General features: G+C 58.8%; 58 protein-coding genes and 1 tRNA gene (2 of these 59 only partly in view). 35 read left to right on the top strand and 24 right to left on the bottom strand.

Features of this window, described 5'->3' with window-relative positions; all coding sequences use genetic code 11:
- Window positions 1-81: the 3' end of an Rrf2 family transcriptional regulator gene (locus tag FHW77_RS10800; protein WP_004439321.1), read on the top strand. 378 nt of this gene lie to the left of the window's left edge; the window shows 81 of its 459 coding nt (coding positions 379-459); the start codon falls outside the window, past its left edge; its stop codon occupies window positions 79-81.
- A gap of 77 nt (window positions 82-158) precedes the next feature.
- Here FHW77_RS10800 and FHW77_RS10805 read toward each other — a convergent pair whose 3' ends face one another.
- Window positions 159-476 (bottom strand): hypothetical protein, encoded by a 318-nt coding sequence (locus FHW77_RS10805; protein ID WP_004439319.1) that lies wholly within the window; start codon window positions 474-476, stop codon window positions 159-161.
- Window positions 477-549: 73 nt separating this feature from the next.
- On the bottom strand, window positions 550-1,992 hold the full coding sequence (locus FHW77_RS10810) for an aminotransferase-like domain-containing protein (protein WP_044459963.1): 1,443 nt from the start codon (window positions 1,990-1,992) through the stop codon (window positions 550-552).
- A 104-nt stretch (window positions 1,993-2,096) separates the two neighbouring features.
- Between FHW77_RS10810 and FHW77_RS10815 the strand changes: the two genes are divergently transcribed.
- Complete coding sequence (locus FHW77_RS10815; protein WP_004439316.1) at window positions 2,097-2,972, top strand: DMT family transporter; 876 nt, start codon at window positions 2,097-2,099, stop codon at window positions 2,970-2,972.
- 13 nt (window positions 2,973-2,985) lie between these two features.
- Here the strand turns inward: FHW77_RS10815 and FHW77_RS10820 are convergent, their stop codons facing one another.
- From FHW77_RS10820 to FHW77_RS10835, 4 genes are all read right to left on the bottom strand, one after another.
- Window positions 2,986-4,083: a glycoside hydrolase family 25 protein gene (locus tag FHW77_RS10820; protein ID WP_004439315.1), complete on the bottom strand. Its 1,098-nt coding sequence runs from the start codon at window positions 4,081-4,083 to the stop codon at window positions 2,986-2,988.
- A gap of 174 nt (window positions 4,084-4,257) precedes the next feature.
- Window positions 4,258-4,446: a YegP family protein gene (locus FHW77_RS10825; protein ID WP_004439314.1), complete on the bottom strand. Its 189-nt coding sequence runs from the start codon at window positions 4,444-4,446 to the stop codon at window positions 4,258-4,260.
- Window positions 4,447-4,528: 82 nt separating this feature from the next.
- Window positions 4,529-5,227, bottom strand: a complete 699-nt coding sequence (locus tag FHW77_RS10830) for a type 1 glutamine amidotransferase (protein ID WP_004439313.1) — start codon at window positions 5,225-5,227, stop codon at window positions 4,529-4,531.
- A 135-nt stretch (window positions 5,228-5,362) separates the two neighbouring features.
- Window positions 5,363-5,812: a DoxX family protein gene (locus FHW77_RS10835; RefSeq protein WP_004439312.1), complete on the bottom strand. Its 450-nt coding sequence runs from the start codon at window positions 5,810-5,812 to the stop codon at window positions 5,363-5,365.
- Between the two features lie 133 nt (window positions 5,813-5,945).
- Here FHW77_RS10835 and FHW77_RS10840 point away from each other — a divergent pair, with 133 nt between their 5' ends.
- Entirely contained in the window at window positions 5,946-6,251 is a 306-nt protein-coding gene (locus FHW77_RS10840; RefSeq protein ID WP_034496346.1) for an Rdx family protein, read from the top strand.
- Between the two features lie 119 nt (window positions 6,252-6,370).
- Window positions 6,371-6,457, top strand: a tRNA-Leu gene (locus FHW77_RS10845).
- Window positions 6,458-6,678: 221 nt separating this feature from the next.
- Here FHW77_RS10845 and FHW77_RS10850 read toward each other — a convergent pair.
- Window positions 6,679-7,089, bottom strand: coding sequence for a pilus assembly protein N-terminal domain-containing protein (locus tag FHW77_RS10850; RefSeq protein ID WP_004439310.1), 411 nt, complete (start codon window positions 7,087-7,089; stop codon window positions 6,679-6,681).
- 414 nt (window positions 7,090-7,503) lie between these two features.
- Here FHW77_RS10850 and FHW77_RS10855 point away from each other — a divergent pair, with 414 nt between their 5' ends.
- The 9 genes from FHW77_RS10855 to FHW77_RS10895 all read left to right on the top strand — a co-directional run bounded on the left by FHW77_RS10855 (window position 7,504) and on the right by FHW77_RS10895 (window position 16,410).
- Window positions 7,504-7,689 (top strand): Flp family type IVb pilin, encoded by a 186-nt coding sequence (locus FHW77_RS10855; protein ID WP_004439309.1) that lies wholly within the window; start codon window positions 7,504-7,506, stop codon window positions 7,687-7,689.
- A gap of 123 nt (window positions 7,690-7,812) precedes the next feature.
- Window positions 7,813-8,325, top strand: a complete 513-nt coding sequence (locus FHW77_RS10860; RefSeq protein ID WP_004439308.1) for an A24 family peptidase — start codon at window positions 7,813-7,815, stop codon at window positions 8,323-8,325.
- A gap of 127 nt (window positions 8,326-8,452) precedes the next feature.
- On the top strand, window positions 8,453-9,259 hold the full coding sequence (gene cpaB / locus FHW77_RS10865; protein WP_004439307.1) for a Flp pilus assembly protein CpaB: 807 nt from the start codon (window positions 8,453-8,455) through the stop codon (window positions 9,257-9,259).
- Entirely contained in the window at window positions 9,256-10,839 is a 1,584-nt protein-coding gene (locus FHW77_RS10870; RefSeq protein WP_004439306.1) for a type II and III secretion system protein family protein, read from the top strand. The genes cpaB and FHW77_RS10870 overlap by 4 nt, the downstream gene beginning before the upstream one ends.
- A 56-nt stretch (window positions 10,840-10,895) precedes the next feature.
- A complete protein-coding gene (locus FHW77_RS10875) occupies window positions 10,896-11,576 on the top strand; it encodes a CpaD family pilus assembly protein (RefSeq protein ID WP_004439305.1) in 681 nt (226 codons plus the stop codon).
- Window positions 11,577-11,610: 34 nt separating this feature from the next.
- On the top strand, window positions 11,611-12,894 hold the full coding sequence (locus tag FHW77_RS10880) for a CpaE/TadZ family protein (RefSeq protein WP_004439303.1): 1,284 nt from the start codon (window positions 11,611-11,613) through the stop codon (window positions 12,892-12,894).
- A 33-nt stretch (window positions 12,895-12,927) separates the two neighbouring features.
- Window positions 12,928-14,394 (top strand): TadA family conjugal transfer-associated ATPase, encoded by a 1,467-nt coding sequence (locus FHW77_RS10885; protein WP_004439302.1) that lies wholly within the window; start codon window positions 12,928-12,930, stop codon window positions 14,392-14,394.
- A 15-nt stretch (window positions 14,395-14,409) separates the two neighbouring features.
- Complete coding sequence (locus FHW77_RS10890) at window positions 14,410-15,414, top strand: type II secretion system F family protein (RefSeq protein ID WP_004439301.1); 1,005 nt, start codon at window positions 14,410-14,412, stop codon at window positions 15,412-15,414.
- A gap of 9 nt (window positions 15,415-15,423) precedes the next feature.
- On the top strand, window positions 15,424-16,410 hold the full coding sequence (locus FHW77_RS10895; RefSeq protein ID WP_004439300.1) for a type II secretion system F family protein: 987 nt from the start codon (window positions 15,424-15,426) through the stop codon (window positions 16,408-16,410).
- A gap of 71 nt (window positions 16,411-16,481) precedes the next feature.
- Here the strand turns inward: FHW77_RS10895 and FHW77_RS10900 are convergent, their stop codons facing one another.
- Entirely contained in the window at window positions 16,482-17,306 is an 825-nt protein-coding gene (locus tag FHW77_RS10900) for a tetratricopeptide repeat protein (RefSeq protein WP_004439299.1), read from the bottom strand.
- 142 nt (window positions 17,307-17,448) lie between these two features.
- Between FHW77_RS10900 and FHW77_RS10905 the strand changes: the two genes are divergently transcribed.
- Window positions 17,449-18,843, top strand: a complete 1,395-nt coding sequence (locus FHW77_RS10905) for a leucyl aminopeptidase family protein (RefSeq protein ID WP_004439298.1) — start codon at window positions 17,449-17,451, stop codon at window positions 18,841-18,843.
- Between the two features lie 42 nt (window positions 18,844-18,885).
- On the opposite strand, the gene pncB is transcribed toward FHW77_RS10905, so the two are convergent.
- The 7 genes from pncB to FHW77_RS10940 all read right to left on the bottom strand — a co-directional run bounded on the left by pncB (window position 18,886) and on the right by FHW77_RS10940 (window position 25,737).
- Window positions 18,886-20,190, bottom strand: coding sequence for a nicotinate phosphoribosyltransferase (gene pncB / locus FHW77_RS10910; protein ID WP_004439297.1), 1,305 nt, complete (start codon window positions 20,188-20,190; stop codon window positions 18,886-18,888).
- A 210-nt stretch (window positions 20,191-20,400) separates the two neighbouring features.
- Entirely contained in the window at window positions 20,401-20,760 is a 360-nt protein-coding gene (locus FHW77_RS10915) for a hypothetical protein (protein ID WP_004439296.1), read from the bottom strand.
- Between the two features lie 93 nt (window positions 20,761-20,853).
- On the bottom strand, window positions 20,854-21,705 hold the full coding sequence (locus FHW77_RS10920) for a C40 family peptidase (RefSeq protein ID WP_004439295.1): 852 nt from the start codon (window positions 21,703-21,705) through the stop codon (window positions 20,854-20,856).
- Between the two features lie 18 nt (window positions 21,706-21,723).
- The gene (locus FHW77_RS10925; protein ID WP_022555421.1) at window positions 21,724-22,068 is read right to left on the bottom strand and encodes a MarR family transcriptional regulator; all 345 of its coding nucleotides are present in this window, start codon (window positions 22,066-22,068) and stop codon (window positions 21,724-21,726) included.
- Window positions 22,069-22,428: 360 nt separating this feature from the next.
- A complete protein-coding gene (locus FHW77_RS10930; RefSeq protein ID WP_004439293.1) occupies window positions 22,429-23,535 on the bottom strand; it encodes a DUF475 domain-containing protein in 1,107 nt (368 codons plus the stop codon).
- 279 nt (window positions 23,536-23,814) lie between these two features.
- Window positions 23,815-24,732, bottom strand: coding sequence for a DMT family transporter (locus tag FHW77_RS10935; RefSeq protein WP_006699764.1), 918 nt, complete (start codon window positions 24,730-24,732; stop codon window positions 23,815-23,817).
- A 123-nt stretch (window positions 24,733-24,855) separates the two neighbouring features.
- Window positions 24,856-25,737, bottom strand: a complete 882-nt coding sequence (locus tag FHW77_RS10940) for a LysR family transcriptional regulator (RefSeq protein ID WP_004439288.1) — start codon at window positions 25,735-25,737, stop codon at window positions 24,856-24,858.
- Between the two features lie 105 nt (window positions 25,738-25,842).
- On the opposite strand from FHW77_RS10940, the gene FHW77_RS10945 reads away from it, so the two are divergent.
- A complete protein-coding gene (locus tag FHW77_RS10945) occupies window positions 25,843-27,339 on the top strand; it encodes a CoA-acylating methylmalonate-semialdehyde dehydrogenase (RefSeq protein WP_004439286.1) in 1,497 nt (498 codons plus the stop codon).
- Window positions 27,340-27,427: 88 nt separating this feature from the next.
- Here FHW77_RS10945 and FHW77_RS10950 read toward each other — a convergent pair whose 3' ends face one another.
- Window positions 27,428-28,477 (bottom strand): Fe(3+) ABC transporter substrate-binding protein, encoded by a 1,050-nt coding sequence (locus FHW77_RS10950; protein ID WP_004439285.1) that lies wholly within the window; start codon window positions 28,475-28,477, stop codon window positions 27,428-27,430.
- Between the two features lie 173 nt (window positions 28,478-28,650).
- On the opposite strand from FHW77_RS10950, the gene rirA reads away from it, so the two are divergent.
- From rirA to FHW77_RS10985, 7 genes are all read left to right on the top strand, one after another.
- Window positions 28,651-29,121, top strand: coding sequence for an iron-responsive transcriptional regulator RirA (gene rirA / locus FHW77_RS10955; RefSeq protein ID WP_004439283.1), 471 nt, complete (start codon window positions 28,651-28,653; stop codon window positions 29,119-29,121).
- Between the two features lie 171 nt (window positions 29,122-29,292).
- The gene (locus tag FHW77_RS10960; protein WP_004439282.1) at window positions 29,293-30,339 is read left to right on the top strand and encodes an AbrB family transcriptional regulator; all 1,047 of its coding nucleotides are present in this window, start codon (window positions 29,293-29,295) and stop codon (window positions 30,337-30,339) included.
- A gap of 123 nt (window positions 30,340-30,462) precedes the next feature.
- The gene (osmF, locus tag FHW77_RS10965) at window positions 30,463-31,374 is read left to right on the top strand and encodes a glycine betaine ABC transporter substrate-binding protein OsmF (protein ID WP_004439280.1); all 912 of its coding nucleotides are present in this window, start codon (window positions 30,463-30,465) and stop codon (window positions 31,372-31,374) included.
- A gap of 81 nt (window positions 31,375-31,455) precedes the next feature.
- Window positions 31,456-32,622: an ABC transporter permease gene (locus tag FHW77_RS10970; RefSeq protein WP_044459962.1), complete on the top strand. Its 1,167-nt coding sequence runs from the start codon at window positions 31,456-31,458 to the stop codon at window positions 32,620-32,622.
- On the top strand, window positions 32,619-33,557 hold the full coding sequence (locus tag FHW77_RS10975) for an ABC transporter ATP-binding protein (protein WP_004439277.1): 939 nt from the start codon (window positions 32,619-32,621) through the stop codon (window positions 33,555-33,557). The genes FHW77_RS10970 and FHW77_RS10975 overlap by 4 nt, the downstream gene beginning before the upstream one ends.
- Entirely contained in the window at window positions 33,554-34,294 is a 741-nt protein-coding gene (locus FHW77_RS10980; RefSeq protein ID WP_004439276.1) for an ABC transporter permease, read from the top strand. Before FHW77_RS10975 ends, FHW77_RS10980 begins: the two co-directional genes overlap by 4 nt.
- A 107-nt stretch (window positions 34,295-34,401) precedes the next feature.
- Window positions 34,402-34,890, top strand: a complete 489-nt coding sequence (locus FHW77_RS10985) for a gluconokinase (RefSeq protein ID WP_034496349.1) — start codon at window positions 34,402-34,404, stop codon at window positions 34,888-34,890.
- Here the strand turns inward: FHW77_RS10985 and FHW77_RS10990 are convergent.
- From FHW77_RS10990 to FHW77_RS11020, 7 genes are all read right to left on the bottom strand, one after another.
- Complete coding sequence (locus FHW77_RS10990; RefSeq protein ID WP_004439274.1) at window positions 34,887-36,188, bottom strand: NAD(P)/FAD-dependent oxidoreductase; 1,302 nt, start codon at window positions 36,186-36,188, stop codon at window positions 34,887-34,889. The two genes, FHW77_RS10985 and FHW77_RS10990, sit on opposite strands and share 4 nt — an antisense overlap.
- Window position 36,189: 1 nt before the next feature.
- A complete protein-coding gene (locus FHW77_RS10995; protein ID WP_004439273.1) occupies window positions 36,190-37,551 on the bottom strand; it encodes a glutamine synthetase family protein in 1,362 nt (453 codons plus the stop codon).
- Window positions 37,552-37,723: 172 nt separating this feature from the next.
- Complete coding sequence (locus tag FHW77_RS11000) at window positions 37,724-38,971, bottom strand: NAD(P)/FAD-dependent oxidoreductase (protein WP_004439272.1); 1,248 nt, start codon at window positions 38,969-38,971, stop codon at window positions 37,724-37,726.
- 100 nt (window positions 38,972-39,071) lie between these two features.
- Window positions 39,072-40,712 carry an ABC transporter ATP-binding protein gene (locus FHW77_RS11005; RefSeq protein ID WP_004439270.1) on the bottom strand — a complete coding sequence of 547 codons (1,641 nt, stop codon included), beginning with the start codon at window positions 40,710-40,712 and terminating at the stop codon, window positions 39,072-39,074.
- A gap of 5 nt (window positions 40,713-40,717) precedes the next feature.
- Window positions 40,718-41,863, bottom strand: a complete 1,146-nt coding sequence (locus FHW77_RS11010; protein ID WP_004439269.1) for an ABC transporter permease — start codon at window positions 41,861-41,863, stop codon at window positions 40,718-40,720.
- Window positions 41,863-42,957, bottom strand: a complete 1,095-nt coding sequence (locus FHW77_RS11015; protein ID WP_004439268.1) for a microcin C ABC transporter permease YejB — start codon at window positions 42,955-42,957, stop codon at window positions 41,863-41,865. Before FHW77_RS11015 ends, FHW77_RS11010 begins: the two co-directional genes overlap by 1 nt.
- A gap of 142 nt (window positions 42,958-43,099) precedes the next feature.
- Window positions 43,100-44,944: an extracellular solute-binding protein gene (locus FHW77_RS11020; protein ID WP_004439267.1), complete on the bottom strand. Its 1,845-nt coding sequence runs from the start codon at window positions 44,942-44,944 to the stop codon at window positions 43,100-43,102.
- Between the two features lie 200 nt (window positions 44,945-45,144).
- Between FHW77_RS11020 and mepA the strand changes: the two genes are divergently transcribed.
- The 4 genes from mepA (at window position 45,145) to dapB (ending at window position 48,682) form a co-directional block, all read left to right on the top strand.
- A complete protein-coding gene (gene mepA / locus FHW77_RS11025; RefSeq protein WP_034496147.1) occupies window positions 45,145-46,200 on the top strand; it encodes a penicillin-insensitive murein endopeptidase in 1,056 nt (351 codons plus the stop codon).
- Between the two features lie 99 nt (window positions 46,201-46,299).
- On the top strand, window positions 46,300-46,683 hold the full coding sequence (locus FHW77_RS11030; protein ID WP_004439265.1) for a methylglyoxal synthase: 384 nt from the start codon (window positions 46,300-46,302) through the stop codon (window positions 46,681-46,683).
- A gap of 22 nt (window positions 46,684-46,705) precedes the next feature.
- Window positions 46,706-47,728 (top strand): glucokinase, encoded by a 1,023-nt coding sequence (locus FHW77_RS11035; RefSeq protein ID WP_004439264.1) that lies wholly within the window; start codon window positions 46,706-46,708, stop codon window positions 47,726-47,728.
- 126 nt (window positions 47,729-47,854) lie between these two features.
- Complete coding sequence (gene dapB / locus FHW77_RS11040; protein ID WP_004439263.1) at window positions 47,855-48,682, top strand: 4-hydroxy-tetrahydrodipicolinate reductase; 828 nt, start codon at window positions 47,855-47,857, stop codon at window positions 48,680-48,682.
- Window positions 48,683-48,703: 21 nt separating this feature from the next.
- On the opposite strand, the gene phnF is transcribed toward dapB, so the two are convergent.
- On the bottom strand, window positions 48,704-49,441 hold the full coding sequence (phnF, locus tag FHW77_RS11045; RefSeq protein ID WP_004439262.1) for a phosphonate metabolism transcriptional regulator PhnF: 738 nt from the start codon (window positions 49,439-49,441) through the stop codon (window positions 48,704-48,706).
- 82 nt (window positions 49,442-49,523) lie between these two features.
- Here phnF and phnG point away from each other — a divergent pair, with 82 nt between their 5' ends.
- From phnG to phnD, 9 genes are all read left to right on the top strand, one after another.
- Window positions 49,524-49,985 carry a phosphonate C-P lyase system protein PhnG gene (gene phnG, locus FHW77_RS11050; protein ID WP_004439260.1) on the top strand — a complete coding sequence of 154 codons (462 nt, stop codon included), beginning with the start codon at window positions 49,524-49,526 and terminating at the stop codon, window positions 49,983-49,985.
- Window positions 49,985-50,593, top strand: coding sequence for a phosphonate C-P lyase system protein PhnH (gene phnH / locus FHW77_RS11055; RefSeq protein ID WP_004439258.1), 609 nt, complete (start codon window positions 49,985-49,987; stop codon window positions 50,591-50,593). Before phnG ends, phnH begins: the two co-directional genes overlap by 1 nt.
- Before the next feature lies 1 nt (window position 50,594).
- The gene (locus tag FHW77_RS11060; protein WP_044459961.1) at window positions 50,595-51,704 is read left to right on the top strand and encodes a carbon-phosphorus lyase complex subunit; all 1,110 of its coding nucleotides are present in this window, start codon (window positions 50,595-50,597) and stop codon (window positions 51,702-51,704) included.
- A 133-nt stretch (window positions 51,705-51,837) separates the two neighbouring features.
- Window positions 51,838-52,740, top strand: coding sequence for an alpha-D-ribose 1-methylphosphonate 5-phosphate C-P-lyase PhnJ (locus FHW77_RS11065; RefSeq protein ID WP_004439252.1), 903 nt, complete (start codon window positions 51,838-51,840; stop codon window positions 52,738-52,740).
- A complete protein-coding gene (gene phnK, locus FHW77_RS11070) occupies window positions 52,737-53,513 on the top strand; it encodes a phosphonate C-P lyase system protein PhnK (RefSeq protein ID WP_004439249.1) in 777 nt (258 codons plus the stop codon). The genes FHW77_RS11065 and phnK overlap by 4 nt, the downstream gene beginning before the upstream one ends.
- 4 nt (window positions 53,514-53,517) lie before the next feature.
- Complete coding sequence (gene phnL / locus FHW77_RS11075) at window positions 53,518-54,225, top strand: phosphonate C-P lyase system protein PhnL (protein ID WP_004439247.1); 708 nt, start codon at window positions 53,518-53,520, stop codon at window positions 54,223-54,225.
- A complete protein-coding gene (locus tag FHW77_RS11080; RefSeq protein WP_004439245.1) occupies window positions 54,222-54,839 on the top strand; it encodes a transferase hexapeptide repeat family protein in 618 nt (205 codons plus the stop codon). The genes phnL and FHW77_RS11080 overlap by 4 nt, the downstream gene beginning before the upstream one ends.
- A 214-nt stretch (window positions 54,840-55,053) precedes the next feature.
- Entirely contained in the window at window positions 55,054-55,914 is an 861-nt protein-coding gene (phnC, locus tag FHW77_RS11085) for a phosphonate ABC transporter ATP-binding protein (RefSeq protein ID WP_004439244.1), read from the top strand.
- An 86-nt stretch (window positions 55,915-56,000) separates the two neighbouring features.
- Window positions 56,001-56,336, top strand: partial view of a phosphonate ABC transporter substrate-binding protein gene (phnD, locus tag FHW77_RS11090; protein ID WP_004439243.1) — the beginning only. Its footprint extends 570 nt past the window's final position; only the first 336 of its 906 coding nucleotides appear in the window; the start codon lies at window positions 56,001-56,003; its stop codon lies beyond the right edge, outside the window.

The raw sequence follows: 56,336 nt of genomic DNA on the forward strand, positions 1-56,336 counted from the left end.
ACGCTTTCGGCGCTGGCGGCAGAATCGATCACCCGCTGGTCAAAAGTCTCCAATCATCCTTCCGCCATGGACCAGCTCTGAGCGAGCAAACCAGCGATTGCTCAATCGAAAAAACCGCCTGCTCGGAAGCAGGCGGCTTCATCATGTCCAGTCAGCCATTAAGGCTGGGTCTGGGTTCCACCCGTGTTCGGACTTGCCGGGGCGGCGTTATTTGCCGGCGGCGTTGCCGGGGTAGTCGGTGCCATCGGTGCCGGCGCCTGGTCCGTCGCAGCGGGTGGCGTAGTGGACGACGTCGTGGCCGGATCGGTGGTCGGGCCGCTCATCTGCGACCAGGCGAAGACGCCCACCAATACGACGACGATGATTGCCAGCCATGGCACCCAGGACGACGAGGTGCGGGCACGCGGTTCGTTATTGATATTCAGTTCCGGACGAAGATCGCGGTCCGGACGCGGGTTGTTGGGATCGAATGTCATGGTGTTTCCTCCTCTTCATTCTGCCGAGAAAACGACGTTCCCGCGATTTTGTTCCGATCAGTCGCCCCTGCGGTCAGGACGAAGGTGAAACGGGCGGCTGACGAAGAGCGTCTGCAAGCACGGTCATGACGTGTGGACCACCCATTTGCGACACGTTGAAACGCATGAAACCGGACGCGCTCTGCGAGGAACTGAACACATTCCCCGGCGCGAGCACCAACTGCTGCGCGAGCGCGCGGCGCGCCACATCGGCAGCATCCGCGCCTTCCGGCAGGCGGCACCATAAAAACATGCCCGCCTGCGGTTCGATCCACGGCACGCATCCAAGTGAGATGAGGCGCGCCGCCGACTCCGGCATCGCCGCCGCAAGCCGCAGACGAAGCGCCTCGACATGTTTGCGATAACTGCCATCCGTTAGAAGCGACAGGACCAGCGCGGCTGAGAAATGCGCTCCGCCAAAAGCGGTGGCGATCTTGAGGTCGGTCAACGCTTCCACCCACGCCAGGGGCGCTGCTATGAAACCGCAGCGCACGGAAGCCGACAGTGTTTTTGAAAAACTACCGATCTGGACAACGCGGTTCAGGCCGTCGAAGGCCGCCAGACGCGGGGCGGCCTGAGTTTCGAAATCGGCGAAAATATCATCCTCAATGATGGTCAGTCCCGACTGTTCGGCCAACATCAACAAACGGTGGGCATGAACGGCGGAGAGCCGCGCGCCAGTGGGATTATGGATCGCGGAATTGGTGATATAGAGCCGTGGCCGGTGCTCTTTCAGCGCCTGCTCGAAAATAGGCAGGTCCGGCCCTGTAGGTGTATAAGGCACGCCAATGGCCCTGACGCGGTGCGCGCGCAAAAGGGCGTGGAAATTGAAATAACATGGATCGTCGACGATTACTGTATCTCCAGGCTGCAGCAAAAAGCGGCACAGGAGATCGATTGCCTGGGTACCGGAATCGGTCAGCATGATCTGGCTGGCCCCGGCCTGAACCCCGTGATCGGCCAGCCTGCGCGACAGGAGCTGCCGCAGCGGCAGAAGCCCCATCGGGCTCGCATAATCCGTCAGCAGGGCGGCATCCGCGCGCGCAAGCCCCCTGATCGCCCGCCGCATTGCCTCTTCCGGCATCCAGGACGCGGGAAGCCAGCCGCAACCGGGCTTGGCAAGGACGGACCCTTCGTCCAGCGCCTGACGGGATACCCATAGCGGGTCCACCGCCCTGTCAAGCCGGGGCTCGATATCGGCGAGAGACAGGGGCGCAAGCGGACCGGCTACAAAAAATCCGGAGCCCGGCCGCGAGCTTATCGTGCCATCGGCCACCAGCCGGTCATAGGCTTCGACAACAGTGGAGGTGGAAACGTGCATGGCTTTCGCCAGCCCGCGCACCGAAGGCAGGCGCGCGCCTGGAACGAGGCTGCGCGAAGCAATGCGCTGGCGAATGCTCGCCATGACCTTTTCTATGCGCGTACCGGGTTCGATCTGCGCGAGGGTTGAAAACCGCCCGTCCACAACTCTCTCCATCCGTACTGGAACATCAACCATAACAGTTTCTTTAAATTGTACATGACTGTCGCTGTTGCCGCCAGCAGTTCCGGAGGAAGAAGGACAAAATGCAGGAGATGACGATGGACAAGGCGACAAGCGGCTGGCTGAACGGTCTGACGGGCGTGGTGATATTTAGCGGCTCGCTGCCCGCCACGCGCGTTGCGGTGACGGGTTTCGATCCCGTGTTCCTCACTGTGGCCCGCGCCAGCATTGCGGGTCTATTGGCGGTGGTGCTGCTGCTTGTTTTCAGGCAAAAGCGCCCGGCGCGCCATGATCTGACATCGCTCTTCATCGTCTCGCTTGGGGTTGTCGTGGGCTTTCCGCTGTTGACGGCGCTTGCCCTCCGACACGTTACCTCGGCGCATTCCATTGTTTTTGTCGGGCTGTTGCCGCTGGCCACCGCAATCTTTGCGGTTCTGCGCGGAGGCGAGCGCCCGCGCCCGGCCTTCTGGCTCTTTTCCTGCGCGGGCAGCGCCCTGGTGGCGGGCTTTTCGATGTGGAATTCATTTTCGACCGGGCTTGAGGCCTCGCTTACCGGTGATCTCCTGATGCTCGGCGCAATCATCGTCTGCGGACTTGGTTATGCAGAGGGTGCCGCCCTTTCCCGCAGGCTGGGGGGCTGGCAGGTCATTTCCTGGGCGCTGGTTCTCTCCCTGCCGGTGATGCTGCCGCTCGCGTTTTTCACAGGGCCGCAAACGCTCGCCGGCATCGATCCCCAAGCTTGGGGCGGCCTTGCCTATGTTTCCCTGTTCAGCATGCTGATCGGCTTCATCTTCTGGTATCGCGGCCTGGCGCAGGGCGGCATTGCGGCAGTCGGACAATTGCAGCTGCTGCAGCCGTTCTTCGGCCTCGCGCTTGCCGCAACCCTGCTGCACGAAGAGGTAAGCCCTGCCATGATTGCCGTTACGCTGGTTGTGGTGCTGTGCGTCGCGGGCGCCAGAAAATTCGCGCGCTGACACGGGCGATCCTTCAGCTGGAACGGCGATCTACCCAGCGGTGCCACGCATCTTCGCTGCCGTTGAAGACATTGAGATCGATGCGGCCATCGACGCCATGTGACAGGCCCGAGCCGGAATATTGCCAGAACAGCCATTTGCGACCGGGATAGACCACCGATGGGTGCTGGGCGACGGCGCGCAGCCAGAAAGGATAGTCCAGGAACTCGCCGGTCAGGTTATCCTTGTAAAAATCCGGCGCGGTATAAATGATAGGCCGCTGCCCGTAATGGCGCTCGAGCTTGTTCATGAAGACGCGCATCTTTTCCAGAACGCGCTCACGGGAATGGCGCATCTTGCAGCTCGACTCGCCGTTATATTCCACATCGATCACCGGTGGCAGCGCGTCGGGATCGCGTGGCACGTTGCGAATGAACCAGTCTGCCTGTTCGCTGGCCGAACGGCACCAGTAGAAGAAGTGATAGGCGCCACGGCGAATGCCCGCGGCCTTTGCACCCTGCCAGTTGGTGCGGAACATCGGATCAAGGTGATCGCCGCCATCCGTGGCCTTGATGAAGGCGAAGTTGGCCCCGCGGGTGCGCAGCAACGGCCAATCGATATTGGCCTGCCAGCGCGACACATCCACGCCGTGCACCTGGAAATGCCGCGGCTGAACCCGGCCGAAATTGATCGGTTTCGCATCGCTGAAGCTGGAACGGAAAATGCGGGAGCGGATCTGCGCACCGGCGCTCGCCGCCGGAGCCGCCGCCATGGCCAATTGGACCGGACGCTCCATCGGCCGTTCAGCCGGCCGTATCATCCCGGCCTGCGGCGGGACCGGCAAACGGATTTCAGGCGCATCCTGCGGCAGCGACGCCCTCGGCGTTACGGCGGAAAAAGCCTTGGGCTCTTCCGGCACCGGCCCACCCCAGGCCAGTACTTCCTGCCGCGGTTGAGCGGTTATCGGCTGCGAGCCGACACTTGCCTGCGGCACCGGCGCTGATGGCGTGACAGAACTCGTGGTTTCCTTTGACGGCAAGCCGGCAACCAGGCTTTCCGGACCGGAACTGGACGTGCAGCCGCCAAGCAGAAGGCAACCGAAAAGAAGTGCTGGCACAGCCGAAGAACGCATGAGAACCCGTACGCAAAACAAATCGGGGGCGCACTGGCGCCACCCGGAGACCTCGAAATACAAATGCTAACGGAAGATTATCAAAAAAGACTGAATCTTATCTTTACGCCGGCACCCACCAATGCGCCCTTCATTTCTGGCAGGTAAATTGCATTCCGGTTCTCATTGTACGACTCAGGCCGTCATGGTGCTGAGATCAACGGTATCGGCGCCGGGGGAATTTCTCTTGATCGACTCGATCGCGTGAATGGCCGAGGCCTTGGCCTTATAGCCTTCAGAGACAAACATCGTCTCGCCGTTCGAAGCCTTGAAGCGAAAGCGAAACTCTCCGGCTTTGTCTTGATAGATCTCGAATTTGTACATGGGCTTTGCGGCTCCTTCGCGCTGAAAATTGAACTCCACGCAATTCTGGTCTGGCACCATGATATTCGCAACAGAAAATTCGTCAGATGAGCCGCACCCAGGCACGGGCAATCTCCAGACCCGCTGCATCCGCCATCCCTGCGTGCAGGTCGCGATGATCGGGATATTGTGCCAGCCAGCCGGGCGCCATTTTTTCGATGGAAGCGGGAAAGGCCTCGCACCAGCCGTCAACGACTGCGGCGGAGGCCTCGAAATGGAACTGTGTGCCATAGACCGCCCGTCCGAGGCGAAAGGCCTGATTCCGTGTCGCGGCATTGGTCGCAAGCCGGGTGGCACCGGGTGGTAGTGTAAATGTATCGCAGTGCCATTGAAAAATCGGAAAAGCTCTATCCAGCCCGGCCAAAAGCGGATCGGATATGCCCTCTTCCGTGAGGGACACCTTTTTCCAGCCGAATTCCGGTGGACCGGAAAGAATATTATCGCCACCATAAGCGCGGGCCAGCAGCTGGCTGCCGAGGCAAACACCCATGACTGCCCTGCCCGCATCGCCAAAGGTTTTCATCAAACGCGCAAGCTCTGGAAGATAGGGATAGAGGGCATCGTCGAGTGCGTTCTGCTCTCCGCCCAGAACGATAAGGGCATCATGACCGCCCGCATCTTTCGGAAGCGGTTCCCCCGCATAGGCGCGAATGACGTGTACCTCCGCATTTGCCTCCGCCAATGCCACGCCGAGTTGTCCATGCGGCGTGCCCGCCATGTTTTCGATAATTGCGACGCGCATGCGACCTCTTGATGATAACAGATGATTCAGCCGGCGGGTTTCGCCGATTGAATCCAAGCTTCATCATGATGAAACGGGATTTTCAAGAGGTACGGCAGCAGTGGCGTGGCACAGCATGGGCCCTGCCACTGGATATTAGAATTCCCGCGAGAGCTTCGCGTCGACCGAATGCCGGTTGCCGCCCCGAATCGCGAAGAACAGGAAAATCGCCGCCCAGAGAATCGATTTTTCCGCACCGCCCAGACCTTCCGCCTTCACCACACCATGGAACCAGACCGTTACCAGAAGGACGATCATGGCGGCGAAGGATGCCGGCCGCGTGAAAAGGCCGATGGCGATGAAAATACCGCCGAAGAATTCCGTTGCCGCCAGCAGCGGCGACCAGAAGACGCCCGGGTAAAAACCGAGGCTCTCCACCATGCCGACCGCCCCGAAGGGATTGAGAATCTTGCCGAACCCATGGGTAACCAGCAGAAGTCCCGCCGTGACACGCAAAATGGTCTCCACCACATCGTGTGTCCCGTTATAAAGCGGTGCAACGGCGGGAACGAACAGACGCTGACGATTATTGTCGAACTGGGCCATAGGATCTCTCTGTTTGAGCATTCGATTGACTTATCTGTTCGCAAAGCCCCGTGATAAGAACAAGCATATGCCGGGTAAAACATGATCGTTAAAGTTAACATTATCGTGACTCGGCCGCGAAGGAGACGTGATGATGACCGACACCACACCGCGCATAACGATACGCTACTGCACCCAGTGCAACTGGTTGCTGCGGGCTGGATGGATGGCGCAGGAGATCCTGCAAACCTTCGCCTTGGATATCGGCGAAGTGAGCCTTGTCCCCTCGACCGGCGGCGTGTTCGAGATCGGGGTGGACGGTACCATTATATGGGAACGTAAACGTGACGGCGGTTTTCCCGGCCCAAAAGAGCTCAAACAGAGAATCCGCGACATCATCGACCCGGACCGAGACCTCGGTCATGTCGACAAGACGAAGCACGAAGGCCTCGACACCTGACCCGGCGACGGGTTTCAACAGCATCAGACAAGTTTTTTCCCTTTAAAATCAATGACCGTCATAAAAGTTCAAAAAGCCTGTTGACACCGGGCGGCTGCCCTCGTACATCGCTCTCCGTCGCCCAGATGGCGGAATTGGTAGACGCGCCAGCTTCAGGTGCTGGTACTCGCAAGGGTGTGGAGGTTCGAGTCCTCTTCTGGGCACCATTCCATTTTGATCTTAGCCAGATCAAATACTTAGACGAAAAAACAGCAACATTTGGCCCTCCTGCAGAACGCAGGGGTACATGTTGCGGTTTTTCGTTTTGCTGACGTCCAGCGCGAATCTTACCCTTAGGAAAAGATGCAGATGACGAGCCAAGGCTCACGCCTTCACGTCATCGAATACGGCGGCTCGATCGTTCGGATTTGAGGCGGACCAAGCCTTGTTAAGGCTGGGCGTCTTTGTCGCCACTGTTTTGCGAATGCTGCTCACAATTGGGCGTACAGGAAAGAACGGTTCGCTCCGTCTGGCGGAAAACACGGACCGTATTGCCTTCATCAATGGAGACGAGAATCCGCTCATCGACGATTGGATTCCCTTCGGCGTCGAGAAGTACGAGATTTGTCGTGCCGAAACTGCGGCCTGTCAGAACGATCGTGGTGGCGTCGGCAACCGTGGCATCGGCAACTTTCGAGTTGCCGACGATAACCTTGCTGACAGGACGGTCGAGACGGAGGACGCGGGCGTGGTTCATCGAGACGCGCAATATGTCTTCCTGGGCAAAACCGGGCTGGAACGCCCCTCCCAGAATGACCGACAAGCCGACCACAATTTTCGTCAGTTTTCCGGATGACACGCTTTTTGCCCTTGCTCACTAATCAGCAGTTTACCGCGTCAAAGAATGCGTGGTTTTAGTGAATGAAGCGTTAAGTGACGAAAATGCGTGATGCGCACGGTAACCATGCATAATTCCTGGCATTCCCGACCTGCGCCGCCCCGCATCATAACTGAACATCTGTGTCTCATTGAGAAATACGTTTTCCCAAAATGAGAACAGCCCTTCGACAGAATATGTTTGTTTATAAGTAAATATAGAAATGCATTAAATACTTTTCATATTTATTTACCAAAGGAAACTCATCCTGCCGTTTACTTTGAGTTAATCGTTTTTTTTAAGCGCTTGGAAATCGCTCGTCTGTAGTTTGAAGGCAACCGAACAACGGAGAACAGTTGTCGGCGTGCTGAACTACACAAGAGTTAGGAGATACTCATGACCAAGATTTTCGCTCGTTTCCTCAAGGACGAATCCGGCGCTACGGCAATTGAATATGGCCTGATTGCTGCCCTGCTGTCCGTCGCAATCGTTGGCGGTGCAGGCGTCGTCGGCACTCAGCTCGACGCGCTCTTCGACCGCATCGGCGGCGTAATGACGACTGCCCGCAACACAACTTTCTAATTGCTTCCAATCTGAAATCGAAATGCCGCTCAAAACTTGTGAGCGGCATTTCACATTGTGTTCAATACCTGGAATACCTGTGCACGCCGCCTGTAAGTGTTCGAATAAACGGGAGTTTCCTTCATGGTTATAGCCGTCATCTTCCTGGCACTTCCGCTTTGCCTTGCATTCGCGGCGTTTACCGACCTGCTAAGCATGACTATCCCCAACCGGATTCCGCTGATTTTGCTGCTGTCGTTCATCGTGATCGCGCCTTTTTCCGGCATGGGCTGGCATACTTTCGGAATGAGCCTTGCCGCGGCGGGCGTAGTTTTTGCTGCCTCCTTCGCGCTTTTTGCGGCAAACGTCATGGGTGGTGGAGATGCGAAACTCCTGACTGGCGCAGCGGTGTGGTACGGCTTCAACGTTTCCCTTGTTGAATTTCTGCTTTCAGTGACATTCGTTGGAGGACTGCTGACCCTCGGCATTTTGCTCTTGCGGTCGCGCGCCCAGGAAATCATGGCCAGCGGCATTCCCGTGCCGGCTTCGCTGCTCGTGGCAAAAAAAATTCCCTATGGGATCGGCATCGCCATTGCAGGGTTCCTGACCTATGGTGACGCACCGATAGTAAAAGCGGCAATCGCCAGCCTCTCCTAGAGAGAATTACTGCGTTGCCGGAATTAAGGCATCATTAACTACAAATCCAAGCACAATATTAACCATAATTACACCAATCGCGCGCCATCCTGAGGGGAGAAGAATCTGATTCCCTCAAGGATCGAGCATGAAACCGTCGCGTATCGTCATTATGTCCGTTGCTCTGGTGGCTGCCGGTCTTGCCGGCCTTGTCGCCATGAATATTTCCGGGACGAAGCAGGTCATCGAAAAGGCGGAAACGATCATCCAGAAGGAGCCGACGGTCAACGTTCTGGTTTCTTCAGTAAATCTTCCCGTCGGCAGCCGCCTGAATGACAGTTCTGTTCGCTGGACGCCCTGGCCGCAGGGCAACGTGGTCGATAGTTTCATAACCGACACAAAAAATCCGGACGCGATTAAAGACCTTGCCGGTGCAGTCGTGCGGTTGCCCCTATTCGAGGGCGAGCCGATACGGCCGGAAAAAGTGGTCGATTCCAATGCACGCATCATGTCTTCGCTTCTGCCGGCGGGCAAACGCGCCGTCGCGACGGAGATTTCCGTTTCAACCGGTGCCGGCGGTTTCGTTCTGCCCAATGATCGCGTCGACGTCATCATGGTCCGGAAGGGTGACGGCGGTAATTTTCTGACAGAGAATGTCTTGAACAACGTCCGCGTCCTGGCAATCGACCAGCAGATCAAGGAAGGCGAAGACGGCATTTCTGCGGTCGTTGGCGCAACAGCGACACTGGAACTGACCCCCGAACAGGCAAAGATCATAACCGTCGCGCAGCAGATGGCGGATCGCCTGACGCTGGCCTTGCGATCCGTCGCCGATGCGCAGGAGAACGATACATTATCAGCCGGTTATCTTCTCAACGGCGGTGCAGGGCAGCCAGAAATCCAGGTGATCAAATCGGGCTCCATCGTCAAGGGCGGTCAAGGAGCAACACAATGACCGGGGGGTTCATGACAAGACGTCTGGCAAAAGACCTACGTTCATCATTCGTTGGCGGGCTGGCGTTCTGCGTGGCCTTCTCAGGCGTTCCGGGCCCGCATTCGCCCGAATTTCTGCGCTTCAGTGAAGCAAAGGCTCAAAGCGCCAGTATCGTGCGGATCACTGAAAGCGGCTCGGGCATCCGCAAGCGGCTGAAGCTTGGTCTCAACAAGGCGCTGGTCATCGACCTGCCTGAGGACGCCCATGACATTCTTGTCGCCGATCCCAGCCTCGCGGATGCGGTAACGCGTACATCGAAACGCATTTACCTGTTCGGAAAAACAGTCGGTCAGACCAATATCTTCATTTTCGGCGAGGGTGGGCGCGAGATCGTCAGCCTTGATCTGGAAGTGGAGCGGGATATTGTTGGTCTTGAAGCCAATATTCGTCGCTTCATCCCTGAATCCGACATCAAAGTCGAAATCGTCTCCGACAATATCGTTCTCACCGGATCGGTACGCACACCGCAAGATTCGGCGCGTGCAGTTCAGCTTGCCGAAGCCTTCTTGAAAGGCGGTGAAGCCACCACCCGAAATATCTCGCTGACGGGCGGAAATAACGGGGGTGACGCAGCAATTTTCGCCGAAAATCGCCAGGTATCGCAGATCGTCAATATGCTGACGATCGAGGGCGAGGACCAGGTGACACTGAAGGTGACCGTCGCTGAAGTCAGCAGACAGGTGCTGAAGCAACTTGGCTTCAACGGCTCGATCAGCAGCTCGACAAGCAACAACGGTTTCGAGTTCTCAAACCCCTCCAACCTCGGGAATGCCATCGACAGCGCCACGCGCATCGCCAGCGGCGCGATTGGCTCCGGCTCCCTGAGATTTGCCTCTTACCTGAATGCCATGGAGCAGGCGGGAGTAATGCGGACATTGGCGGAACCGAGCCTCACGGCGATCTCTGGCGAACAGGCCAAATTTTATGTCGGCGGGGATTTTCGAATTGCTGCGGAACAGGATGTTTCGCTCGACAAGGACACAGGTATCGCGACCGTCAAACGCGAAACGGAAACAGTCGACTACGGTATCACTTTGAACTTCAGGCCAGTGGTGCTTTCACCGGGCAGGATAAGCCTCAAGATAGAGACCAATGTGTCCGAACCGACCTATGAGGGCAATGTTGTCACCGGAAATTACGGGCGCAACATCCCGGGTTCGACCTACATGTCCGTTCGTAAACGTGAGACATCGACAACGGTCGAGCTTCCGTCGGGCGGTTCGATCGTGATCGCAGGTCTCGTTCAGGACAATATCCGCCAGGCCATGTCGGGGCTTCCGGGCATGTCGAAAATCCCCATTTTCGGCACGCTTTTCCGCAGCAAGGACTTCCTTCGCAACGAAACGGAACTTGTCATCATTGCAACGCCCTATCTGGTGCGCCCGGTCGCGCGCAACCAGATTGCCCGCCCGGATGACAATTTCAATCCTGAAAACGATGCCGCCATGTATTTCATGAACCGTGTCAACAAGGTCTATGGCCGCAAGGATCAGGTTCAGGCAGCTCCCTATCAGGGATCAGTGGGGTTCATCTACAAATGACGACACGCGCACGAAACCCCCTCTTCAGAACAGGCCTCCTCAGGTCAGGAAACAGCATGCGGGAAACATCCTCCTCTTCTTCCCTGGGGCGCGCCGGTCTCGTCGCCATGGTTGCGCTCACCGCCGGCCTTCTGCAAGGCTGTGCGCGCGATCCGCTCACGACCAACGCCATTCCCGACGATTACCGGACCCGCCATCCGATCACCCTGTCGGAAGCGGAACATTCGCTTGATATCCCGGTTTCGGCAGGCGATAGCCGTCTCACCACGGCGATGGCGGACAATATACGTGGTTTCGCCCAGAATTATGCGTCGATGTCGACGGGTGTCATCAACATCCAGATGCCATCGGGATCAGCCAATTCGGCAAGCGCCGCTAGAATGGCGAAACAGATCCGCACTACGCTGTCCGGCGCCGGGGTCGCACCGGGCAAGATCATGGAGACACGTTATGCGGCTTCGCCGAACGGCGACTCCGCCCCCATCCGACTGAGCTATGTCGCTATTACCGCCATGACCGGGCAATGCGGCCAATGGCCGGAAGACCTTTCGGACAACACCTTCGCCAACAAGAACTGGTACAATTTCGGGTGCGCTTCGCAAAGCAATCTCGCGGCTCAAGTCGCCAATCCGATGGATCTGGTCGGCCCGCGCGGCATGAGCCCCATCGATGCCGAGCGCCGCGCAGTGGTTATCGATACGTATCGTAACGGCAAGAACACGGCCACCGCAAACTGATGCGGTCCCAACAATTGTCACGGCAGGAAAGACGATGAGCGCTGTAGAATACGACATCAAGTCAAGCGACGGAGCAGACACCCTGCAGCCGGTGCGCACCTCCGATATGGACCGCCTGCGGCCCCTGCCCCGCATCTCCATCCACGCCTTCTGCGTCAGCGACAACATGCAGGGCGTCATGGACGCATTGTCCGGTGACAGGCGCATGAGCAAGGTAACATTGCGGGTGACGAAGGGTGACATCAACGCTGCGGCCACGATGTTCTCTGCCTCGCCTACGCCAAATCTCATCATTCTGGAGACGGCAAGCGCGCCGGCTTCGCTGCTGGATGATCTTGCTCCTCTCGCGGAGGTTTGCGACCCCTCCACCCGTGTCATCATTGTCGGCCGCCACAATGACATAACGCTCTATCGCGACCTCATCCGCAACGGTATTTCCGAATATCTGGTCGCCCCGGTCAACATGGCCGATCTTCTGGCTTCGATCGCCGCGATCTTCGTCGACCCCGAAGCGGAGCCGCTTGGCCGCAACATCGCCTTCATTGGCGCCAAAGGTGGGGTGGGCTCCTCGACGGTCGCACATAATTGCGCCTTCGGCATCTCGACCCTGTTTTCGACGGAAACCATTCTCGCCGACATGGATCTGGCTTATGGCACAGCCAATATCGATTTCGACCAGGACCCGGCCCAGGGCATGGCGGAAGCGGTTTTCTCGCCGGAGCGGCTGGATGAGGTATTTCTCGACCGCCTTTTGACGAAATGCTCCGATCACCTATCGCTGCTCGCGGCACCGTCGCTTCTTGACCGGACTTACGATCTAGACCGCCAGGCCTTTCTGCCGATCCTTGAGGTTTTGCAGCGTAGCGCCCCCGTCGCCGTCCTCGACCTTCCCCACCAATGGTGCGACTGGACACGGGCTGTGCTTGCGGAAGCGGATGAGGTCGTCATTACCGCGGTTCCGGATCTTGCGAATCTTCGCAACACGAAGAACCTGTTCGACGCGCTGATAAAACTGCGCCCCAACGATAAATTGCCGCATCTCATCCTCAACCAGGTGGGCATGCCGAAGCGACCCGAAATCGCTCCGGCGGATTTTTTCGACCCGCTGGAAATCGAGCCGATTGCGATCATTCCATTCGAGGCGCAATTGTTTGGAAACGCCGCAAACAGCGGACGCATGATTAGCGAAATGGATGAAAAATCCCAGATCGCAGAAACCTTCTCGCAAATTGCCCATACCATCACCGGTCGCACGGTGCTGCGCAAAAGCCGGCGCGGCGGTCTGGACAGAATTAAGAATATTCTCAAGCGCAAGTAGGGATTCCCTCCGCGCCTATTGACGGAAACGCCGATGTTCGGAAAACGCGGGGCCGAGGGCCCAGCCAGAAGCACGAAGCCGGATCCCCTCGCACCTGTCCCCATGCAGGTGGCGGCGCCCGAGCCGCGCTCTCTCTCCATCGACACGCTCGAGCCGGGCCAATCACCCGTAGCGCGACAGATGGCGGTCACGCAGCCGGCGCAAAAAAAGCGCGCCCGCACGGAGGATTATTACAATACCAAGAGCCAGGTATTTTCCGCGCTCATCGATACAATCGACCTTTCGCAGCTCGCCAAACTTGATGCGGAGAGCGCGCGCGAGGAAATTCGCGATATCGTCAACGACATCATCACGATCAAGAATTTCGCAATGTCGATTGCCGAGCAGGAAGAACTGCTTGAAGACATCTGCAATGACGTGCTCGGTTATGGGCCGCTTGAACCCCTTCTTGCCCGCGACGATATCGCCGATATCATGGTCAATGGTTCTGGCCAGACCTTCATCGAAGTCGGCGGCAAGACCATCGAATCCGACATCCGCTTCCGCGACAACGCGCAATTGCTTTCCATCTGCCAGCGCATCGTCAGCCAGGTTGGCCGACGTGTGGATGAATCGAGCCCCATATGCGACGCCCGCCTGCCGGACGGCTCGCGCGTCAACGTCATCGCGCCGCCGCTCGCCATCGATGGCCCGGCGCTGACAATCCGAAAATTCAAGAAGGACAAGCTTACGCTCGACCAGCTCGTGCGTTTCGGTGCGATCACACCCGAAGGCGCGACCCTGCTCAAGATCATCGGTCGTGTCCGCTGCAACGTCGTCATCTCGGGCGGCACCGGCTCCGGCAAGACCACGCTTCTCAATTGCCTGACGAGCTTCATCGACAGGGATGAGCGCGTCATTACCTGCGAAGACACCGCCGAACTGCAGCTGCAGCAACCGCATGTCGTCAGACTCGAAACGCGGCCTCCGAACATCGAAGGGGAAGGTGAGATCACGATGAGGGATCTCGTCAAGAACTGCCTTCGCATGCGGCCGGAACGCATCATCGTCGGCGAAGTGCGCGGACCGGAGGTATTCGACCTGCTCCAGGCGATGAATACCGGCCATGACGGTTCAATGGGAACGCTGCACGCCAATACACCACGCGAGTGCCTCAGCCGCATCGAATCCATGATCGCCATGGGCGGCTTCACCCTGCCGGCCAAAACCGTGCGTGAAATCATCTCGGGATCGATCGATGTCGTCATTCAGGCGCAGCGCCTGCGTGATGGTTCACGCCGGATAACCCAGATCACGGAAGTGATCGGCATGGAAGGCGACGTGATCGTCACTCAGGATTTGATGCGATACGAAATCGAAGGTGAGGATGCCAACGGCAAACTGATCGGCAGACATGTATCGACGGGCATCAGCAAACCCCATTTCTGGGACCGTGCACGCTATTATGGCGAGGAAAAACGCCTGGCCGCCGCGCTCGATGAAATGGAAAAGACCTCCTAAGGGAAAGCGACCGCCATGGACCCGACAATCCTCTTATTGGCCGCACTCGTCGCCGTTTCGGCGGGCGCGCTCGCTTACGCTTTTCTTTTCCAGCAGATAGAGGTCGAAAAAAAGACCACCAGCCGCTTCAAGCGGGTCCAGGCCGCGGAGACGGACCACACCAACATCAAAGCCGCACGTGACCGCGTGCATGAGCTCAGCAAACGCCGTAAATCCATGCAGGACAACCTGCGGGAAATGGAGAAAAAACAAAATGAGAGGGCAAAAAAGGCCAAAAATGTCGGTTTGCGCGAAAAGCTCGTTCAGGCAGGGCTGACGCTGTCTCTGCGACAGTTTCAGCTGCTGAGCGTCGGCGCGGCGGGCTTTGCCACCCTCATCGCACTTCTTTATGGCCTGTCATTGCTTATCGCCCTACCGATAGGCGCCGTTATCGCGCTGGGGCTGCCGCGCTGGGCACTGGCGTTCCTCCTCAAGCGCCGGCAGAAAAAATTCCTCGAAGAGTTTCCCAACGCACTTGATGTCATGTGTCGCTCGATCAAATCCGGCTTGCCGCTGAACGACGCGGTGCGATTGATCGCATCTGACGGGCAGGAGCCGGTGAAAACTGAGTTCCAGCGGGTTGTCGACGCGCAGCAGGTCGGCATCGGCATTCCGCAGGCGATCGAGCGCATGATGCTGACAATGCCGCTTTTCGAAGTGAGCTTTTTCAGCACCGTCATCAACATTCAGGCGCAGGCCGGCGGCAACCTCTCCGAAGCGCTGTCGAACCTTTCAAAAGTTCTGCGCGACCGCAAGAAGATGCGTGCCAAGGTGAATGCACTTTCGATGGAGGCAAAGGCGTCTGCGGTCATCATCGGTTCGCTGCCCTTTGTCGTCATGATGCTGGTGCACTTTACCTCGCCCGAATATCTATCGGTGCTTTTTACCGATATTCGCGGCCATATCATTCTTGGGGCGTCAGCCGTCTGGATGTTGATCGGGATATTCATCATGCGCCAAATGATCAATTTCGATATTTGAGGGCGCAGAATGAGTGGGAGTTTTCTTTCGAGCCTCACCAATCCGCAAACGATCGTCGCCGTTCTGGTGACGCTGGCGGTTTTCGCCACCCTTTATACGCTCATCATGCCGGTTTTCGAGCGGAAGGATTTTGCCAAACGCATGAAAGCCGTTTCGTCGGAACGCGATCTCATCCGCAGCCGCGAGCGCGAGCGGCTTGCGACCGTTACCAGGGAAGGCAAAACCTCCTTGCGCGGCAACAATAACAAGTCCGCCCGGCGCATCGTGGAGAAATTCAACCTCCAGGAAGCGCTTGCGGACAAGAACACGATGAACAAGCTGCGGGCAGCAGGGCTTCGTTCCCAAAACGCGTTCAACACGTTTCTCGCCGCCCGCTTCATCCTGCCTTTCATTTTTCTGGCCGTAGCCTTCACCTGGATCTTCGTGCTCGGCAATCTTTCCGACAAAGCCTTCATCGTCCGGCTGATGGCTGTGTTACTGTTCGGCTATATCGGTTTCTATGCTCCCAATATTTATGTGTCGAACCGCATGAACAAACGGCAGGCGTCGATCAAGAAAGCCTGGCCGGATGCGCTCGACCTCATGCTGATCTGCATCGAATCCGGCGTGTCCATGGAGGCCGCGATGCGCCGCGTGGCAGAGGAAATGGGTGAGCAGTCCCCCGAACTGGCTGAAGAAATGATGCTGACGACGGCGGAACTGTCGTTCCTGCAGGACCGGCGGGTCGCTCTCGAGAATTTCGGCACGCGAACACAGCTCGAAGCCGTGAAAAGCGTGGTGCAAGCGCTTATTCAGGCGGAACGTTACGGAACGCCGCTCGCTCAGGCGCTGCGCGTTCTCGCACAGGAAGGCCGCGACGAACGCATGAACGAAGCGGAGAAAAAAGCAGCTGCACTACCGCCGAAGCTGACCGTGCCGATGATTGTATTTTTCCTGCCGGTCCTCATCGCCGTCATTCTAGGCCCTGCCATCATCCGCGTGCTGGACACGTTCTGAAAAACATTTCGCCCGAATTTCGCGGCGACGCGTCAAGTTCCGGATATAAGGACGCGGCATCGCGCGAAGCATCAGCCCGCCGGCTTTCCGTCTTTTTTTGCGAGCTGCTGCCAGGAATTTTGCTGGGACAGCATTGCCCGCAGATAAGTCAGGTTTGCCTGGGCCTGCTGCGGCGAGAGTTCCTGTACCGCAATGCGCTCTGCTTCGGCGAAGCGACCCTGGAGGCCGACAACGAGCGCGAGGTTCTGGCGAACGCGGCTGTCGGCGCCAGGCTGGGCGATGGCCGATTGCAGGTAGGTTTCGGCAGTGCGCGGATCGCTCGATAGCACATAGGACATGCCGAGATTTGAGAGCACGCTCGGATCGTTCGGCTTCAGGTCAAGCGCCTGCCGATAGCGGGAGCGGGCTTCGCTGGAACGTCCAAGCTGGTCGAGCACCGCGCCTTCGGCCGAATAGAGGCGCCAATCGGGTCGATCGGGTGTCTGCGCCCGCTGGATGGTTGAAAGCGCCTGCTCCAGCTGTCCCGCGGCCGCCTGTGCCTTGCCATACGCGGCAAGCACGTCGCGGTCGGCGGGATTGGCGATGGCTATCTGCTGCATGACTGCAAGAGCCTGCGTGTTCTTGCCCGTCATCATCAAGACGCTGGCATAATTCATGCCCACCGACTTGTCCTTGGGATTGCGTTCATAGGCTTTGCCGGCGGTTTCTTCCGCCTGGCGAAGCTGGTCCATGTTCATGTGATCATAGGAGCGCGCGGCGGCGGGAATGGAGCCGGTAGACATCCGGTCCGGTTTGTTGGTGCTTGCACATCCAGAAACCGCAAGAACCAATGCTGCAAAACACGCGCCCCGCAGCAACCCTGTCCGGCCTGTCTCAGCCAAAGAAAAAGCAGTCATGGCAGCGCCCTCGCCCAAGAATGATCAATCTTGCGCCCGACAAACGACAGACTCACATGACGCAACTTTCGCTTAAGCAATAATCTGTTAACCCTAACAGAGCGTTAATCGCACCGATTCTCGACATTTACGGAAGCATATAATGGCGCCCTATCAGTTCATCGAACGCCCGACCCCTTTCAGCTCAAAGGCAGGCAGTACACTGCCGGTTTTCGCAGTCACGCCCGCCCACATCGAGCAGGGCGCCATTGACCCCGTCGCTCTGGACTGGGCAAAGAAAGCAGGGTTCAAGGCGGAGGCCGGTGCCATCCTGCTCGTTCCCTCTGCCGATGGTTCGCTCGGCGGCGTGCTTCTCGGCCTTGGCGGCAATCCCTCTGAAATACCGTTCATCACCGGCAAACTCGCCCGCGAACTGCCTGAAGGCGAGTGGCACATCGAGACCGCACCACTGACGGCCAATCGCCTCGCTCTCGGTTTCGGCCTCGGCAGCTACCGCTTCGACAAATACAAGACCACCAAAACCAGCGGGGCGAAGCTGCTCATTCCCCAGGATGCCGAAGACGGCGAGATCAAGCGCATTCTCGCGGGCGTCTTCCTCGCGCGCGATCTCATCAATGTGCCTGCCAACGACATGGGACCGGATGAGCTGGAGATCGCTTTCCGGGGCCTTGCCGCCCATTACAAGGCGAAGGTGAGGGTGACCACCGGCGACGACCTGCTGAAGGAAAACTTCCCCCTCATCCACGCCGTCGGCCGCGCCAGCGAAAGCGCACCACGCCTTCTGGAAATGAACTGGGGTAAAAAGGGTAATCCGCGTCTGACGCTTGTTGGCAAGGGCGTGTGCTTCGACACCGGCGGTCTCGATATAAAACCCGCAGCGTCCATGGCCCTGATGAAGAAGGACATGGGCGGCGCCGCCAATGTCCTTGGCCTGGCGCTGATGATCATGGACGCGAAGCTGCCGGTCGACCTGCGCGTCCTCGTGCCCGCCGTCGAAAACTCCATCTCTTCCAACGCCTTCCGTCCCGGCGACATTTACCGGAGCCGCAAGGGGCTGACGGTGCAGATCGACAATACCGATGCGGAAGGCCGCCTCGTTCTGGCGGACGCTCTGGCCTATGCCGATGAGGACGCGCCAGACCTGATGATCGACATGGCAACATTGACCGGCGCCGCCCGCGTCGCGCTCGGTCCCGATCTGCCGCCCTTCTACACTGACGACGACGATCTGGCCCATGACATCGCTGAAGCCAGCATCGATACCGACGATCCGCTGTGGCGCATGCCGCTCTATATGGGATACGACAAGGACATTCGCTCGCGCGCGGCCGATATTACCAATGCGCCTTCCGGCGGCATGGGCGGATCGATCACCGCCGCGCTGTTTCTCAAGCGTTTCGTGACCAACACCCGGCGCTGGGCGCATTTCGATATTTACGGCTGGTCGCTGAGTGAAAGGCACCACTCATCGATCGGTGGAGAAGCGCAGGGTATTCGCGCCCTCTTCCATTATATCGCACATCAGTTCACGAAATAGCGGCTTTAGGGGCGCTTCGTCGACCGGAGCGCCCCGCTTTGATCAAACCAGAACCTTCTGTTCCTTGTGATCTTCCTGGCCGAAGAATTTCAGGTAACGCTCCACTTCGGCCGGTTCACCGGTTGCTTTTTGCGGATTGTCCGAGAGTTTCACAGCCGGCCGGCCATTGGCATCGCTGACCTTGCAGACGATGGAGATCGGCTTGAGGCTGGCGATGGTTTTTGGCGCGCAGCCAGCAAAATCATTTGTGAGGTTGGTGCCCCAGCCGAAGCTCATGCGAACGCGGCCTTCGAAATGCCTGTAAGTGTCGATGATGGCATCGACATCGAGGCCATCGGAGAAGATCAGCATCTTCTTGCGCGGGTCGCGACCCATCTTCTGCCACCACTCGATGATCTTCTCGCCACCCTCGATCGGCGGTGCGCTGTCCGGGCGGAAACCCGTCCAGTCAGCCACCCATTCCGGCGCATTGCGCAGAAACGCCGCCGTGCCGAAGGCGTCGGGCAGAACAATCAGCAGGTTGCCACCATAAAGCCGGTTCCAGTCCTTCAGAACCTGATAGGGCGCGGCAGCCAGCTCCTCATCAGTCTGCGCCAGCGCCGCGACCACCATCGGCAGTTCATGCGCGTTCGTCCCGACGGCTTCAAGGTCCGAATCCATGGCGAGCAGCACGTTGCTCGTACCGGTAAAGGCCGGCCCGATGCCTTCCTTCAACGCCTCGACGCACCAGCGCTGCCACAGAAAGCTATGGCGGCGGCGGGTGCCGAAATCGGAAATGCGCAGGCCCGGCAGTTCCCGCAGCCGCTCAACCTTCTCCCACATCTTGGCCTTTGCGCGGGCATAGAGAACATCCAGCGTGAAATAACCGAGCGAGCGCATGGCGCTACGCGAACGCAACTCGTTGATGATGGCGAGCGCCGGGATTTCCCAGAGCGTCGTATCCATCCAGCGGCCGTGGAAATTCAGCTCGTACTGCCCGTCGCGCTTGAAAAGCTCATATTCCGGCAGCTGATAGCTTGATAGCCAGGAGAGAAATTCCGGCTCGAAAATCTGCGAGCGGCCGTAAAACGTGTTACCCGCAAGCCAGATATTCTCTTTTTTGGAAAGACGCAGCGTACGCGCATGATCGAGCTGTTCGCGCAGCTCCATCTCGTCGATCTCCTCGGCCAGCCGCACCGTCTTGGTGCGGTTGATCAGCGAAAACGTCGCGTCGACTTCCGGATAAAGCTTCCAGATCATCTGCAACATCAACAGCTTGTAAAAATCCGTATCGATCAGGCTGCGGACGATCGGGTCAAGTTTCCAGGTATGATTGTGGACACGGGTGGCTATATCGGTCTTCGTCATACTTGTATTCCCCAGTATCGGCCAAAGGTCAGAATAGCCGATGTCAATCCGCACCCCGGCAGGTATCAACCCGTCATGCGGAAGATTTATCTGAAAAAGCGACAACAAGTCCAGAGCACCGGCCCGGCAAATGCCTCACCAGGCCGCCCGCGCGTTGATTTCCCGGCAACCTCATTATCGTTTTCAGCCAGGGGCTACGGGCACGCCGCGTCAGAAAGTCGGATCAACGGGATTGATGCCGGGGTACCAATCCTTGGAAACGGGGTTACGTCCGCCAAAGCTGGAAATACCGTTTTCATCGGTGCAGCGGTAACCCTGGACGGGAAGTCCGCGACTGCCGAAGACGGTCCGGTAGGGCCCACGTGAATATCCGGTACTTCCCAGTTCGCTATGGCAGTTATAACGGACCTTGGGTTGGAGCGTTCGAGGGTCTTTTACACCGGGCAGGTTGGCATAGGCGTCGGGTGCCGGGGCAAAACCGTTCTGGAACACCGTCTGGGCCTCTGTCGAAGTGCTCAATAGGACCGCCGCGAGGATCGCTGCCAATCGTGCCGCCGTTCTTGTCTTCATCAGTGTCCGTCCCGTACCATTATTGACAGCATGTAGGCCGGCGACGGCTGTCGCACAAAGGGCAAGACGGGAACAATTTCGTGAAGCGCTCCCTCAGTCCTCCATGCGACGGAACGCCGTCGGCTTTTCATAAAGCCAACCGATGCGCTCAATGGCTGCAGCGAGATTTTCGCGCGCGACATTCATGGTATGGCCGTTGGCGTGCAGCAGCGTTTCCTCATTTTCCATCAGCCCGACATGGCCTTTCCAGAAAACCAGATCGCCGCGCCGCAACTCGTCCCGCTCTATTTCCACACCGAGCGATTTCACCTGCATGTCGGTATCGCGCAGCACCCGCCGGCCTGCCATCGCCATGGAAAGCTGTACGAGGCCTGAACAATCGATACCAAAGCCGGAGCGACCGCCCCACAGATAGGGGGTTTCGATGAAGCGCAACGCCACCGCGACATAGTCGTCGTCAGGGGCAGCATCGACGGTCCGGCAGTGGGCGGCAATGACGCCTTCGCCATTTTCGGTCATGAGATACCGGGTGCCACGGGTCTCCTCTTCACCGACGATCCGGATCAGGCTGCCCATGGACAGCGCCGCCACCGGTGGCTTGCGCAGTTCGGCCGAAGGATAAACAAAGGTACGGGGAGCAACGATACGGTGAGTGGCCGCGACGACATCACCAATGGCCGTTTCCGGCACGTAACCCGCATAACCATCCGCATCCGCCTGCACCCAGGCCCAGCCGTTCGCCCTGTCGAAAACGCGCAGGGTCTCGCCGAACAGCAGTTCGGTATCGATACCGGCGACAAGGTCCGGCGTGGGCCGCAGGCCGATGACAGGTACCACGACCTGTGCGGGAGATCCGCTGACGAAACGATCGGCCTGCACCGCGCCTTGCAGTTTTTCGTCGGCGAGATCGGAGCGGAAGATATTCAGGCGGCGGTCGAGCATCATGGGGTTCACGTCCAGAGGTTAGATATGACGGGCCTGATCAATAATCAGATCGCCGAATTTTTCCAGATAAAGCGCGCCTGCGACGGTGCGCTTTATCACGACATTGCGCCTGTCCCGCTCATCCCGGGCCCGGTCAACCAGCCCTAGCGCGCCGAGACTGTCGAGCGCGCGGGTGATGACCGGCTTGGTCACGCCCAGCAGGCCGGCGAGGCCGCGCACGGTATGCGGCGGCGGCACAAGATAAATCTGCAGCAGGATGGCCGTCTGACGCAAGGTCAAATCGGGCGCATCGGCCGTGACCTGCGCCATCGAGACGCGATGCCAGAGCCCGAGGGCGGCCGTGGGCGAAAGTTCTGCAGGCAAGCCGATAAACCTTCCAGTCGTTGTCCTATCGTTTTCATGCAACAGCGCGAAAAACTCAAGAACCATCCCCACAAACAGAACCGCCGCACGGCGCAGATCCGAAAGATCGCGCGGCGCGGCGGTAATTGTTGACCCATTTTTGGGCCATATGTCCCCTCTGGACTTGCAAGATGAGATGCAGAAATCGTGCCAGTTTTGCTGCGCCGCACAACTATATTTTAAATCAGGGACTTAATGGATAAATGACGCGCGCGGCGAAGGCGTTTGCAAGGCGTAAATGGCGATAAAAAGAGGCAAGAACGAACTCAATGCTTAAAAACTGTCTCCCGCCGTGACGGCGGAAGACAGGGGTATTGTGGATCAAATCTCTGCGCCGCGTGCGGCATCGACTGCATCGGCATTCTGCTGCCGATTATAGCGGATCGACGACCAGAGCGAGATACCGATCAGGGTTGCGCCGCCAAGGCCCGTGATGACTTCAGGTATATGCACCATGGTCTGCACATACATGATGACCGACAGGATCAGGATCGCATAAAAGGCGCCGTGCTCCAGATAGCGATATTCGGCGAGCGTTCCTTTCTCGACCAGCATGATCGTCATCGAGCGCACGTACATGGCGCCGATGCCGAGGCCGATGGCGATGATGAACAGGTTCTGCGTCAGCGCAAAGGCACCGATCACGCCATCGAAGGAGAAGCTGGCGTCAAGCACTTCGAGATAAAGAAACGCACCGAAACCGCCCTTCGCTGCGCCTTCCAGCATTTCCTGGCTACGATCGAGAATGCCGCCGACAACTTCTACCAGCAGGAAGGTCAAGAGACCCCAGATCGCCGAATGGAAGAACGTGTTGGCCGCGACCGGACCGAGTTCCGGGTTGTCGCTGGCGCCGATGATGCGCGAAAAGATCAACATGACAACAAGCACGAAGGCGATCTCGATGCCCTTGACGGAGGAATAGGTCGCAGCCTTTTCCTCGATCCAGCGCACCCAATGCACGTCCTTTTCATGGTCAAAGAAGAAGTTGAGACCGACCATCATCAGGAAGGTGCCGCCGAAAGCCGCTATCGGCAGATGGGCGTCCTGCATGATTTCCGCATAACGTTCCGGCTGGGTTGCCGCCATGACGATGGCCGTCCAGGGACCGACATTGGCGGCGACGACAACGATCAGCAGCGGGAAGACGATACGCATGCCGAAAACGGCAATGAGAATGCCCCATGTCAGGAAGCGGTGCTGCCAGACCGGCGTCATGTCCTTCAGCTTGTTCGCGTTGACGATGGCGTTATCGAAAGAAAGCGAGATTTCCAGCACCGCCAGAACGACGCAGATGAAGAAGATCGTCGCGGTACCGCCAACCGTACCGGTCATTTCCCAGCCAAGATAGCCGCCGAGGATGAGACCGACGATGGTGACGATAAAAGCCCACTTGAAGTAGGAGAGCGTGGTTTTCTGGGCAGCGCTCATGTCCGGTCACCGTTCATTACGAGGACGGTTGCAGACCGACGCGGGGCGTCAGGCCGCACGCAGAAAGCACGCGCGCGAAGCACATTCAGGTTTTTCATAGTTTTTAATCCGCCGGCGAATTTTGCAGGCGGTACCGACATCACGAGAGCGCCGTAAAACTCTCGCCAGAGGGGCCCGGCACCTTTGTTTCCTCTGCCCTTGCGAGACAAATCATCGCAGGGCCCCTTCTTACTCCCTGAAGATCACGCCTTCGTCAAGTCCCGTGATCGCAACCAGAGATCAAACCTGCTCTGCGGCCAGATCTTCGGCGGTTTCGCGACGGCGTTTGAGCGTATTTTCGCGAAAGAAGATGTAAAGGCCCGAAAGAACAATCAGGCCCGCGCCGACCACGATACTTGTCTGGGGCACATCGCCGAAGAACAGCCATCCAAAAATGACCGCCCAGAGCAGCAGCGTATATTGCAGCGGCGCAACTGTTGCAGCATCGGCAAGTTTGAGCGCCCGGTTGACCAGCACATGCGCCGCCATGGCGACGACGCCGAGCAGGCCGAGGAAGGCAAGATCAAAACCGGATTGCACCGGCAGCCATCCCGATGGCGTGACGAGCACGGCGACAATGCCCGCAAGCGCCGCGCCGATGATCTGCCAGAAGGCGAGCACCGTGTCGGGCGTATTGCGCAGCTGGCGGCCGGACAACATCATGAATGCAAAGGCAGCGCTGCCGAGGATAGAAAAGAGTGCAGCGGAGGTGAGGCTTGCCGAGCTCGGCTTGAGCGCGATGAGAACGCCGACAAAACCGATGCCAATGGCCGTCCATCTACGCCAGCCGACCTTTTCTCCGAGCAGAAACGGGGAGAGCGCAGCCACGTAAATCGGCGCCGCGAGCCAATAGGTCATGACGTCCGCCAGGGGCAGCGCCGCGACCGCGAAATAGAAACAGAAAAGCTCGGCCGTGGAGAAAAAGACGCGCGCCGCCTGAAGGCCGGGCCGCTCGATTTTCACGAGGCCGGAGAGGCCGGCTCTCCAGACGATCGGAACAAGGATGACCAGCGCCGCGGCGCTTCGGATAAGGATCACCTGGCCCTGGCTGTAGGTCGATACGAGCCATTTCCCCATGGCGTCGTTCAACGCAAACAGCAGCATTCCAAGCAGCATCACGGCCACGCCGAGGCCCGTCGGCGAAAGCTTTTTTATCATAGTCGACATGTCAGTTCCGATCTCCCAATGGTTGCATTGGTCGTCCAACCAGCCGTCCTTTGTCAAGTCCAGAACGGACGGGTTTGCACAATTAATAGTACTATTACGCCGGGGCTTCGGATATCAGGTGAAGATGCGTCGTTCTTCGGCCACGAGTTCCTGGAGAAAATTGACCACTGTGCGGACACGGACCAACTGGCGAGCGGATTCGTGATAAGCCGTCCAATAGGACCGGCTGATGGTGAGATGCGGGATGATCCGTATAAGTTCGGGATATTGGCCCGCGATGTAATTGTGCAGGATGCCGATTCCCGCACCGGATCGTACTGCCTCCGTCTGGCCGGTAGCGCTTGAGATTTCAAAGGCGGCGTCCCAGTCACGCATGATTTCGCCGGTGAAGTTCAGCGAAGGCGAAAAGATCAGGTCCTCCACGTAACCGATCCGCCGGTGGCGTTTCAGTGCCTCGACATCATCAGGCGTTCCGTAGTCAGCCAGATAATTCGCCGAGGCATAGAGGCCGAGTGAATAATCGGTGAGCTTGGAAAACATCAGCCTGCCCTGTTCCGGCCTTTCGATAGTGATGGCGATATCAGCCTCACGTTGCGACAGCGAAAAGGAACGCGGCACCGGAACGAGCTGGATTTTCAGATCGGGATAACGCGCCGTCAGTCTGCCAAGCCTTGGCGCGAGGAAGGATACGCCGAGGCCGTCCGGCGCGCCGATGCGCACCGTTCCCGCAACCGCCGTATCGACGCGACCGAGATTGGCCTGGGCATTCAGCATTTCAGTTTCCATGCGCTCCGCACTCGCAAGAAGCCGCTGACCCTCCTCCGTCAGTTCGCAGCCATTGGTGCTGCGCAGGAAGAGCTGGGTGCCGATGGCGGCTTCCAGCGCGGAAACCCGGCGGCTGAGAGTGGCATGGTTCACACCGAGCTTTCTGGCCGCGGAAAGAAACTGGCCGCTTCGCGCCACGCTCAGGAACAAACGTACATCATCCCAGTTCATGCCACGTTCCTTGTGTCTATTTTTGCACAATTGATGCTTATTTCAGGCGATTGATTTGTGCAAATCGAAAGGCAATGCTGCGCCATCACATTCTGGAGGAACACCATGAAGGAAATCGGTCATTTCATTAATGGCAAACATGTGCCGGGCACCAGCGGCCGCACATCGAATGTCTACAATCCGGCCACGGGCGAAGTTCAGGCTACGGTCGCGCTTGCCAGCGACGCCGAACTGCGCGCGGCTGTCGAAAGCGCCAAGGCGGCACAGCCGAAATGGGCTGCGACCAATCCGCAGCGTCGTGCCCGCGTTTTCTTCAAGTTCGTCGAACTTCTGAACCGAGACATGAACGAGTTGGCGGTGCTGCTCTCCAGCGAGCACGGCAAGACCGTCGAAGATTCCAAGGGCGATATCGTCCGCGGGCTTGAAGTCTGCGAATTCGTCTGCGGCATTCCGCATCTGCAGAAGGGTGAGTTCACCGAAGGCGCGGGCCCGGCCATCGACATGTATTCGATCCGCCAGCCGGTCGGCATCGGCGCAGGCATCACCCCGTTCAACTTCCCCGGCATGATCCCGATGTGGATGTTCGCCCCGGCGATCGCCTGCGGCAACGCCTTCATCCTCAAGCCTTCCGAGCGCGACCCGTCGCTGCCGATCCGCCTCGCGGAACTGATGATCGAAGCCGGTCTTCCGGCCGGCATCCTGAACGTCGTCAACGGCGACAAGGGTGCCGTCGACGCCATCCTCACCGATCCCGATATCGGCGCGGTTTCCTTCGTCGGCTCGACGCCGATCGCCCGTTACGTCTATGGCACCGCTGCCATGAACGGCAAGCGCGCGCAGTGCTTCGGCGGCGCGAAGAACCACATGATCATCATGCCGGACGCCGATCTCGATCAGGCCGTGAACGCGCTGATGGGCGCCGGTTACGGTTCGGCCGGCGAGCGCTGCATGGCTGTTTCCGTTGCAGTTCCTGTCGGCGAAGAGACGGCAAACCGTCTCGTTGAAAAGCTCATTCCGCAGATCGAGGCACTGAAGATCGGTCCTTACACCGACGACAAGGCCGATATGGGCCCGCTCGTCACCAAGGAAGCCCAGACGCGCGTCAAGGGCCTGATCGACAGCGGCGTGGAACAGGGCGCGAAGCTTCTGGTCGACGGCCGCGACTTCAAGCTGCAGGGCTATGAAGACGGCTATTTTGTCGGCGGCTGCCTGTTCGACCACGTCACCCCTGACATGGACATCTACAAGACGGAAATCTTCGGACCGGTTCTGTCGGTCGTTCGTGCCAAGAACTACGAAGAGGCGCTGGAACTGCCGATGAAGCATGAATATGGCAACGGCGTCGCCATCTTCACCCGCGACGGCGATGCAGCCCGCGATTTCGCAAGCCGCGTCAATATCGGCATGATCGGCATCAACGTTCCGATCCCGGTTCCGCTCGCCTACCATTCCTTCGGCGGCTGGAAGGCTTCGAGCTTCGGCGACCTCAACCAGCACGGCACGGATTCGATCAAGTTCTGGACGAAGACCAAGACCATCACCTCGCGCTGGCCGTCTGGCATCAAGTCGGGTGCCGAATTCGTCATGCCGACGATGAAATAAGCCGCAAGCAGGCATACAAAAAAGCCCCGCTGTTTTGCAGCGGGGCTTTTTTGACTGGAATTCATCGTGCTGGAAGCAGGGCCCGAGATCAGTTGGTCGGGCCGTCATTAAAGCCCACTTCGTCCACCAGTTCGGATGCCTGCTTGCGATGGGCGGCGATGTCCGTCAGCGGCAACCTGTCCGGATTGATGGGGCCGAAGCCCTTGACCACATCCGACGGCTCGGCGCCGGGCAGCACCGGATATTCGAAGACCTGCCTGGCGTAGATTTCCTGTGCCTCGCGCGATGCCAGGAATTCCATGAGTTTCAGGGCATTGTCCTTGTTGGGGGCGTATTTCGTCAGGGCCATGCCGGAAATATTCACATGGGTGCCGCGGTCGCCCGCATTGGGAAAAATGACGCGCACGGAACCCGCCCATTCCTTTTCTTCCGGCTCGCGGTCATTTGTCAGCATCAGGCCGACATAATAGGTGTTGCCAAGGGCAATATCACACTCCCCGGAAAAGATTGATTTCGCCTGGCTGCGGTCGGTTCCATCAGGTTTGCGGGCAAGGTTGTTCTTCAGGCCGGTAAGCCAGGTGCGGGTATAATCGACACCATGATGTGCAATCATTGAGGCGATCAGCGCAATATTATAGGAATGCTGGCCGTCGCGAATGCAGATCCTGCCCTTCCATTTCCGATCCGCCAGTTCCTCATAGGTGATATCCTTCTGGCTCACCCGCTCCTTCGAGGCATAGACAACCCGGCCGCGTGTCGTCAGGCCGAACCATTCGCCCTCGGGATCACGCAGATTGGCGGGGATATCCTTTTCGATGACGGGATCGTTGAGAACAGGCTGCGTGACACCGCCCTCCTTGGCCTCGACCAGCCGGGCGATATCGACCGTCAACAGCACATCGGCCGGCGAATTGACGCCTTCTGCCTGGATGCGTTCCACCAGTCCCTTGTCGAGAAAAAGAACATTCGTCTCTATTCCCGTTTCCTTGGTAAAGGCGTCGAGCAGCGGCTGGATCAATTCAGGCTGGCGATAGGAATAGACATTAACCTCTCCCTCTGCCCAGGCTTTGGGTGCGCAGGAAAGGATCATCATCCCTGAAAAAACGGCAGCGGAAAAATATGATTTCAAGCTTGCCATTGTGAATGCCTCCATTACATTCCGATTCTTGACTTGTTTGTTCATGAATCATGAAGGCGGTCAACAAGGCTGTTTGAGAAATCTCGGATGGATGCCAGTTTTTTCGGTTTCTGGAATTGTTCTAAACTGAAAAAGAGACTATATAACTCCACATTGAGAGTTAGGAGACCAGCATGCGCTTGACCAAACAGACCAACTATGCCGTGCGCATGTTGATGTACTGCGCCGCAAATGAAGGCCATCTGAGCCGCATTCCGGAGATTGCCAAGGCCTATGGCGTTTCCGAGCTGTTCCTGTTCAAGATCCTCCAGCCGCTCAACAAGGCCGGCCTGGTGGAAACAGTTCGCGGCCGCAATGGCGGCGTGCGGCTTGGCAAGCCTGCCGAAAAGATCAGCCTGTTCGATGTGGTCAGGGTCACCGAAGACAGCTTCGCCATGGCGGAATGTTTCGAGGACGGCGCCGTCGAATGTCCTCTTGTTGACAGCTGCGGCCTGAATTCGGCACTGCGCAAGGCGCTCAACGCCTTCTTCGACGTACTGGCCGAATATTCGATCGACGATCTCGTCAAGGCTCGGCCGCAGATCAACTTTCTGCTTGGCCTCGACACCACGATGCCGAAGGTCGCTGCCCTTCCGGCTGCATGATCGTCTTATTGCTTCTCTGGCGATTACACCATAGCCCGTGCCCATGAGGTCACGGGCTTTTCTTTAAGGAAGCCGCGCGAGACAGAATATTTTTGATCCCGCGTGTTGACCTCGCGAACGGAAGCGGCGCATTTGGTCGCGAGCTTTTTCAAGCAACCAATCAGCGTCGCAATGATCATCAAGCCTGAATTCCATACATTTGCGCTTACCGCGCTCATCGGCAGCATAGGTGCGCTGCTCGCCAGCCTCATCGATATCCCGGCACCCTTTCTATCCGGCCCGGCACTTGCGGTGACGATCTCTGGACTGGCAGGCCTCAGGCTTGGCATTCCCGCCTTCATCCGCAATGCCTGTTTCGTCGTTGTCGGCATTTCGATGGGAACGAGCGTGACGCCCTCCGTGATAGACGCTGCGAAGACCTGGCCGGTGAGCTTTGTCGTCGTCCTCGTCGCTGTCGTCATCATGCTCTATGTCGCTTACTGGATACTGCATTACGGCTTCGGTTACGACAGGACCACGGCAATGCTCGGCGCTTCCCCCGGCCACCTCAGCTATATCATCAGCCTCGGGGCCGAGACGAAAAGCGACCTCGCAACCGTCAGCATCGTGCAAAGCGTCAGGGTACTTGCGCTCACTCTTTCCGTACCGCTGATCGTGGAATATTTCGATCTTGTCAGCACCGAACCGCTCCTCACCAAACCGCCGATGGATCTCCTCACCTTGGGACTGACCATCGTCGCTTCCCTGATGACCGGCTGGCTTTTCCTGCGCTGGAAGTTTCCTGCTGCCCTGCTGCTCGGCGGCGTCGCGATCTCCATTGGCACGCATATTACCGGCCTCACTGAAGGCGGCGTCCCGACCTGGCTCAGCCTTCCAGTGTATGTGCTGATCGGCTGCCTGATCGGGACACGGTTTTCGAATGTCTCGCTGATGGAGGTGCGCAAGGGCTTTGTAGCGGGCTTTGTCGTCACCATCGCCGTCATGGTGATCGCCGGCAGTATTGCCTGGATGATTTCCCACGTGACCGGCGTTCCGCTCAATGCGGTAATGATCGCCTATTCACCGGGTGGCCTCGAAACGATGGCTGCGATGGCGGTCATGATGCACGCAGATACCGCCTATGTCGGCTCGCATCACGTCATCAGGCTTCTGTTCCTGTCGGTTCTTATGCCGCTCGTCATGGGAAAGGATGCCCGAAAACGAGACGGCGAACCCTGACATCTGCCGGAAAAATGCTGGCAGCATTGCAACCTTTTTCTCTCCGGTACGTTCAGGCTTAGCCGCAATTGCGGGCGGCGACCTTTCGCCTGTTCGGCAGGCTGACCCATCGGAGGACCATTCATGAACCGCTTGATGACGTTGACGGGCGCCGGACTTGCGCTTGCCTTTTCTGTTTCGATCGCTCAGGCGCAAGTGGTCGTGTCGTCGAAAATCGACACGGAGGGTGGCGTTCTCGGCAACATCATTCTCGCCGTTCTCAGCAAGAACAATATCGAGACGACGGATCGCATTCAGCTCGGCGCAACGCCAGTCGTCAGAAAGGCGATTACCGCGGGCGAGATCGACATCTACCCCGAATATACCGGCAACGCCGCCTTCTTTTTCTCCAAGGCGGATGACCCTCTCTGGAAGGACGCCGCCAAGGCCTACCAGGAAGCAAAGACGCTCGACTATGACGCCAACAAGATCGTCTGGCTGACGCCCTCCTCGGCCAACAATACCTGGGCAATCGCGCTGCGAAAGGATGTTGCGGACAAAAACAAGCTGAAGACGCTCTCCGATTTCGGCAAATATGTTGCCGACGGCGGTGAAGTGGTTCTTGCCGCTTCTTCCGAGTTCGTCAACTCCGCTGCTGCCCTGCCGGCGTTTCAGACCACTTACGGCTTCACCATGAAGCCGGACCAGTTGATCACGCTGTCCGGCGGCGATACGGCCGCTACCATCGCAGCCGCAGCCAACCAGACCAACAACGCCAATGCCGCCATGGTCTACGGCACGGATGGCGGCATCGCCCCGTCCGGTCTCGTGGTGCTGGAGGACGACAAACACGTGCAGCCTGTCTATCAGCCGGCGCCCATCATTCGCGAAGAAGTCCTGAAAAAGCATCCGAATATCGAGGAACTTTTGAAACCCGTGTTTGAAAAGCTCGATCTGGCGACCCTGCAGGAGCTTAACGCCCGTGTGCAGGTGGGCGGCGAGCAGGCAAAAACCGTCGCGCTCGACTTCCTGACCAAGAACGGCTTCGTCAAGTAATAGTCTGTGGTTCCGGGCGACGGGTCGGGAAAAATTTGTTCTTCCGGCCTTCGCCTGATCGATGAGACAGGGGAGCGGGATTTGACGAAATGGCCTGACAAGGTGGGGGTGGTGATTTCATGCCTGCTTCTCTATGCGCTTCTCGTGGCGCCCTTCATGACATTCCGTGCGAACCGGATCGTTCAGGGTGAGACACGAACGGTTTTCGAAGCCCTCCCGGCTTCGGCTGCCGCCATTATCACCACCGTCGTTCTTCTTGCTGCATTCATCGCGTTCTTTCGCTTTTCCACCCGCCTCAAACTCACGATTGCGCTGGTCGGGCTTGCAGTACTGGCGGTTTTCGTCGGTCAGGCTGCTTCTTTCCTGACACCGGAGGGCAATAGTTTTGCCCGCGTCTCGCCTGCCAGCGGTTTCTGGCTGATTTTTGCCGGGCTTGCTCTGCTCGCTACGGATTGTATAGCCCGTCTCAGGCCCAGGCCCGTCGTTCGGATTTTGCTGTTGCTGCTGGCGATGGCTGCACTTGCGGCCGTGCTGACAAGCGGTCTCTGGAACGATCTCTCGATCATCAGGGAATATACCGGGAGAGCCGACACATTCTGGACCGAGGCACTGCGGCACGTGCAGCTCGCCATCGGCTCGCTCGTTGCGGCGACGCTCGTGGGCATTCCGCTCGGCCTCCTCTGCTACAAGGTGGAGCGGCTGCGGGCGGGCGTGCTGAACACCCTCAACATCGTCCAGACCATACCCTCCATCGCTCTTTTCGGTTTGCTGATCGCGCCGCTTGGATGGATCGCAGCGACGGTGCCGGGCGCGGCAAAGATCGGCATCGCCGGCATAGGCATGGCGCCCGCCTTCGTGGCGCTATTTCTCTATTCGCTGCTACCGGTGGTTTCCAACACGGTGGTTGGCCTTTCCGGCGTTTCGCGAGCAGTCCGGGAGGCGGCGCGCGGACTCGGCATGACTTCCACGCAAAGCCTGCTGCGGGTGGAGTTTCCGCTGGCCATTCCGGTCATCCTCACCGGCATCCGCATCGTGCTGGTGCAGAATATCGGGCTCGCGACGATCGCAGCGCTGATTGGCGGCGGTGGTTTTGGCGTTTTCGTCTTCCAGGGCATCGGGCAGACGGCGATGGACCTCGCGCTGCTGGGTACCGTGCCGACCGTTTTCCTCGGCTTTGCGGCTGCAATCATGCTTGACGCCCTCATCGACAGCAATCTCTTCAGCGCAGGCGGAAGGCAAAAGGCATGATCGAGATCGACACCATCACGAAGCGATATGGCGATACGACCGTTGTGGACCAGGTGTCACTAACGGTCGCGCCGCGCACCGTCACCGTCATCGTCGGCACGTCGGGGTCGGGAAAAACCACCCTGCTGCGCATGATAAACCGGCTGGTGGAGCCAACTTCCGGCGCAATCCGGATAGACGGAAAAGATGCCAGCGCGATACCCGGATTCAGGCTTCGCCGCCAGATAGGCTATGCCATTCAGGGCCATGGCCTGTTTCCGCATCGAACGGTGGCGGAGAATATCGCGACCGTGCCGCAGCTGATCGGCTGGGACCGCAAACGCATCGCTGCGAAGATCGATGCGCTGATGCATCTCTTCCAGCTCGAACCTGCGCTTTATGCCGAGCGTTTCCCGCATGAACTTTCCGGAGGCCAGCAGCAGCGTGTCGGCGTGGCGCGGGCGCTGGCCGCTGAACCGAACATTCTCCTGATGGACGAGCCATTCGGCGCTCTCGATCCGGTTATCCGCGCCAAGGCCCAGAAAGACCTCATCGATATACAGAAGAAGCTGGGCGTCACCATCGTTCTCGTCACGCACGACATGGACGAGGCTTTTCATCTGGCTGATCGTATCGCAGTCATGGACAAGGGACGTATCGTGCAGGACTGTCCGCCGGCAGAACTGGTGCTGAAACCCGCGAATGACTTCGTGCGCACCATGATCGGGGAAAACGAACGCGCGCTGAAACTGCTCTCGGTCCTCTCGGTTGCCGATGTCGTGGAGCCGGGAAGCGCCGAGGGCGAGCCGCTAAGCGAACATACAAGCCAGCGCGACGCGCTTTCGGCCATGTTATGGGCGGGCCGCGATGTCCTGCCAGTGATAAAAGACAGCGGACAGCCCGCGGGCCTGGTGCGGCGTGACGTTCTCCTCCAGCGCGCCGCCGGAAACCGATGAGAAAAGCCGCTTCTTTCTTCGCCCTGGGATTTCTGGTGCTGGCGCTGATGGCGTTTCTTGCCTCGCCCCAGAGCTTCTCGCCCCTGTTCAGCCCCCTTGTGCAAGCCAATGCGCCAGCCATCTACACGCAGGCCAATCTGCTTTCCCTCACCCTTTCGCATCTCGCCACTGTCGCTATCGCAACGGGGTTTGCCACGATGATGGCGGGTGCGCTCGCCATTCTCGTAACCCGACCCTTCGGAAGGGATTTCCTTCCGCTCTCCCGCAGCATCGTCAATATCGGCCAGACCTTTCCCCCTGTGGCGGTTCTGGCGCTCGCGGTGCCGATAATCGGTTTTGGCGAAAAACCCACTCTGATCGCGCTGTTTCTTTATGCCCTGCTGCCCGTCTTCGAAAATACGCTGACCGGACTTACCACCCTTCCGCCAGCAGTGGTGGATGCCGCAAAAGGCAGCGGCATGACCGGCTGGCAACGGCTCGTAAAAGTGGAGCTGCCGCTCGCCCTGCCGGCCATCCTCGCCGGGATCCGACTTTCGGCGGTCATCAGCCTTTCCACCGCCACCATCGGCTCAACGGTTGCCGCAAGGACGCTCGGGGAAGTTATCATCGCCGGCCTGCAATCCAACAATCTCGCTTTCATCCTTCAGGGCGGACTTATCGTTGCGGCACTGGCGATCCTGATCCACACCGGCTTTTCCGCCCTGGAAAGGACCGCGGCCCGCAGAACCGGGCAATGAACAGGACATGCGTCACATTTTATATTCCCGGCGTTCGCCGCACATGGTAGGGGCAAACCGTCGAAACAGAAATTTCAGAGGTTCGGGTGACACAGGCAATCGTCGTGATGGGAGTGAGCGGTTCTGGCAAGTCCACGGTCGCGGAAGGTCTGGCGGAGAAACTGGGCATTGCCTTTATTGAGGGCGATAAACTCCACCCCAAATCCAATGTCGACAAGATGTCAGAGGGTATTCCCCTTACTGATGAAGACCGCTGGCCCTGGCTCGATCTCGTCGGCGCGGAACTTCGCAAAGGCAGCGAAAGCAACGGTGTCGTCGTTTCCTGCTCGGCGCTCAAGAAAATCTATCGCGACCGCCTCCGCCAGGCCACAGGCGGCCCGCTGGCGTTCGTCTATCTGGATGGCAGCCTGGAACTGCTTAGCCGGCGGATGGGCGAGCGCAAGGGCCATTTCATGCCGCTCTCGCTGCTTCAGACCCAGCTTGCCACGCTGGAAGTACCGACGGGAGAGCCCGGCGTCGTGGCTGTCAGCATCGATACGACACCGGAAGAGATCGTTTCGAACGCGCTTTCCGCTTTGAAAACGGTCGTGTTTTAAAGCCCGAGCCTGTCTCTCAGGCCATACCACCAGGCGCCAAGTACGGTCAGCGGAACGCGGAACGTCTTGCCACCCGGGAAGGGATAGTTCGGCAAGGAGCTCCAGATATCAAAACGTTCGGCGTGGCCTGCGACGGCCTCGCCCAATATCTTGCCGAGCAGATGCGTGGTCGTTACCCCGTGACCGCTGTCGCCATGGGAAAAGTAGATATTGTCCGACAGTTTGCCCATGTGCGGAATACGCGTCAGGGTCAAGGCGAAGTTGCCGCTCCAGGCATACTCAATCTTTATCTTTTCCAGCTGCGGGAAGGTCTTCAGCATGTTCGGGCGGATCACGCCTGTCAGGTCGGCCGGATCGCTGCCGCCATAACCGATACCTCCGCCGTAAAGCAGACGGTTGTCCGAGGTGCGACGGTAATAATCGAGAATGTAATTGGCATCTTCGACGCAGTAATTGGCGGGCAGAAGCGCCTCGATCAGATCGGCGTTAAGCGGCTCCGTTGCCATGACCTGGCTCGAGACCGGCATCATCCGTTCGCCAATTTCCGGCAGCAACTTGCCGAGATAAGCATTGCCGCAAACGAGAACATATTTCGCCCTCACGCTGCCCGTTGCCGTCCGCACGACGGGGTTTTCCCCCTGCTCTACCGCAATGACCCGCGAATTTTCGAATATCCGAGCGCCCAGGCTTTCGGCAGCCGCCGCCTCGCCCTGCACGAGATTAAGAGGATGGATATGGCCGCCGAAACGATCGATCATGCCACCGGCGTAACGATCGGTCTTCACGTAGCGGCCGACATCCGCTCCGGAGACCATTTCCAGGCCGCCATGACCATGTTTTTCCCAATGGGCCTTGTGTGCCTCCATTTCGCGAATCTGCTTTGACGTGAAGGCGGCGAAGAAACCGCCGTCGACCAGATCGCAGTCGATGGCATATTTGGTGACGCGGTTGCGGATGATCGTGCCGCCTTCAAGCGACATCTCCCCAAGCTTCACTGCCTTGTCATGCCCGTAGCGGCCGGCGATGGTCTCGAGATCCCGGCTGTAACCGTTGACAATCTGCCCGCCGTTGCGCCCCGATGCGCCGAAGCCCACCCGCACGCCTTCCAGCACAATGACCGCGTAGCCACGTTCACTGAGTTCAAGGGCGGCGGAAATGCCGGTGAAACCGCCGCCGATCACGCAGACATCGGCTTCCAGCGCGCCCTCAAGCGTCGGGCGCACGGTTTTGACATTGGCGGAGGCCGCATACCATGACGATGTGTGGCCGGGATTGGGAATGTTGGTGACCTCAGCCATTTCACACAGTCCTGATATAGGCGTCATATTCGACGTCGGTTACACGCAGGGAGAATTCGGAAAGCTCCTGCTGTTTGCAGGCGGAAAACAGCGTACGGTATTTTTGGCCAAGCGTCGCATAGGCGAAGCTGGACCGCGTGAAGCGTTGCAGCGCATAGTCCCAGTTGGTGGGCAGCGGCTCATGGTTGATCGCGTGACTGTCGCCGGAAATCGCGCCGCCGGGCTGGCGCTTCTCCTTCATGCCGGCGAGCGCGGCGCTCAGTATCATCGCGAGAACCAGATAGGGGTTGGTGTCGGCGCCGGCGACGCGGTGTTCGATACGCGTCGCCGCCTTGCTGGCAACAATGACGCGCACCGCTGCTGAGCGGTTATCGATACCCCAGGAGGCGTAGGTTGGCGCATGTTCGCTCGGTGTGAGACGGCGATAGGAATTGGCATGAGGTGCAAAGATCGCCATGCTCTCTCCCATGTTTTCAAGGAGGCCGCCGACCGAATGCAGCAGCGCATCCGAAGGGCCGTTTTCTCCCGCGTAGATATTCCTGCCATCCCTGTCGAGAACGGAGAAATGCACATGCATGCCATTGCCTGCCTGCAGCCCATAAGGCTTGGCCATGAAGGTGGCGTCGAGGTCATGCCGACGCGCCACTCCTTTAACGATACGCTTCAGAAAAACGGCAAAATCGGCAGCCTGCAACGCGTCAGGCACGTGATTGAGGTTGATCTCATATTGGCCGGGACCATTTTCCCGCAGCGTCGTATCGGCAAGCACGCCCTGCGCGCGGCACGCTGTCGCGATGTCGTGGAAAACATCTTCGAAATCCTGCAACTCTGAAATCGACAGGACCTGCGTCTGGCCCGTATGCCACCGGCCCTCGCGGCTGTGCGGCGGACGCACGGGATCGAGCGCCGAACGAACGGGATCGATCAGGTAAAACTCGAGTTCAGTGGCCACGACAGGGGTCAAACCCGCTTTTTTATATGCATTGAGAACCTGCGCCAGAACATGGCGCGGATCGCCGTAAAAACCGGTTCCATCCGGATTCTTCATGGCGAGCAAAACCTGCGCCGTCGGCCGGCCGAGCCATGTCACCCGCGACAGTGTGCCGGGAACGGGAAAGCAGAAGCCGTCCGGATCACCCGTGCCCTCCGCGAGGCCCGCAGCGTGGACATCACGTCCCCAGATATCCAGCGCATAAACGGAACGGGGAATGGCCATCCCCTTTTCAAGCACGTCGATTGCCCGTTCGCGCGGAATCCATTTGCCGCGCGGCACGCCGTTGGCATCTATGACAAAGGCTTCGAGTATTTCGATATCGGGGTTATCGACGAAAAATTTCTTTGCGTTTTCAATATCATCCATCATGCACCAGCAAGCCGTTTCCATCTCTGATCATGCGCAGCAATCTTCGCTAGCGAAAATCATCCTGCTGCTGATAGATGAGAAACCTCGCCACCATGATGACGTCTGCCCCTTTTCCCCTTTGCATGGGACCATGTTACGTGGCCTGCTACCATAAGGCCAGCGGATTTCGTTCTCAGGGATTGAACCTTCCCGGGCGATACGCGTCAATCGCGATAACAGGCGTTTCGCCCAGCATCGTTTCAGCCAGAACACGACCGGTAATGGGCCCGAGCGTCAGCCCGTGATGGGCGTGGCCGAAGGCAAACCATAAAGTCCGGTGACGTGGCGCCTTGCCGATTATGGGCATCATATCCGGCGTGCAGGGCCGGGCACCCATCCACGGTTCCGCATCCAGCCGGCCGCCAAGAGGAAAGACGGTCCGCGCCACCCGCTCCGCCCGTTCAATCTGCACGGGCGATTTCGGCGCATCGCGTTCGGCAAATTCCGCCCCCGTCGTCAGCCGGATACCTTTTCGCATCGGCGCAAGGAAATATCCCCGCTCTGCATCGATCAGCCAGTTATTGAGCTTAGTGCCTTCCTGCGGCGCGTAATGCATGTGATAACCGCGCTTCACGCCGAGCGGAAAACGGTAGCCCAGTCGCTCGGTGACGGTATCCGCCCAAGGGCCTAGTGCCACGACGGCATGTTCGGCCTCGACTGCGCCGGTTTCGGTGCGCACCGTCCAACCGCTTGCCGTCTGACTGAGGGTGGACGCATCGCCCCTTGACACTCGTCCACCGAGGCTCTCGAACAGCCGGACATAAGCGAGCGTCAGCGCATGCGGATCGAGCACCGACCAGGGATCGTTCCATTTCAGGCCGCCGACGAAATCATGGCTCAGATGCGGTTCGGCAGCGGCAAGTTCCTCAGCGTCGAGTTTCGTATGGGAAATGCCATGGTCTCGCGCCAGACGTTCGGCAAAGGCAAAATCAGCGTCCCGCCGTGCGGCGGTTCGGTAGGCCTCCATCCAGCCATTCTTGACGATCAGGTCACCGGCTTTGGCCTCCTCGATCAGGATGTTGTGCTCGGATACCGAGTGCTCGATCAGCGGTGCATAGGCCCGGGCAATTGCCGCATGGCGCGCGGCTGCGGAATTATACCAGTAGCGGCCCAGAAAAGGCGCGATCTTGGGCAGAGCTGAGAGGTGATAACGGGCATCGATGCTGTTATTCAGGGAATAGCGCAGCAGCAGGGCGAGATCCTGCGGAAAGGCATAGGGCACCACACCTTCTCTCTGGATCAACCCGGCATTGCCGAAAGAGGTTTCCTCACCCGGTCCGCGCCGGTCGACCAGCACCACCGACCTGCCCCTGCGGGCCAGCTGCAAGGCGGTGGAAACCCCAATGATCCCCGCCCCCAAAACGATCACATCCGCTGCCATGGCAATCAATCCGTCTCTGCGTCACATACCCAGCAACATGGGTCGGCATTTTTCGCGAAGCAACAGAAAAATCATTGCCTTAACAGAAACACCACGCGGCCTACTGGCTAATGGCCTTCGTTTTCACGGCCTCGATGTGGAAGGCAGCCGCCAGGAGCGCCCGGGTATAGTCCTGCTGTGGACTGGCGAAGATTTCCGCCGCCGGGCCGCTCTCCACCACCTTGCCGTGACGCATGACGATCAGGTCGTTGGCAAGTGCCTTCACCACCTTCAAGTCGTGGCTGATGAAGAGATAAGCGAGTTCATGCTTTGCCTGGAGATCACGCAAGAGATCGACCACCTGCGCCTGCACACTCATGTCGAGTGCCGATGTCGGCTCGTCCAGCATGACAAAACGGGGTTTAAGCACCATGGCACGGGCAATGGCGATGCGCTGGCGCTGGCCGCCGGAAAATTCATGCGGATATCGCCAGCGGGTGGCCGGATCGAGACCGACCTCTTCCAGCGCGGTGGCGACGCGCGTATCGCGTTCGTCCGCAGACAGCGACCGCTCATGCACCTTCAAACCCTCGGCGACGATCTCACCCACCGACATGCGCGGGCTGAGTGAACCATAGGGGTCCTGAAACACGACCTGCAGCCGGTTCCTGAGCGGCTTCATCATCTCATAGGAATAGTGGTCGATCGACTGGCCGATGAAGCTGATACGTCCTTCAGATGCGATCAACCTGGAGAGCGCGAGACCAAGGGTTGTCTTTCCGGACCCGGATTCCCCGACCACGCCCACCGTCTGGCCGGCACGCAGCGTGATATCGATACCGTCCACCGCCTTCACATGGTCGACAACGCGACGCATCAGCCCCGCCTTGATGGGAAACCAGACCTTGATATCGTCGCCCTGCATGACCACAGGCTTACTGCTGTCGGAAACCGGCGGCTCGCCCTTGGGCTCCGCCGCCAGCAGGTGGCGTGTATAGGCATGCTGCGGATCGTTGAAAACCTGTTCGACGGTTCCGGTTTCTACGATCTTCCCCTTCGTCATGACGCAGACGCGGTCGGCAAATTTACGGACGATGCCGAGGTCATGGGTGATGAATAGCATGGACATGCCGTGTTGCTTTTTCAGATCACCGAGGAGTTCAAGAATCTGGGCCTGAACCGTCACGTCCAACGCCGTCGTCGGCTCGTCTGCAATCAGCAGTTTCGGCCGGTTTGCCAGCGCCATGGCGATCATCACACGCTGCCGCTGGCCACCGGACAATTCGTGCGGATAGGCTTTCAGGCGTTTTTCCGGTTCACGGATACCGACCTGGCGCAGAAGCTCCAGTGTGCGTTCACGCGCCTCGCTCCCCGTGATTGCCTGATGCAGCTCAAGGATCTCTCCGATCTGACGCTCGATGGTGTGGAGCGGATTGAGCGAGGTCATCGGCTCCTGGAAGATCATGGTGATGTCGTTGCCGCGCACCGCACGCAGGGAGCGCTCCGGCAATGTCAGCATGTCCTTACCATCGAACAGGATTTGTCCCGAGGGGTGGCTTGCTGCCGGATAGGGCAGCAGTTTCAAGATGGAATTGGCCGTCACCGACTTGCCAGAGCCGGATTCGCCGACAAGGGCAACGACTTCGCCCAACATCAGATCAAAAGACACGTGATCGACTGCAACACTTGTCGCGCCGCCCTGGTGGAAGGCGACAGAGAGATCACGAACGGAGAGCAGCGGCTGGATATTTGTTTCCGTCATGGCGATCACCGGAACGTCTTGCGTGGATCGAAGGCGTCGCGAACGGCCTCGCCGATGAAAATAAGGAGCGACAGCATGATGGACATCGTGAAGAAGGCTGTGAGACCGAGCCAGGGCGCCTGAAGGTTGTTCTTGCCCTGCGCAATCATCTCGCCCAGCGACGGCGATCCCGGCGGCATGCCGAAACCGAGAAAATCGAGCGAGGTGAGTGTCGTGATCGACCCTGAGAGAATGAAGGGCAGGAAGGTCAGCGTCGCCACCATGGCATTGGGCAGAAGGTGTCTGAACATGATCGTCCAGTTGCCGACGCCAAGTGCGCGGGCGGCACGGACATATTCGAAGTTTCTGGCCCGCAGGAATTCGGCGCGAACAATGCCGACGAAGCCGACCCATGAAAACAGCAGCATGATCCCAAGCAACACGAAGAAGCCGGGCGGCAGAATGGCCGCAATGATGAGCAGGATGTAAAGCACCGGCATGGACGACCAGATTTCGATGAAACGCTGCAAAAGCAGGTCCGTCCAGCCGCCGAAATAGCCCTGAATTGCGCCGGCGGTGACGCCGACAATGGCGGAAGCAATGGTCAGCGTCAGGCCGAACAGCACGGAGATGCGGAAGCCGTAGATCATCCGCGCCGTGACGTCGCGGGCCTGATTGTCGGTGCCGAGCCAGTTCAGATTACCAAGCGTGCAGCCGGGATCGGCATCGCCCTGCGGATAGGCCGAGCAGCGCTCCTTTTTATCCATCAGCCAGAAAGGTGCCGTGGGCGCGGAATGCGGAATATTGGAATTGACCGTCTGGTAGGAGTAGCGGATCGGTGGCCAGATCATCCAGCCATTGGCGTTGATCTCGTCCTGAATGAAAGAGGATTTGTAGTCGGTCTGGGCCAGGAACCCGCCGAATTTCTCCTCCGGATAATCCACCATGACCGGCACCAGCAGCTCGCCCTTGTAGGAGGCGAGGATGGGTTTGTCATTGGCGATGAATTCCGCCATCAGGCTCAGGAAAAACAGGATCAGGAACAGCCAGAATGACCAGTATCCACGGCGGTTTGCCTTGAAATTCTGCCAGCGGCGCTTGGTCGTCGGCGAAAACCACGGGCGCTTGGGATTTACCAGCGTCTCGGTTCCTGCAGGATGAGCGAGCGACATCACACGTCCCTCCGCTCGAAGTCGATACGCGGATCGATCCATGTGTAGATGAGGTCAGAGAGCAGGCCAACGACGAGGCCCATCAGCGAGAAGATGAACAGTGTGCCGAAGACGATCGGGTAATCACGGTTGACGACCGAGAGATAACCGAGGCGGCCGAGACCATCCAGCGAGAAGATATTCTCGATGAGCAGTGAGCCTGTGAAAAAGGCCGAGATGAAAGCACCCGGAAAGCCGGCGATCACGATCAGCATCGCGTTGCGGAAAACATGCCCATAAAGGACCTTGCGCTCGGTGAGACCCTTGGCGCGGGCAGTGATGACATATTGCTTCTTGATCTCGTCGATGAAGGAATTTTTGGTCAAAAGCGTCGTTGTCGCAAAGGCGGAGAGCGACAGAGCGATCAACGGCAGGGTAAGATGCCAGAAATAGTCGATGATCTTCTGCCACCAGTTCAGCTGGTCGAAATTATCAGACACCAGTCCCCGCAGCGGAAACCAGTCGAAAAACGATCCGCCGGCGAAAAGCACGATGAGCAGGATGCCGAACAGGAAACTCGGCACCGCATAACCGATGATGATGATGCCTGAGGTCCAGACATCGAAGGTCGAGCCATCGGAAACGGCCTTCTTGATGCCGAGCGGAATGGAAATCACATAGGATATGATCAGAATCCAGAAACCGAGCGAGGCCGAGACCGGCAGCTTGTCAATGATGAGATCGATGACCGACGAATTGCGGAAGAAGCTGTCGCCGAAGTCGAAGCGAATGTAATTCCACATCATTTCAAGGAACCGGGTGAGCGGCGGTTTGTCAAAACCGAACTGCTTTTCGAGCTTCTTGATCAGCTCCGGATCGAGCCCCTGTGCACCGCGATATTTCGAACCGCTTTCATCGAAGCCGCCTGATTGCCCCATGAGATCGCCGCCGCCCGAGAGCCGGTCGGAGGCGCTGTCGCCCTGACCCGTCAGCTGCGCAACGACCTGTTCCACCGGCCCACCCGGGGCGAACTGGATGACAAGAAACGAAATGCCCATGATGCCGATGATGGTCGGGATCATCAGCGCCAGACGTCTGAGGATATAGGCGCCCATCAGCCTCTTCCCCCAGCCGTTCGGTCAGCGATTTTCGTCTCGGTCAAGCCCGGTCCTTTCCTCAAAGCGGCGTCACGCGCATTTCAAGCGATTCGTCTCGGCCTATGTGAATCAAGCCTTGATCGCGAAAGCAAGGCCGGCGTCATTTTCCGGCCTGGCTGGACCACCAGGCTTCAGGAAAACCGATGCCATATTCGGGCAGGTTTTCCGGGCGGACAATCGTGTTCCAATAGGCGATGAACAGCTCGCCGCGGTAGAATTGCGGAATGACATAGCTGTTGGCGAGCAGCACCCGGTCGAGCGCCCGGGCAGCAGCGACCTGCTCATCGCGATTGGGCGCAAAAATGACTTTGCGCACCAAAGCATCGACGGCCGGGTTCTTGATGCCGGCGAGGTTGTTCGATCCCTGACGATCAGCAGCCGCCGAACCCCAGTAATCGGCTTGCTCGTTACCCGGATTGGCCGACGTCGCCCAGAGCTTGACGATAATGTCGTAATCGAAGCTGCGGGTGCGGTTGGTGAATTGCGAGGCATCGACCGTGCGGATGGTCGCGTTGATTCCGATTTTCTTCAGACTCTGGACATAAGGAAGGATTGTTCGTTCCATGCCGGCGGAATCAATCAGGAATTCCATATCGAGTTGCTGGCCGGTTTTCGCATTGACCATGCGATTGCCGCGCAGTTCATATCCCGCCTCCTTCATCAGCCTGACGGCTTCGCGCAGATTGTCGCGTTGCTTGGCCGGATCGCCCGCCACCGGATTCTTGTATTCCGTCGTGAAGACCTCAGGCGGGACCTGATCCTTGAGCTCCTGAAGCAGTTCCAGTTCGCGACCCGTTGGCAGGCCTGACGAAGCCAGTTCGCTGCCCATGAAGAAGCTGTTGATGCGCTGGAACTGGCCGTAAGCCAGCGTGCGGTTGAGTTCCTCAAAATCGAAGGCATAGTTCAGCGCCTTGCGCAGTTTCGGGTTCTGGAACTTTTCCCGCCGCATGTTCGGCACAAAGGCCTGCATGATGCCGACGGAACGGTAGATGTTCGGCAGCTCCTCCTTTTTGACCCGACCGTCCTTGACGGCGGGAAAATCATAACCCGTGACCCAGCGGCTGGAGGAAGCCTCCCGCGCGAAATCGATCGTGCCCGATTTAAACGCCTGGAATTCCACGTCCTGATCGGCAAAAAAGGTGTAGGCGATGGCTTTAAAGTTGTTCATCCCGACATTTACGTTAACGTCCTTGCCCCAATAATCGTCACGGCGTTCATAAGTGATGGTCGATCCGGGGGCGACGGCAGCGATCTTGTAGGGGCCGGAACCCATCACAGGCTCCAGCGTGCCGCGCGATATGTCACGCGGTTTGCCGTCCGGGCCGGTGCCCTCCCACCAGTGCTTGGGAACGATTAGCAATTGACCGACGATCTGCGGCAGCTCGCGATTGTTCTTTTCATCGAAGGTGAAGGTGATGTCCCTGTCACCGCTCACCTCCGCCTTGGTGACGTGGGTGTAATAGGTCGCAAGCTGCGGGCTCAGGTCCTTGGCTTTTTCGAAGCTGAACACGACATCCTCAGGCGTCACAGGCTTACCATCCGCCCACTTGGCCTCCTGACGCAGGCGGAACGTCGCTTTGGAGATATCCTCGGGATAGCTGACGCCTTCCGCCAGCAAACCATAGGAGGCCGAGAGTTCCTCTTCCGTTGACTTCATCAGCGTATCGAAGACGAGCGAAAGGCCCGTCGCGGCCTCGCCCTTCGCCAGCAGCGGGTTCAGCGTATCGAAGGTGCCCGATGTGGAGAGGCGCAACGTGCCGCCTTTTGGTGCATTGGTGTTTACATAATCGAAATGGTCAAATCCATCGGGATGCTTCAGCTCCCCGACCGTCGAAATCCCCTTTCGCCAGACATCGACCGACTGGGCGGAAGCCGCCGCCGGCATCAGGAGGGCGGACGCCATAAGGGCGATAAGAAGTCGGGATTTCAGTGGTGCCAATATCATCGGGTCAATGTCCCTGTTTTTGTGCCTGTTGCGGAGAGCATAAAAGAAACATTGGCAAAAAACAGATGCGCTGTCTCACAAGCTCTTTATCAGCGTCGTTATCCCGCCCTGAAGGGCAACACGAAACACGGTTTTAACAAAATCCCGTTCCAGTTTATTCTTGGGGCAAGAGAATCAACTGATCGGGCGGGCACGGCTATATGACGGCGGGATCATCGAGAATTTTCAAGGCGACCATGCTGGCGATGTCGGTCGTCTCGTCGCTGCAGCTGCAGATCGAAACCGCGTCAGCCGAAGACAGGCCCGCAAAAGAAGTGTTCGGCCACATGGCGCTGCCTTCTGCCGCAGCATCCCAGCCGATCGGCTCCTATGCCAAGGGTTGCCAGTCCGGCGCAGTCGCCATGCCAACGGATGGTCCCGGTTGGCAGGCCATGCGCCTTTCGCGCAACCGGCGCTGGGGCCAGCCGCAGCTGATTTCCTTCCTTGAGCAATTTTCGCAGGACGCCCAGAAAATCGGCTGGCCGGGCCTGCTGCTCGGCGACATTTCCCAGCCGCGCGGCGGTCCGATGCTGACAGGCCATGCCTCGCACCAGATCGGCCTCGATGTAGATGTCTGGTGGCGGCCCATGCCCACGCCTCGGCTCACTGTCGAACAGCGCGAAACGGTGCCCTTTATCTCCATGCTGGACAAGAGCAAGTTTCTGACGGTTGACGACCGCAAGTGGTCGCCGCTGAACGCACGGCTGGTGATGATGGCGGCAAGTTACCCGCAGGTGGAGCGTGTTTTCGTCAACCCGGCGATCAAGCAGAAGCTCTGCCAGACCTGGACCGGCGATCGCACCTTCATGGGCAAGATCAGGCCGATCTACGGCCATGACGAGCATTTCCACATCCGTCTCGAATGCCCGCCCGGCGCGCCGAACTGCAAGCCGCAGGCCGCCGTCGGCAAGGGCGATGGCTGCGACAAGTCTCTTGCCTGGTGGTTCACTAAGGAGCCATGGGCGCCGCCGAAAAAGGACCCCAATGCCAAGCCGGTGAAACCGCGTCCCGTCATGGTTTCCGACCTGCCCGCTGCCTGCGCCGCCGTGGCCGCCGCTCCTTCCGCCAACCCCGAGGGGATTGCAGCCCAGGCTTATTCAACTTCGCCGACCCAAGCCGTGCGCCAGCAAAGCGTGGAACAGGTCATTCAGGCGGCCCCCGCCCTGCAGCCGCCTTCGGATATTCCACTTCCGACCCAGCGCCCGACATTGAACTGAAACAGAAATGAGGCATTCAACAGCTTCCCTTTTCAAATGGCGGCAAGCTGTTATAGAAGGCTTCAAATCGATTTAATTCTACGGGGACGGGCTGGGACCATGGAAGGACAACGCTGTATCGCGCTCATCGCTCACGACGAGAAAAAGGACGATATGGCGGATTTCGCCCGTCATCACCAGAAGGCGCTTGCCAATTTCAAGATCGTCGCAACCGGTACCACCGGTGGACGGGTGCAGGAAGCCTGCCCCGGGCTTGAAGTCATTCGCCTCAAAAGCGGCCCTCTCGGCGGCGACCAGCAGATCGGCGCGATGATCGCCACTGGCCAAGTGGACATGCTGATCTTCTTCACCGATCCACTGACGGCAATGCCGCATGATGTCGACGTGAAGGCTTTGACGAGACTTGCCACGGTCTATGATATTCCCATGGCGCTCAACCGCGCCACCGCAGAAAATCTCATCGACTTCCACGTCGCCAACTGACCCTCCCACCATGGAACAGGCAATGCCGAAGACGTCCGATACCGAATATCTGTCCTTTCCAATCCTTCTTGGCGACATCGGCGGCACCAATGCCCGCTTTTCCATCCTGATCGATTCCTTTGCGGAGCCCGTGCACCTCACAACGGTGAAGACGGCGGAATACCCAACCATTGACGACGCCATCCAGCAGGCTGTTCTGGACAAGACCTCGCTTCAACCCGTCTCGACCATTCTTGCCATTGCCGGCCCGATCGAAGGTGACGAGATACCGCTCACCAACTGCCATTGGGTCGTCAAGCCGAAGGGAATGCTCGCCAATCTCGGTCTGAAGGACGTCATCGTCATCAATGACTTCGAGGCGCAGGCGCTCGCGATTGCGGCTCTGGATGACAACAACCGCGAAGCCATCGGCTCCGGCAAAAAAGACGTGCTGGCCTCTCGCGTCGTTCTTGGACCGGGCACGGGACTTGGTGTGGCCGGTCTGGTTTATGCGCGCCATATGTGGTTTCCGGTTCCGGGCGAAGGCGGCCATATCGATATCGGCCCGAGAAGCGCGCGTGACTACGCGGTTTTCCCGCATATCGAAACCATCGAAGGTCGCGTCGCTGGCGAACAGATTCTGTGCGGGCGCGGGCTGGTCAATCTTTACCGCGCCGTCTGCAAGGCCGATGGCATCGAAGCCGTCTTTTCCGATCCGGCCGATATTACCGCGCAGGGGCTGACGGGCGAGAATGCACAGGCCAAAGAAACGCTTTCGCTTTTCAGCACCTATCTCGGCCGCGTGGCGGGCGACCTCGCGCTGATCTTCATGGCCAAGGGCGGCGTTTATCTCGCGGGCGGCATTTCGCAGAAGATCATTCCGGCGCTCAAGAGCCCGGAATTCCGGACCGCCTTTGAAGACAAGGCGCCGCACAGCGCGCTGATGCGGACCATCCCCACCTTCGTCGTCACCCACCCGCAGGCGGCCCTTTCCGGCCTCGCCACCTATGCGAGAACACCTTCCGATTTCGGCCTGGCGCTGGACGGGCGGCGCTGGAGGGTCTGATCGCCCGAACCGTTCCGACGTGATGCTTGCGAAGCGGGCGGACGGTCTTTAACGTCAATGCGGAACACATCAAACATCCGATACCGGCGGGTTCCGATCCGCCCGACATGAGAAGTGAGTGACAGCATGGGCAGCAGCGGCATGAAACTGGTGGTGGTCGGCGCGGCGGGCCGCATGGGACAGGCGTTGATCCGCCTCATTCACCAGACGCCGGGCGTTCAGCTGCATGCTGCGGTCGCGCGCGAGGGTTCGGCCTTTGTCGGCCGCGATGCCGGGGAGATTGCCGGTCTCGGCCCCATCGGCGTCGAAATCACCAGCGATCCGCTGCAGGCATTTCTCCACGCCGAAGGGGTGATCGACTTCACTTCACCGGCAACCAGCGTCACCTTTGCCGGTCTCGCTGCACAGGCCCGCATCGTGCATGTCATCGGCACCACGGGCTGCGCGCAGGAAGATGAGGAAAAATTCAAGGCGGCGTCGCGCCACGCTCGCATCGTCAAGTCGGGCAATATGAGCCTCGGTGTCAACCTGCTCAGCGTCTTGACGCAGCAGGCGGCGCAGGCGCTGGATGCGGAGAACTGGGATATCGAAATCCTGGAAATGCACCACAAGCACAAGGTGGATGCACCTTCCGGCACAGCGCTGCTGCTGGGCGAAGCCGCCGCCGCCGGCCGCAACGTCGATCTTTCCACGTCATCCGTTCGTGTGCGTGACGGCCATACCGGGGCGCGTGAGATCGGAACCATCGGCTTTGCCACCCTGCGCGGTGGTTCGGTGATCGGTGAACATTCTGTCATCTTCGCCGGCGAAGGCGAGCGCGTCGAACTTTCCCATTACGCCGGCGACCGCTCCATCTTCGCGCGCGGCGCAATCACGGCAGCGGTTTGGGCCTTCGACAAGAAGCCCGGTTTCTATTCGATGCTGGATGTGCTGGGGTTGTCGCAGGCGGAATAGTCTTCCACCTCGATTTTGACCTTAGTTTTCCACTGTGAATTCGACCGTATCGGCCGAGAAGCGGCTGATGGCGTATTGCACCGGCACGCCGTCCATATCTGCGTTCAGTGCCTGGGTTATCAGCAGGATGGCGCCTGGTGACAATTCGAGATCGGCGAGATCGCGCGTATCCGCGTGACTAGCGGAAATGACGGTCGAAATGCGCACGTAGTCTGCCACACCAAGCATCTTGAACGCAGCCGTAATGGAGCCGCTTTTCTGATAAGCCTCTCCTATTCCGGCAAAACGGTCGGCGGGGAACCACGTGGTCGAGCGAGAGACCGGGCGAGTGTCCGCCTTGCGGAGCGTTTCGAGACGTATGAGCGGCGTACCCAGCGGCAATTGCAATCGCGCCGCCAGATCGGCATTGGCCGGCTCGGTGATGTGGGAAAGCAGCAGCGCCTCCATTTCCTTTACCTGATCGCCGATGCCAGCCGTAAAGCGCGTGCGTAGCGATATCGGAAAGCTCAAACGCTCCTTGCGGGCGATGATCGTGCCGCGTCCCTGCATCGGCTCGAGTATGCCCTCGCTCGCCAGTGCGGCAATGGCACTCCGGACAGTATGGCGGTTGACGCCGAATTTTTGCGCCAATGTCATTTCCGGCGGTAACATGCCGGTTTCGTCGTGATCACCAGCGGCGATTTCGCCTCTGATCCGGTCGGCGATCTGCCGCCAGAGCGCCACTCCATTCTTTCTTTTCATCGTTGCCGAAGGGCTCATGTCACACGCTTGTCATTCATCGCCATTACTTGTAGCTTATATTGTATAGTTGTCTATATCAATAGACATTAGAGGTCAAGCAATGACAAACGATACGGCAGACATACACGCAGGCAGAAAAAGAGCGGCAGCGCTCCTTGCCCGCGCCACGGTTCAGGAACTTGAAACGGCCTGGAACCGCCAGGGTGAGAACCCCAAAACGGAAACCGTACGTGGGCCGGAAACCGGGCTGGTGATGGTCAAGGGCCGGATCGGCGGTGGCGGCGCTCCTTTCAACCTCGGTGAAACGACAGTCACCCGGGCGACGATCAAGTTGGCCTCCGGCACCGTGGGTCATGCGCATGTTCTCGGCACCGGTCGCAAAAAAGCCTGGTACGCCGCCGTTTTCGATGCGCTCTGGCAGGAAAGCCCGACACGGGATTTCATCGAGACCGAGCTTCTCTCGCCTCTCGAAAAAAGGCTGACCGCAGAGAAAGAGCGGACAATGAAAGAGACTGCCGCCACACGGGTCGATTTCTTTACCATGGTTCGAGGAGAAGATTGATGGGTGTCAAGGCCGAAGCACTGACGGGCGGTTTCTCCGACGCCGTCTTCGATTCCCAACGGGTTTTCAAAAAACTGATGGACGGCATGGCCCGTCCGGGCACCACACAGGCGGTCGAAACAGCAGTCTTTCCGCCGCTGCCGCTTGCCGCGGCGACCGGAGCGGTTCTGCTGGCGCTCTGTGACCATGACACTCCGGTCTGGCTGAGCAGCGCACTGCGAAAAACCGCTGTCCCCGGCTGGATCGGTTTTCACACTGGCGCAGCTGCGACAGAAGAAAAGGGCACGGCACATTTCGCGGTCTTCGAGGCCGGCAGCGCCATTTCGTCCTTCGGTCTCTTCGCCCTGGGAAGCCAGGAATATCCCGACCGTTCCACCACGCTCATCATCGAGTTGCCTGATCTCGATGGCGGTCGGGAACTGCAGCTTTCCGGCCCTGGCATCCGCCACGTCAACGTGATCAGTCCTTCCGGTCTGCCCGACATATTCCCGAGGCTCTGGGCGGAGAACAACGCTTTCTTCCCGCGCGGCGTCGACGTGATCCTGACGGCTGGCGATAAATTCGTCTGCCTGCCGCGCACGACGCGCATCAAACTCGTGGAGTCATAAGATGTATGTTGCTGTCAAAGGCGGTGAAACCGCCATCGCCAATGCCCACCGGCTTCTGGCCGACAAGCGGCGCGGAGACCGGGACCTGCCGGCCATGACGGTCGCGCAGATCGTTTCACAGCTTTCGCTCGCTGTCGACAGGGTGATGGCGGAAGCGTCTCTCTACGATCAGTCGCTCGCAGCCCTTGCCATCAAGCAGGCGCGCGGCGACATGATCGAAGCTATCTTTCTGCTGCGTGCCTACCGCACCACGCTGCCGCGCTTCGGTTACTCGGTACCGGTGGACACAGCTCATATGACGGTGAAGCGGCGCGTTTCCGCGACTTACAAGGACCTGCCGGGCGGACAATTGCTGGGGCCGACCTTCGATTATACCCACCGCCTGCTCGACCCCTCTCTTCTCGAAGACCAAACGGTCGAAGCAGCGACCCAGCGGGATAGCGAGCCGGAACATGTCATGCGCGTTTCCGATATTCTTGCCCAGGAAGGGCTGATCGAAAGCGATGGCGAGTTGCCGGACGATCATATTGCCGGTGACCTGACACGGGAACCGATGGAATTCCCGATGTCGCGCGATCTGCGCCTGCAATCACTGGCACGCGGCGATGAGGGTTTTCTTCTGGCGCTCGCTTACTCCACGCAGCGCGGCTACGGTCGGACACATCCTTTTGTCGGCGAGATTCGCATCGGTGACGTTGAAATCCAGCTAGACGTACCGGAACTTGGCTTCGCGGTCTCACTGGGCGATATCCAGGTTACCGAGTGCCAGATGGTGAACCAGTTCAAGGGTTCGTCCAAGGCCCCTCCGCAATTCACGCGCGGTTATGGCTTGGTGTTCGGTCAGAGCGAGCGCAAGGCGATGGCCATGTCGCTGGTCGACCGTGCACTACGCGCCGGCGAATTCGGCGAAGATGTCGTAGCGCCGGCGCAGGACGAAGAATTTGTCATCTCACACGCCGACAACGTGCAGGCAACGGGCTTCGTCGAACATCTGAAACTGCCGCATTACGTGGATTTCCAGGCTGAACTCGACCTCGTCCGAAAAATGCGTGCTGATTTCGAAGCGACGAACGCGAATGGCGCGGAATGGATGGGCGATGCGGCCGAATGACTCAGCGGCTGTGCTGCTCGCCAAACCAGTAAGCGCAAAAGACGGTCGTTGCTGCAAAGACAGCAAAGAACACGGCTACAAGAATTCCAATCTCCATGAGCTTGTACTCCTTTTTTCACAAGGCTAACGCGCAATGCTTGAAGAAGTTTCATTTGACGACGGACTGGCTGCCTACAACTTCGCCTATCTGGACGAACAGACCAAGCGGATGATCCGCCGGGCAATCCTGAAAGCCATCGCGATTCCGGGTTATCAGGTTCCCTTCGCTTCCCGTGAAATGCCCATGCCCTATGGCTGGGGCACGGGCGGTGTGCAATTGACCGCCTCCATTCTTGGCCCCGACGACGTGCTGAAGGTAATTGACCAGGGCGCCGATGACACGACCAATGCGGTTTCCATCCGCGCCTTCTTCCAGAAGGTGTCGAATGTTGCCGTCACGACCCGAACGAAGGATGCCACCATCATCCAGACGCGGCACCGCATTCCGGAAGAGGAACTGCATTCGGGCCAGGTGCTTGTCTATCAGGTACCCATTCCCGAGCCGTTGCGTTTCCTCGAGCCGCGCGAGACCGAAACGCGCGTCATGCACGCGCTGGAGGAATATGGCCTGATGCACGTCAAGCTCTATGAGGACATTGCCCGCAACGGCCGCATCTCCACCACCTACGCCTATCCGGTGAAGGTGGCCGGGCGTTATGTGATGGATCCATCGCCAACCCCGAAATTCGACAACCCGAAAATGCACATGTCGGACGCGTTGCAGCTGTTCGGCGCCGGGCGCGAGAAGCGCATCTATGCTGTACCGCCCTACACCGACGTCGTCAGCCTCGATTTCGAGGATCATCCTTTTGAAATCCAGCGCTTCGACAAGCCCTGCGCGCTGTGCGGCGCAGAAAATGTCTATCTCGACGAGGTGGTGCTTGATGACAGAGGCGGACGGATGTTCGTCTGCTCCGATACCGATCATTGCGAGGACCGCCGCGCCCATGGCCACAAGGGCCATATGCTGGCGGATGTGAAGGAGGCCGCAGAATGAGCGACGCACCGCTTCTCAAAGTCCGTGACGTTTCAAAATATTACGGTGACCGAGCCGGTTGCCGCAATGTCTCTTTCGAACTTTATCCAGGTGAAGTTCTCGCCATAGTCGGCGAATCCGGTTCCGGCAAAACCACGCTCCTCAACTGCATTTCCACCCGGCTGATGCCAACGGCAGGCAGCGTGGAATATCGCATGCGCGACGGCTCTATGCGCGATCTCTACCATATGGGTGAGGCCGAACGGCGTTTCCTGATGCGCACCGACTGGGGCTTCGTGCATCAGAACCCGGCAGACGGGTTGCGAATGGCGGTTTCGGCCGGTGCAAACGTCGGCGAGCGGCTGATGGCAGTTGGCAACCGGCATTACGGGAATATCAGGCAATCGGCCAGCGAATGGCTGGAGAGGGTGGAAATCGGCACCGACCGTATCGATGATCAGCCGCGCGCCTTCTCAGGCGGCATGCGCCAGCGTTTGCAGATCGCCCGCAATCTCGTCACCTCGCCGCGCCTGGTTTTCATGGATGAGCCAACAGGTGGTCTCGATGTGTCCGTGCAGGCGCGTCTGCTTGATCTTGTGCGTGGCCTCGTTAACGATCTCGGCCTCGCCGTCGTCGTCGTCACCCACGACCTCGCGGTAGCCCGGCTGCTGTCTCACCGCATGATGGTGATGAAGGGCGGCGACGTCATCGAGCACGGCCTGACCGACCGGGTGCTGGACGATCCGCGCGAGCCCTATACGCAATTGCTTGTTTCCTCCATCTTGCAGGTTTGACGCCATGCCGACGCCCCTCATCGTTTCGGAAGTCTTCAAAAGCTTCACCATGCATCTTCGCGACGGCATCGAACTGCCTGTCGTCCGCGATGTCAATTTCTCTGTCTGCAGCGGCGAATGCGTCGTGCTCGGCGGGCCCTCCGGCATCGGCAAGAGCTCGATCCTGAAGATGCTCTATGGCAACTATGCCATAGACAGCGGACAGATTCTGATCCGCCATGAGGGTGAAGTTGTCGACATCGGCAGCGCTTCCCCTCGCACGATCCTCGACATTCGCCATCGCACCATCGGTTATGTCAGCCAATTCCTGCGCACGGTGCCCCGCGTCGCCGCCATAGACGTTGTTGCCGAACCGCTTCTGGCGCGCAGGATTGCCACTGAAGAGGCACGTGAGCAGGCGGCCGCTCTGCTTTCGAAACTTAACCTGCCGCGCGAATTGTGGTCGTTGCCGCCCGCCACTTTCTCAGGTGGTGAACAACAGCGCGTCAACATCGCCCGCGGCTTCATCACCGATCATGCGATCCTGCTCCTCGACGAGCCAACTGCTTCCCTTGATGCCACCAACCGGCGTGTCGTCGTCGAGATGATCAGGGAGAAAAAGGAAAAGGGCACGGCACTGCTCGGCATCTTTCATGATGAAGAAGTGCGGGAAGCCGTGGCCGACCGCATTCTCGACGTTTCGCAGTTTTCTCCGCGGAAGGCTGCAGCATGAGTGTGAAGGTCGGCCTTGAGCCCGTCATCCACGAAACCGCCCGCGTCACCAACAGCGCGATCGGCCGCTACACCGAAATTTCGGAGCGCTGCCGCATCGAGGAGGTCGAGATGGGCGACTATTCCTATGTCATGCAGGACGGCGCCATCTGGTGCGCGACCATCGGCAAATTCGTCAACATCGCTGCCTCCGTCCGCATCAATGCCACCAATCACCCCATGCAGCGGGCGACCTTGCATCATTTCACCTATCGCGCGCGCAATTACTGGGACGATGCGGAAGACGAGACCGATTTTTTTGCCGCTCGCCGCGCCAGACGCGTGGTGATCGGTCACGATGTTTGGATCGGCCACGGCGCCACCATCCTGCCTGGGGTCGCCGTTGGAAACGGCGCGGTGATCGGAGCAGGTGCTGTCGTCTCGAGGGAAGTAGCGCCCTACACCATCGTGGGAGGTGTACCCGCAAGACTGATCCGGGAGCGTTTCCCCGCAGAACTGGGCCGGCAGATGGATGACCTCAGCTGGTGGGATTGGGATCACGGAAGACTGCGCGACGCGCTCGATGATTTTCGCAGCATGTCGGCCGAGGATTTCATCAGAAAATATCGCGGCTGAAACATTACAGACCTGATCGACCCCGGGAAGTTCCCGGGGTTTGCTTTTCAGTTTGGTGTCCTGAAGACGCGGCGGGCCGGTTCCCAGACATTCGCCGGCAAACATGCGGCCGCAACACTTGAGCTCTTTGTAATATTTTCTTCATCAAACTGACATTCGCACTTCACGCACCGCTGTTACGCCGAACCCCGTCAAAAGAAGATTGGACGGGGAAATGAGCTTTCACCTGAAGCAAGTCACGCGCCGTTTCGGCAATCACACTGCGGTCGATTCCGTGAATGTCGAAATTCCGCAGGGCCAGATGGTCGGCGTGATTGGACGTTCAGGCGCCGGCAAGTCGACGCTGCTGCGCATGATCAACCGCCTCGTCGATCCGTCCTCGGGTTCCATTAATTTCAATGACACGGAAGTCTCGTCGCTGAAGGGGGCTGCACTGCGCAACTGGCAGCGCGACTGCGCCATGATCTTCCAGCAATTCAATCTTGTTCCGCGCCTCGACGTGCTCACCAATGTCATGCTTGGACGCCTCAACCACCGTTCCACGGCATTGAGCCTCTTTAACATCTTCACACATGAAGAGCGCCTGATGGCCATCGCCGCGCTGGAGCGGCTTGGTATCGAACATGTGGCCATGCAGGCGGCCGGTACGCTTTCCGGCGGTCAGCAGCAGCGCGTCGCCATAGCCCGCGCCCTGATGCAGTCTCCGAAGATGGTCCTTGCCGACGAGCCGATCGCCTCGCTCGACCCGCTGAACGCCAAGATCGTGATGGACGCGCTGCGCGACATCAATGAGCGTGAAGGTATCACCGTCATTACCAACCTGCACACGCTGGATACCGCGCGCAACTATTGCGAACGCATCATCGGCATGTCTCAGGGCCGCGTCGTGTTCGACGGAACGCCCGCCGAACTGACGGCCGCAGCCGTTACCGAGATTTACGGAACCGATTCTCAGGGATCCGGCATCGACGAGACCATGACCTCGACCAGCATCAATATTCCCGGCGCGCAACTTGCCGCGCGTCCGGTGCAGCAATCTGCCGGTCCCGAACCGCTCGCTCTCGCCGGGCTCTGAGGGAACCGCCCAGCATCGTTTGCGCCCGCGTCAAGGGCCGATGGTTCACAACAAACTCCGGCTTGCCGGGAAACAGGAGAAAGTCCATGTTGAAGAAAATCCTTCTTTCGGCAGTCGCCCTTGGCGTTCTGGCCGGTTCCGCCATGGCCCAGGACGTCAAGGTCCTGCGCATCGGTCTCGACGGTTCCGAAAACGAAGCGGACCAGATCCGCAACACGAAGTGCGTAGCCGATGGCCTGAAGGCCGCGACCGGCGTTTCCGAAGTTCAGATCTTCCCATCGCCGGACTATAACGGCGTCATCCAGGGTCTGCTCGGCGGCACCATCGACATCGCCTCCATGGGCGCTTCTTCCTACGCCAAGATCGCCCTGGCCGATCCGAAGGCCGTTGATCCGATTCTGACCACCGCCGGCGCTGACGGC

This window comes from Agrobacterium sp. RC10-4-1, from assembly GCF_014138475.1.
GTDB lineage: Bacteria > Pseudomonadota > Alphaproteobacteria > Rhizobiales > Rhizobiaceae > Agrobacterium > Agrobacterium pusense.

Bases quoted from the DNA above. Each gene is read 5' to 3' on its own strand.
- FHW77_RS10805 (WP_004439319.1), bottom strand. From the start codon at position 476: ATGACATTCGATCCCAACAACCCGCGTCCGGACCGCGATCTTCGTCCG.
- FHW77_RS10810 (WP_044459963.1), bottom strand. From the start codon at position 1,992: ATGGAGAGAGTTGTGGACGGGCGGTTTTCAACCCTCGCGCAGATCGAA.
- FHW77_RS10815 (WP_004439316.1), top strand. From the start codon at position 2,097: ATGGACAAGGCGACAAGCGGCTGGCTGAACGGTCTGACGGGCGTGGTG.
- FHW77_RS10820 (WP_004439315.1), bottom strand. From the start codon at position 4,083: ATGCGTTCTTCGGCTGTGCCAGCACTTCTTTTCGGTTGCCTTCTGCTT.
- FHW77_RS10825 (WP_004439314.1), bottom strand. From the start codon at position 4,446: ATGTACAAATTCGAGATCTATCAAGACAAAGCCGGAGAGTTTCGCTTT.
- FHW77_RS10830 (WP_004439313.1), bottom strand. From the start codon at position 5,227: ATGCGCGTCGCAATTATCGAAAACATGGCGGGCACGCCGCATGGACAA.
- FHW77_RS10835 (WP_004439312.1), bottom strand. From the start codon at position 5,812: ATGGCCCAGTTCGACAATAATCGTCAGCGTCTGTTCGTTCCCGCCGTT.
- FHW77_RS10840 (WP_034496346.1), top strand. From the start codon at position 5,946: ATGACCGACACCACACCGCGCATAACGATACGCTACTGCACCCAGTGC.
- FHW77_RS10855 (WP_004439309.1), top strand. From the start codon at position 7,504: ATGACCAAGATTTTCGCTCGTTTCCTCAAGGACGAATCCGGCGCTACG.
- FHW77_RS10860 (WP_004439308.1), top strand. From the start codon at position 7,813: ATGGTTATAGCCGTCATCTTCCTGGCACTTCCGCTTTGCCTTGCATTC.
- cpaB (WP_004439307.1), top strand. From the start codon at position 8,453: ATGAAACCGTCGCGTATCGTCATTATGTCCGTTGCTCTGGTGGCTGCC.
- FHW77_RS10870 (WP_004439306.1), top strand. From the start codon at position 9,256: ATGACCGGGGGGTTCATGACAAGACGTCTGGCAAAAGACCTACGTTCA.
- FHW77_RS10875 (WP_004439305.1), top strand. From the start codon at position 10,896: ATGCGGGAAACATCCTCCTCTTCTTCCCTGGGGCGCGCCGGTCTCGTC.
- FHW77_RS10880 (WP_004439303.1), top strand. From the start codon at position 11,611: ATGAGCGCTGTAGAATACGACATCAAGTCAAGCGACGGAGCAGACACC.
- FHW77_RS10885 (WP_004439302.1), top strand. From the start codon at position 12,928: ATGTTCGGAAAACGCGGGGCCGAGGGCCCAGCCAGAAGCACGAAGCCG.
- FHW77_RS10890 (WP_004439301.1), top strand. From the start codon at position 14,410: ATGGACCCGACAATCCTCTTATTGGCCGCACTCGTCGCCGTTTCGGCG.
- FHW77_RS10895 (WP_004439300.1), top strand. From the start codon at position 15,424: ATGAGTGGGAGTTTTCTTTCGAGCCTCACCAATCCGCAAACGATCGTC.
- FHW77_RS10900 (WP_004439299.1), bottom strand. From the start codon at position 17,306: ATGACTGCTTTTTCTTTGGCTGAGACAGGCCGGACAGGGTTGCTGCGG.
- FHW77_RS10905 (WP_004439298.1), top strand. From the start codon at position 17,449: ATGGCGCCCTATCAGTTCATCGAACGCCCGACCCCTTTCAGCTCAAAG.
- pncB (WP_004439297.1), bottom strand. From the start codon at position 20,190: ATGACGAAGACCGATATAGCCACCCGTGTCCACAATCATACCTGGAAA.
- FHW77_RS10915 (WP_004439296.1), bottom strand. From the start codon at position 20,760: ATGAAGACAAGAACGGCGGCACGATTGGCAGCGATCCTCGCGGCGGTC.
- FHW77_RS10920 (WP_004439295.1), bottom strand. From the start codon at position 21,705: ATGATGCTCGACCGCCGCCTGAATATCTTCCGCTCCGATCTCGCCGAC.
- FHW77_RS10930 (WP_004439293.1), bottom strand. From the start codon at position 23,535: ATGAGCGCTGCCCAGAAAACCACGCTCTCCTACTTCAAGTGGGCTTTT.
- FHW77_RS10935 (WP_006699764.1), bottom strand. From the start codon at position 24,732: ATGATAAAAAAGCTTTCGCCGACGGGCCTCGGCGTGGCCGTGATGCTG.
- FHW77_RS10940 (WP_004439288.1), bottom strand. From the start codon at position 25,737: ATGAACTGGGATGATGTACGTTTGTTCCTGAGCGTGGCGCGAAGCGGC.
- FHW77_RS10945 (WP_004439286.1), top strand. From the start codon at position 25,843: ATGAAGGAAATCGGTCATTTCATTAATGGCAAACATGTGCCGGGCACC.
- FHW77_RS10950 (WP_004439285.1), bottom strand. From the start codon at position 28,477: ATGGCAAGCTTGAAATCATATTTTTCCGCTGCCGTTTTTTCAGGGATG.
- rirA (WP_004439283.1), top strand. From the start codon at position 28,651: ATGCGCTTGACCAAACAGACCAACTATGCCGTGCGCATGTTGATGTAC.
- FHW77_RS10960 (WP_004439282.1), top strand. From the start codon at position 29,293: ATGATCATCAAGCCTGAATTCCATACATTTGCGCTTACCGCGCTCATC.
- osmF (WP_004439280.1), top strand. From the start codon at position 30,463: ATGAACCGCTTGATGACGTTGACGGGCGCCGGACTTGCGCTTGCCTTT.
- FHW77_RS10975 (WP_004439277.1), top strand. From the start codon at position 32,619: ATGATCGAGATCGACACCATCACGAAGCGATATGGCGATACGACCGTT.
- FHW77_RS10980 (WP_004439276.1), top strand. From the start codon at position 33,554: ATGAGAAAAGCCGCTTCTTTCTTCGCCCTGGGATTTCTGGTGCTGGCG.
- FHW77_RS10985 (WP_034496349.1), top strand. From the start codon at position 34,402: ATGGGAGTGAGCGGTTCTGGCAAGTCCACGGTCGCGGAAGGTCTGGCG.
- FHW77_RS10990 (WP_004439274.1), bottom strand. From the start codon at position 36,188: ATGGCTGAGGTCACCAACATTCCCAATCCCGGCCACACATCGTCATGG.
- FHW77_RS10995 (WP_004439273.1), bottom strand. From the start codon at position 37,551: ATGATGGATGATATTGAAAACGCAAAGAAATTTTTCGTCGATAACCCC.
- FHW77_RS11000 (WP_004439272.1), bottom strand. From the start codon at position 38,971: ATGGCAGCGGATGTGATCGTTTTGGGGGCGGGGATCATTGGGGTTTCC.
- FHW77_RS11005 (WP_004439270.1), bottom strand. From the start codon at position 40,712: ATGACGGAAACAAATATCCAGCCGCTGCTCTCCGTTCGTGATCTCTCT.
- FHW77_RS11010 (WP_004439269.1), bottom strand. From the start codon at position 41,863: ATGTCGCTCGCTCATCCTGCAGGAACCGAGACGCTGGTAAATCCCAAG.
- FHW77_RS11015 (WP_004439268.1), bottom strand. From the start codon at position 42,957: ATGGGCGCCTATATCCTCAGACGTCTGGCGCTGATGATCCCGACCATC.
- FHW77_RS11020 (WP_004439267.1), bottom strand. From the start codon at position 44,944: ATGATATTGGCACCACTGAAATCCCGACTTCTTATCGCCCTTATGGCG.
- mepA (WP_034496147.1), top strand. From the start codon at position 45,145: ATGACGGCGGGATCATCGAGAATTTTCAAGGCGACCATGCTGGCGATG.
- FHW77_RS11030 (WP_004439265.1), top strand. From the start codon at position 46,300: ATGGAAGGACAACGCTGTATCGCGCTCATCGCTCACGACGAGAAAAAG.
- FHW77_RS11035 (WP_004439264.1), top strand. From the start codon at position 46,706: ATGCCGAAGACGTCCGATACCGAATATCTGTCCTTTCCAATCCTTCTT.
- dapB (WP_004439263.1), top strand. From the start codon at position 47,855: ATGGGCAGCAGCGGCATGAAACTGGTGGTGGTCGGCGCGGCGGGCCGC.
- phnF (WP_004439262.1), bottom strand. From the start codon at position 49,441: ATGAGCCCTTCGGCAACGATGAAAAGAAAGAATGGAGTGGCGCTCTGG.
- phnG (WP_004439260.1), top strand. From the start codon at position 49,524: ATGACAAACGATACGGCAGACATACACGCAGGCAGAAAAAGAGCGGCA.
- phnH (WP_004439258.1), top strand. From the start codon at position 49,985: ATGGGTGTCAAGGCCGAAGCACTGACGGGCGGTTTCTCCGACGCCGTC.
- FHW77_RS11060 (WP_044459961.1), top strand. From the start codon at position 50,595: ATGTATGTTGCTGTCAAAGGCGGTGAAACCGCCATCGCCAATGCCCAC.
- FHW77_RS11065 (WP_004439252.1), top strand. From the start codon at position 51,838: ATGCTTGAAGAAGTTTCATTTGACGACGGACTGGCTGCCTACAACTTC.
- phnK (WP_004439249.1), top strand. From the start codon at position 52,737: ATGAGCGACGCACCGCTTCTCAAAGTCCGTGACGTTTCAAAATATTAC.
- phnL (WP_004439247.1), top strand. From the start codon at position 53,518: ATGCCGACGCCCCTCATCGTTTCGGAAGTCTTCAAAAGCTTCACCATG.
- FHW77_RS11080 (WP_004439245.1), top strand. From the start codon at position 54,222: ATGAGTGTGAAGGTCGGCCTTGAGCCCGTCATCCACGAAACCGCCCGC.
- phnC (WP_004439244.1), top strand. From the start codon at position 55,054: ATGAGCTTTCACCTGAAGCAAGTCACGCGCCGTTTCGGCAATCACACT.